Source organism: Rhodococcoides fascians A44A (assembly GCF_000760735.1).
Lineage (GTDB): Bacteria > Actinomycetota > Actinomycetes > Mycobacteriales > Mycobacteriaceae > Rhodococcoides > Rhodococcoides fascians_E.
In genome coordinates this window covers 2,048,201-2,105,871 of record NZ_JMEX01000008.1, presented here as the reverse complement: position 1 = coordinate 2,105,871, position 57,671 = coordinate 2,048,201, and the positions used below count along the sequence as shown (strand labels likewise).

Genomic DNA, 57,671 nt, shown 5'->3' with positions numbered 1-57,671 from the left:
GGCATTTGTGGATGCATGGATGCAGGCTGGTGCGTGGGCGCATGCGGATGGATTTGCTGAGACGAACCCGGGTACGCATACGGAACTCCCTGCGACGGGTAGTGGACCGCAGGCTGCGAAGCCGGGCTGGGCTGTTCCGTCCGAGGCACAGTCAGCTGGCTCTGCAGGACGCCGAGGTCGCCGGACACTCGGCGCATCTGCTCGCTCAAGGAGGCGAACTGGCTCGCGAGGCCGGAAACCAATCGCGGATCGATCCCTGGTGTTGTCATGCGGTTCAGTGTTGTCGTCGCCCACCCCCGAGTCCTGAGTAGAACTACCCGGGCGACGTGGGTAATTCCTCGGCACCGAGCGACGGCTTAGGCTCGGGCTTTGGGCTAGGGCTCAGGCCACGGCGTTGTCCCGCTGCCCTCTGCCAGCTGCCCGCTGCCCGCTGCCCGCTGCCCGCTGCGATGATCGACCTTGTGGCGCACTGATATTGCTACTACGCATTGCTTTGCTTCTGCGGGCCTGACTGTGCGCGGCACACGCGGAGCGTGGGTGCCGCTGGCAGCCTGCTGGTGGTCATCGACCTGGTGGTGGGTCCTGTTCCGGTGGGCTCGCTTCAGGGGTCCTTGGTGTGGGGGTGCTCGGTGTGGGGGTGCTTGGTGTGGGGGTGCTTGGTGTGGGGGTGCTTGGTGTGGGGGTGCTCGGTGTGGGTGGGTGTGTGGGTTGTCCGTCCTGGGGTCGGATGGCGCCGTTTCGGGTGGTGCCGGTCGTGTCGGTGATGCCGGTGGTGTGGGTCGTGTGGTTTTCGAGTCCGGGTAGGGGTGTGTCGGAGGAGACGATGTACTCCCCCGGGTGGTGGAAGTGATTGACCCGCCCGCGGCGCTGGGGGTCGACCGAGACCGGTGAATGCCACAGTGTCCGCCCGGGATAGGGGTGATCGGGTCCGGCTTTCGTCGTCGCCCACTCGTTGTCTCCCGGCCCGACCAGTGGGTGGTGGATATCGCAGCCGAATGTCAGATCCCCGATGTCGGTGCGCCCGCCCTGCGCCCATTCTTCGATGTGGTGGGTTTGCGATCGCGTCGCCGGACGGGTGCAGCCGGGGAAACTGCAGCCGCGGTCGGCGGCGATGAGCACGATGCGTTGATCAGCAGAGGCGAGTCGTTTGGTGCGGGCCAGGTGCAGGGGCCGGCCGTCGTCGTCGAAGAGCGCGAGGTACTGCTCCGCGTGGGAGGCCATTCGGATCGCATCACGCATCCGGATGGTGGTCCCGGCCGCGGTCACTGCATGCCCGGTACCCGCTTGCAGGTCCTTCCACTGCATGACGATCACCGCGGTGACCGGCAGCCCGCGGTGACTACCGAGCTTCCCGGACGCCAACATCTGCCGCGTGATCGCCTTGAGCGCATCATGCTGTCGACGTCCCACACTGCGACGATCCCGCCGCGCCCGCTCGACCACCTCAGGATGCTCCTCCGAACTCGCCGAACCCTCGACGTTGCCGCCGCCGCCACTACCGCCGTCATCACTGCCCCCACCACTGCCACTGCCACTGCCGTTGCCGTTGCCGTTGCCGTTGCCGTTGCCGAACAGTGTCGGTTCGGTCGATGCTGCGTCGGCTGTGCCAGCCGTTGGTGTGGGTTCGGGTGGGTCGGTGAGGGGTGAGGCGTCGTCGGGGTCGAGCATGCCGGGTTTGGCCCATTTCTCGAAGATCGCTTCCATGTACGCACCGGTTTCGGGGTCGACGACGAAGCTGCCTTTGCGTAGACCGTCGGGCCCCGGTTTGCCCATCTTCACGTAGCAGCGCTCGGCGAGAGTGCTCTCGTCGGTCAGATCCCCGTCCGGATCGAGCAGGTCGTACAACCGGCGCGCGGCGACCGCGAACTCGTCCGGACCGAGCTCCCGAGCCAGCTGCGCCAACTGCCGCTCCGCGCTCGCCCGCGTCTCGACATCGCTTTTGCTGCCCAGGCGCCGGAAGAACTTGCGGATCACCTCCTGCGGTTCCTCGTCGAGCACCCCCTCCTGCGCGGCAGCAGCTGTCGCGGGCAGTTCCGGGGCCAGACGTTCCCCCGTCATCGCCGTGCGCGTACCGAGGGTCTCCGCCAAACGGATACGCTGCCCAGCCCGCCTGCGGGAGATCCGCAGCAACACCGCCAGAGCGTCGGGGACCGATCCCCAGATGTCATCGAGACCACGCAGATCCATCAGATCCGCCAGCCAGGTGTGCGACTGCCCGAACAACGACCGCGTCACCGCCTCGGTACGCACCAACACCGCACGCTGATCCGCCGTGCTGGCGCCGCGCATGTTCATCCGACTCAGAATCTCCACCTGACGCTCCAACGTCGCCACCACCTGAGCCAGATACGCCGCCTCGATCGGCAACACCGACCCCGTACTGTCGACCGCCGAGTCACCGACCCCCGCGTCACCGACCGCCGAGTCACCGACTGCTGTCCCCGAACCCTCATCCCCCATGAGCATGACACCACGATAACCAGACCCACCGACAAGTTTTCGAACACGCGTTCCCATACCGTCGGAGTTGCTGGATACTTCGATCGTCCGCGAACTCGAGCGAACCGGACGAGACAGCTGATCGAGCAACAGCCTGAAACTTACGGTCGATCAATCCAATTCGTCGTTTGCCACCGACTCGATCCAGTCGACGGCGGCGTCGGTCAGTTCCGACTGATCTGCCGAAGAATGCCCGGCCCACCACGCCGGGTCGGGCGAATCTCCCGCGACGGAGAGAAGTTCGGCTTGAACATACGGGTCGAGCGGCTCACCGTTGTGTTCGATCAACCACGATCGCGTACGGACTGCCAGTAATGGCCACACTTGTTGGATCTGCATCACTTCATCGTTTCGCCAGGTACGGGCGTCGTCAATCGGGGTCGACCCTGAGATTCACCCCGAAGCGCGATCAGTGTCCGAACATCCGTCGGAACGACGTTCCGAGTGGGTGTTTGGCGGTGACGGAGCCGAAGCGGACTTTGCCGCGCACGACAACGTGCAATCGGCCGATGGGCGGGCCGGTGCGGACCTTGTTGTTGGCGCTGCCGCCCACGGTGTCGAGGCCGTTGAGGTCGACCGTCGCCTCCTCGGGGACAACGAGAGAGATTGTGCTGCAGTAATCGTCGACGGTCACCTCGACCACCTGGGTCGACATGATCGCCTGTGTGAAATCGAGCGTAATCGTCGACATCTTGCTCTGGATCGACAACTTCGGCGGCACGTGCCACGGCCCTTTGCGCGACACCGTGGACATCGTTCCGCGCACCACGTCGCCCGGACCGCCGTGAGCGTTTCCTGCGTGCCCCTGCCAGGGCGAATGCGTCGGCGGTTGATAGGCAGGCGCCGGGACGGCGTTGTACGGAGTGGGACTGGGCGGGCGGTGCTCCTCGGCGATTTGCATGCCAGGTAGGTCGGCGAGGACGGAGTTCAGTTCACCGCGGGTCTTGGCGGCCAGCGCCGTGTCCATCCGCTCGGTGAATTCGCCCAGTGACAGCATGCCCTGCCCTACTGCGCGCTGCAGGAGCTGACCCACATGCTCCTTCTCTGCGTCGGACACTCGTAGATCCCTCGCCTCCATGCGTTCCAGGATAGGTGTCGACGCCGAACCTGGCCATCATGCGGATTCGAGCACGCTCAGCATCCCCGCCACCGACAGCGGCCAGCCGAACTGCTCCGCCCTGGCCCGCGACGCCGTCCGTCGGGCTGGAGCGGGTAGGTCGAACACCCTCGACAGTTCCGTCGCCAATCCGTCTGCGGTGTCGTCGAAGCGCCCACCGCAGTCGGTGGTCACGATGTCGGCCAGCGCGGACGACCTCGATACGACGACGGGGGTTCCGGTGGCGAGCGATTCGAGTGCGGCCAGCCCGAATGTCTCGTGCGGGCCCGGCGCCACCGCGACATCCGCCGACGCGAGCAGGGCGGCGAGTTCCTCACGCCCGTCGACGAATCCGAGGAACTCGATGGGGAGCCCTCGGGCTCTCCGTTCGAGCCCGGCGCGCCTCGGTCCGTCGCCTGCGATCACCAACCGGACATCGAATCCGGAATGGTGAAGCGCAGCAACCGAATCTATGCTGCGGTCCACCCGTTTCTCCACCGACAATCGACCGCAGTGGACGAGCAGTCGGCCACAGCCCCGATGCCAGGGCGACGCGGAATCGCCGACGCGTCTGCCCGGATGAAACATGTCGAGGTCGACGCCGAGTGGAACCTGCGAGACGTTGGTGGCGCCGATGCGCTCGAACTCGCGTCGTGCAAAAGCGGTGGTGCACACGACGGCGTCGTACGTCTCGGCTGTGCGACGGTTCGCGACGTCGGCGAGTGCTCGTGCCGTCGCGTCGGGCATCATCTGCCCGAGTAGGCGATCGAGGCGCTCGTGGGAGATCATCACGCTTCGAGCTCCGCGCCGGGCTGCCCACTTCCCCATCCCTCTCAGCGTGAGGCGGTCCGACACCTCGACGACGTCGGGACGCAGCGCACTCAGGAGTCCGGCCGTCGATCGAGGATTGACCGCGCGATAGCCACCGGTGAAGGGGATCTTGCCTGCAGGGCGGGTGATGCGCAGAACCCCCGACGGCAGGATCGTCTCGGTCGCTCGCTCTCCTGGCACGACCAGAATCACCTCGTGGCCGGCCGCCGTGTAGCCCGCACCCAATTGATCCACGGCGGTTCGAAGACCGCCGGAACGCGGTCCGTAGAAGTTCGCAAGCTGCACGATGCGCACTGCGTCGAGTGTGACCACGCGCCGTGACCGTTCGTCGACGAGTAGGAGAACGACGAGTGGGAGGACTCTGAACGTCGGGAATCCGGACAACGACCTTCCCCGCACTGCCTAACCGCCAAATAGACCGCTCACCACGTTTTTCTCGGCGAATCCCCGGGTAAATTCGTGGAGATGGAGATCACGATCGATGCCGTTGGGGAGGCGAGAGCCGGTGCGGTGTGGGAGCGGTACATGGACCCACGCCAGTGGTCGTCGTGGGCAACGCAGATCGTGTCCGTCGAATACTCCATGTCGCGCGTGTGCACACAGTCGTTCGGCCGGCTCGAAGGCCCACTGTGGCTTCGACTCGACTTCGAGGTGACCGATGTAGACGAAGCGGGCTGGACGTGGACGTCCAAAGTCTGGTTCAAGAATCGCAAGCTGGGGCTGACGCTCACCCACGGGGTAGCGTCGCGGCCGGACGGGAGCCGCACCTGGCTGACCCTGGACGGACCGCCGGCCTTCGTGCTCCCGTACCTGCCGTACGCGCGGTGCGCCATCGGGCGCCTCGTCCGGCGCTGAACAGGCTGGCCAGGACTTCCGCCTGCCCAGCCTGGGCGTCACTCGGTGCGGGTGGTGGTCTTCGGGTCCGTCGGAGTGTCCGTCACGTCGTCCGGATCGGGCGTCGGGAACGACGGTGAATCACCGGATCCGTCGATGTGCTCGTCGAACTCTTCGATTGCGCGTCCGCGCTCGTTCGCGCTCTGCCCGGTGTCGGCATCTTGACCGCGCGTCTTCTCGGTGGGATCGACGGTGGTGTCGACGGGCTTGTCGGTATCGGTCATGCGTTCAGGTGTGCCCGTCCGCGCGGGCACGCAAACACTCGGCTACAGACCCTGTTCGATCGCGTAGCGCGTCAATTCGACTCGATTCGCGAGTTGCAGCTTGCGCAACGTGGCCTGCACATGATTCTCGACGGTTCGATGACTGAGCGTCAGCTTCGTGGCGATCTGCTTGGAGCTCAACCCTTTTGCGACCAGACGAAGAACCTCGGTCTCGCGTTCGGTCAACGTCGGGCGAGAGTCTCGCTCTCCCTCCGGCGCGCTCGACATCCGCCGGTACTCACCCAGAACCAACGCCGCGAGTCCGGGCGTGAACACCGCCTGCCCCGCAGCGGTGGAACGGACGGCCTCGTACAGTTCGTCGGCCGACGCGCTCTTGACCAGGTACCCCGTCGCACCCGCTTTGATGGCGTCGAGTACGTCCTCCCGTTCGGACGATGCGGACAACACCAGAATTCGGCTGTTCTTCGAGCCCTCGAGAACCTTGCTCGTCGCGTCGGCTCCGTTTCCGTCCGGCAGATGCATGTCCATCAGCACGACGTCGGGCTGTGTGGCCTTCGCCCGCCTTCCTGCAGCGCCGACGCTGTCCGCCGTCGCGACGACGTCGAATCCCGCGGCCTCCAGATCCCGTGCGACGCCGTCGCGCCACATGGGGTGGTCGTCGACGACCATGACGGTGATCTGCTCCTGCGTCATCGTTTGTCCTTCGGGTCGTTCCGCTGTTTCGGCACTTTGATCTCCCATTCGGTTCCGACGCCGACGTCGGTGTCCAGCACAGCCGTTCCGCCGATCGACAAGACCCTGCCCAGTATCGACTTCGACACGCCCATCCGCCCTTCGGCTTCCGCAGCCGCCAGTCGGCCGGGAGCGATACCGTCGCCGTCGTCGCGCACGCTGACGATGACCATGTCGTCGACGTCCTCCAGCAGGACATAGGCTCGAGCACCCTCGCCTGCATGAAGCGCGACGTTGGACAGTGCAGTGTCGACCACGGCGGAGAGTTCCTCGGCCACCGACCTGTCGAGCAACACCGGATCCGGCGGGGAGGACACCGAGACAGTGGTGCTGCCGTAGGGACGAAGAAGGCTGCGCAAGTCCACTTCAGCCTGGGTGGCGTCGACTCGGCTCGGCTCCCCCTGCTCGGAGATGAGCATTCGCAACGCTACTTCCTGTTCACCCGCCAGCTCGGCGAGTTCGCCTGCAACACCACCGATTTCCGATCCACGCCGGCGAACGAGCGCGAGGACCTGCAGCACACCGTCGTGCACCTGCCGGGCGAGACGTTCTCTTTCCTCGGTGATTGCCGCGAGTCGGGCCGCGCGCTGGAGTTCGGCGTGCGCTCGATGGGCGGTGTTGCTCGCCAACCCGAGCGCAAGACCGACGGACACCAGAACCGGTGCGGTCGCATCGGTCCACAGATCCAGATCGATCTGATCGCGCACCACAGCACTGACCACCGACAACAGGATGCCTGACGCGATACCGCCCTTGGGCCCGAACAGGATTGCCGCCGAAATGACCGCATTGGTCGCCCACAACGTCGTCGGGAGGGTTTGGTGAGTGCTGTACCACTCGTACTCCGACACGAGGCGAGTCGACGCCATCAGCCCGATCACGACGATCTGGTCGGCGAGTACCACCTTCCACCGCGGGAGCATCGCCCTCGACAGCAGCGCAGCGGACAGACCGGTCCATACCGCCATCAACGCCACGAAGAACCAGCTCAGCCGAGCATTGCTGTAGTAGGACATCGAGGCCACCTGATAACTGATCGCGTAGATCAACGTGATCAGACGAAACGCCTGCGAGGCCCGCCACAGCGGCGTGACAGCGTCACCCATCGGTCGGCTTCCGTTCCGAGCCGGTCTCTTTCGACAGATCCGGGGTGCTCAGACTGCCCGGGTCGAGTTCGCGATTGTGGGGATGCGGGCTGTCGGCCTCGGCCGGGAACAGAGGCTCCCCTGGATCGTGTTCTTCCAGTTCCTCGTAGACCTCGTCGGGATCGTCGGCGAGCAACGACCGAACCGCAGTGTTGAGGACGGCGACGATGGGGACGGCCAGCAGGCCACCGACGATTCCGGCCAGCAGAATGCCGACGGTGATGGCCAGTACCACCGCGAGCGGGTGCAATCGCACTGCACGGCCGAGCAGCAACGGTTGCAGCACATGCCCTTCCAGCTGCATGACGGCGACGACGATACCCAGCGTGATCAGCGCCGTCAGCCAGCCCTTGGTCACCAAAGCGATGAACACGGCCACGAATCCGGTGACGAACGCACCGACGATCGGAATGAACGCTCCGATGAACACGAGCGATGCCAACGGAAGTGCGAGCGGTACGCCGAGGATGGCCAGACCCGCGCCGATTCCGATGGCGTCGGCTGCGGCGACGGCGACCGTCGCGCGCACGTATCCGACGAGGGATCCGAAGCCTTGACTGCCGGCGAGGCGGATCCGCCGTCGCGCTCCGGTGGGGGCGAGTCTGGTGACGAATTCCCAGATCTGGTCTCCGCCGTACAGAAAGAAGATCAGGATGAACAGCGTCAGCGCGGCGCCGGTGAGGATTTCACCGATGACGGTCGCAGTGGTCAAGGCGCCCGACGTCACTGCGGCCTGGTTGTCCTGGATGACCTTGACGAGGTTCTCGCTCGCCTGACTGATCTGATCCTGCGAGATGTGGAAGGGCCCGTCGGCCAGCCACCGCTGGACGTCGTTGATCGACGTGGTGAATTGGTCACCCAACTGCGGTAGCCCCTCGATGAACTGCTCGACGACGAACGTCATGATCCCGGCGACGACGCCGATGCTCGCGATGATCACGATCACGACGGCCGCGGCCCTCGGCACGCCGCGTCGCTGCATCCAGTCGACGAGCGGGAGCAGCATCGCCGACGCGAGTAACGCGAGGCCGAGGGGGATGACCACGGTGTCCAGCCGTGCGACGACGTAGCAGAACGTGATGAAGCCGGCGAAGATGACCAGCAGACGCCAGGTCCATTCGGCGCCGATCCGGACGAGGGGATGCACCGAATCGGCAGGAGTGGAGCCTGCGGAATGACCAGATAGGCCAGGAGTGGAGCCTGCGGAATGACCAGATAGGCCAGGAGTGGAGCCTGCGGAATGACCGGAGGGGGCCGCTGTTGGAGGGGGTGCTGGACGGCTGGGAAGTACCTTTGACGCTTCTGCCTGCGGCTCGCGTTCGGTCACCCGGTAAATTTAACCCGTGCTGGCATCTTTGAGAGCGGTCTCGCTCACCCTGAAGAGTCGCTGGCCTCTCTATATGTTGTCGATGTTGCTGTCGAATCTGTTCGGCGCGGTGTTGGTGTTCGCGTTCGTGCGGTACGGGCTTCCCATCGAGGAGTCGCAGTCGATCGTCGCGGATCGTGTTCGCAATGTGTACGTGTTCGGGGCGTATCTGGTCGCAGCCGGTGCGGTGAGTCTGTATTACGCAGCTCGGACGTTGCGGAGTGTGATTCGGTGGCAGTTGCGCGGTGGCCCGCCGAACCGCAAGGAGCAGATGGCGACGCTGCATGCGCCGCTGCGACAGGCGATCGTGCATCTCGTCCTGTGGGTCATCGGCGGCGTCCTGTTCGTGCTGCTCACGGTGACGGAGATGCCGTCGCTGGCGGTGGCGGTGATCGTCACGGTGGTCATGGCGGCGACGGTGACGTTCGGTTTCACGTACATGCTCGGCGAGAGAATTCTGCGGCCGGTGGCTGCGATGGCTCTCAGCGAGGGCCGATTCGACCGGACGATGACGCCGGGCGTCGGGACCAGAATGGCGATGACGTGGGGTCTGGGCACGTTGATGCCCGTCATCGGCATCATCTTGCTGTGCGCGACGCAATTGACGACGGATCTGGTGTTCTCCACCGATTCGTTCGCGGTGGCGATCATCCTGCTCAGTGTCCTGGCGATCGGTCAGGCGTTCATTCTGTCGATGCTGACGGCGAGTCAGATCTCCGATCCCATTCGCCAGCTTCGCCGGGCGATCGAGCGTGTCCAGCGTGGGGACAACGACGTCGAGGTCGACGTGTTCGACGGCAGCGAGATCGGTCGACTGCAGGTCGGCTTCAACCGGATGATGGAGGAATCGGCCGAGCGTCGAGTGCTGCGGGAGCTGTTCGGTCAGCATGTCGGCGAGGACGTGGCCCGACGCGCATTGCAATTCGGTACCGAATTGGGCGGGGAAACTCGCTTCGTGGCGGTGCTGTTCGTGGACATGGTCGGATCGACGGCCACGGCGTCGGAGCGCCCACCCGGTGAAGTCGTCGAGCTTCTCAACGAGTTCTTCCGTGTGGTGGTCGACGTGATCGATCAGCACCACGGTTTCGTCAACAAATTCATGGGCGACGCCGCCCTCGCGATCTTCGGGGCGCCGCTGGACCGGCCCGACGCTCCGACGGCAGCATTGGCTGCCGCACGTGACCTGCGGTTTGCCCTCGACGACATCGTCGGACTCGACATCGGCATCGGTGTGTCGGCCGGCCTTGCGGTGGCAGGAAACATCGGCGCTAAGGAACGCTTCGAGTACACCGTCATCGGAGACCCGGTCAACGAGGCATCTCGTTTGACCGAATTGTCCAAACTTCGGCCCGGCCGCGTGCTGGCGTCGACGTCCGCTCTGTACTTCGCAAGTGACGAGGAACAGGAACACTGGGAGCTCGGAGATCAGGTCCAACTACGCGGCAGACGACGCCTCACCCACCTCGCATGGCCCGTGGAGCACCCGTGAACGTTCGACTCGTGTGGTTACCCTGTGAAGGTGGCCGAACCGAGACCCGAGCATGTGGCCGGCGCTCCTGAGGCAGGCAACCGAGGCCGGAGAAACCGCCTCCGCTGGCTGAAGTGGATCGCCGGGGTCGCGTTGATCGCTCTGCTCGTCGGCGAGGGCATTTATCTGTGGCCGCGGTTGCACGAGTCCTGGCAGGCGCTCACCGAGATCCATTGGGGTTGGCTCGCCGCGTGTGTGTTCACCCAAGCCGTGTCGCTGAGCGCGTTCGGGCGGGTGCAGAAGCAGTTGCTTCAGGCCGGCGGTGTGCGGGTTCGTCAGGCCAAGTCCGTCGCCGTCATCTACGGCAGCACTGCGATGTCTCTGACGCTGCCCGCCGGTCAGGTGTTCTCGACGGCGTTCACGTACCGCCAGACCCGACGCTGGGGTGCGAGTCCCGTCGTCGCGTCGTGGCAGCTCGCGATATCGGGTGTCATCGCCGCTGCCGGGCTGGCTGTCCTCGGCGTCGCGGGCGCGTTGCTCGTCGGCGGATCGGTCAACACCTTCACACTGGTGCTTCCGATCGCCGGTGTGCTGGCGATCGTTCTTGCCGTTCGGTACGTCTCGGCGCACCCTCGGTCCATCCGCAGTGCGGCGCGGTGGGTTCTGCACAAGGTGAACGACTTTCGCAATCAGCCTGCCGATGCCGGGCAGGAGCGGATCGACGAGATCATCGAACAGGTTCAATCGGTACAGCTCGGTAAGCGAGACGCCGGCCTGACGCTCGGCTGGTCGGCGGTGCATCGTCTCGCCGACGTCGCCTGCCTCGGTTTCGCGTGCTTCGCCGTCGGCGCAGATCCCCGCCTGTCCGGGTTGCTGTTCGCGTTCGCCGCCGCCAAGGCCGTCGGGTCGGTGCCGCTTGCTCCCGGCGGACTCGTCATCGTCGACGCCACCCTGATCGCGCTGCTGACCAGCGCGGCGTCGATCAGCGCGTCGCAGGCCGTGGCAGCGGCGTTCGTCTACCGCGCCGTCAGCTTCATCCTCGTCGCCGTCGTCGGCTGGATCGTCTTTCTCGTGCTGTTCCGTAAACACCAGCACGAGGACCTGGGGTACGACATCGCGTTGGAGAAGCAGGAGGCCAGGAACCTCCACCTCGACGTCCAGCCGAAGATCGACAGGTCGGATCCGGAACCTGCCTGATCACCGTGCGAGCGTGAGGATTTCGACTCCGTCGTCGGTGACGGCGATGGTGTGCTCGCTGTGCGCGGTGCGACATCCGGTGGAACTCTTGAGCGTCCAGCCGTCGGTGTCGGTGATCAACTTGTCGGTATCGGCCATCACCCACGGCTCCAGGGCGAGCAGCAGACCCGGCCTGAGCGTGTAGCCGCGGCCCTTGCGGCCACTGTTGGAGACGTGCGGATCCTGATGCATCGTCGAACCTATTCCGTGCCCACCGAATTCGGTGTTGACCTTGTAGCCGGCACCGGTGAGGACCGACCCGATGGCATGGGAGATGTCGCCCATCTTCACGCCCGGACCCGCGGCCTCGATTCCGGCGGCCAACGCGCGCTCGGTGGCGTCGATCAGCGCGACGCTGTCCGCGGGCTTCGTCTCGCCGACGACGAAGCTGATGGCGGAGTCCGCGGCGATACCTCCGAGCAGGATCGCGAGGTCGAGCGAGAGCAGGTCGCCGTCGGCGAGGGTGTAGTCGTGAGGGCGGCCGTGCAGAACAGCGTCGTTGACGCCCGTGCAGATGTAGTGACCGAACGGGCCGCTACCGAAGGACGGCGCGTAGTCGACGTAGCAGGACTCGGCACCTGCCCCGAGAATCATTTCCTTGGTCCACCGGTCGATGTCGAGCAGATTGGTTCCGACGACGCTACGGCTCTTCATGGTCTGCAGGATCTCACCGACGAGTGCGCCGGTCTCGCGCGCCAGGGCGACCTGGCTGGGGTTCAGAATCTCGATCACGGTAGGGCCTTCCCGAAACAATCCAATAACTATACCGGCCGAACTATACCGGTCGACGAATCGAAAAAGTCTCCCGGGAATAGATGCGGACCGCGGTCCGCTTATGTACTATGCGTGTTGAACCTTCAATCAAACAGGAGTTGTCATGACCACCGCCATCGCATTGCCCGAACTGTCCGCAGGCACCTGGAACATCGACCCGGCGCACTCCACCGTCGGATTCTCGGTACGCCACCTCGTCGTCAGCAAGGTTCGCGGCCGCTTCCAGGCTTTCTCCGGCGCCATCACGGTCGCGGAGGACGGCACCCCCTCGGTCAACGCCGAAATCGACGTCACCTCCATCACCACCGACAACGAGCAGCGCGACGGCCACCTCAAGACGGCCGACTTCTTCGAGGTCGAGAAGTACCCCACCGCTACGTTCACCTCCACCTCCGTCAAGGCCGACGGCGGCGACTTCGTGGTCACCGGTGACTTCACCCTCCACGGTGTCACCAAGTCCATCGACCTGAAGCTCGAGTTCAACGGCGTCAACCCCGGAATGGGCGCAGGCCCGGTCGCAGGCTTCGAGGCCAGCACCACCATCAACCGTCGCGACTTCGGCATCTCCATCGACATGCCCCTCGAAGGCGGCGGCGCAGTCGTCGGCGACAAGATCGCACTGACCCTCGAGATCGAGGCAGGCCTCGCTGCTTGATGCAGCCCGCCTCTCTCCACCTGAGCACCGGGTGACCTCTTCGGTCGCCCGGTGCTCTCGTATGTCGGCAGGAACGACCCATGTGGACGGGAGTGGAGCCGGCAGGAACGACCCATGTGGACGGGAGTGGAGCCGGCAGGAACGACCCATTTACTCTGTGTGGGTGACCAAGCGCAGCCCGATTTTCGCCGCCGTCGTCGATCTGATTCTCGTGATCGTGTTCTGCGCGATCGGCCGGCGCAGCCATGACGAGGCGGGTGCCATCACCGGTCTCGTGCACACGGCGTGGCCGTTCGTGGCAGGTGCCGCGGTCGGCTGGGCTGCATCGTGGGCGCTGTATCGGGACAAGTTCGACGCGTGTCTGATTGTCCCGACGGGCATCGTCGTCTGGGTGTCGACGGTCGTCGTCGGGATGATTCTCAGGGTGATAAGTGGGCAGGGAACGGCCTTCAGCTTCGTTCTCGTCGCGTCGACGGTGCTTGCTGTTTTCCTGCTCGGGTGGCGCGCACTCGCGAAGTTGTTGCCGACCCCGAAAAACTGACCGTATCTCCCCCAATTCGCCGCCTGAGCATGGGACAGTTCACTAATGGCCGATGTTCAGAGCAAGCAAGACACAGCGTTCTTCGGGCAGCCGTTCGCGCTGGCGAACCTCTTCGGCGTGGAGATGTGGGAGCGGTTCTCGTTCTACGGGATGCAAGGCATCCTCATCTACTACCTGTACTACTCGGTGGCCGACGGCGGACTCGGAATTGCGGAGAGTTCGGCGACGTCGATCGTGGGCGCCTACGGCGGAACGGTGTACCTCTCGACCATCCTCGGCGCATGGATCGCGGACAGGCTCCTCGGCTCGGAGCGCACGTTGTTCTACAGCGCCGTCCTGATCATGCTCGGCCATATCGCCCTGGCACTTCTTCCCGGTTTCCTCGGGGTCGGAGTGGGTCTGGTCCTCGTCGCATTCGGTAGCGGCGGCCTCAAGGCGAACGCGACGTCCCTCGTCGGCGATCTGTACGACGAGCACGACAATCGTCGAGACGCCGGGTTCTCGCTCTTCTACATGGGCATCAATCTCGGCGCGTTCGTCGGCCCACTGCTGACCGGTCTGGCGTGGGACACCGCGGGATTCCATGCCGGATTCGGCTTGGCGGCAGTCGGTATGGCGCTCGGACTGATTCAATACACCCTCGGCCGCAAGCACCTCGGCACCATCGGAGCCACGCCTCCGAATCCGCTTCCCGGCGCCGAGCGTGCACGGTGGGCGATAATCGCAGTCGTCGCGATCGTTGCCGTCGCACTACTCGCGATCTTCGGCGCACTCACCGCGTCGAACCTGTCCGACGTGGTGGTGGGCGTGACCGTCGTCGCCGCGATCGGTTACTTCGCAATCATTCTCTCCAGCAAGCAGATCACGAAGATCGAACGCCGACGCGTCATCTCGTTCATTCCGATGTTCATCGCGAGCGCCGCGTTCTGGTCGCTGTTCCAGCAGCAGTTCACGACCGTCCCGCTCATCGCGGATTCCAAGCTGGACCGCAACCTGTTCGGTTGGGAGTTCCCACCCAACTGGGTGCAGTCGATCAACCCGGTCTTCATCATCATCTTCGCCGGTGTGTTCGCGGCTGTGTGGACCAAGCTGGGTGACCGTCAGCCGTCGACGCCGCTGAAATTCGCAGCGGGCGTGTCCATCATGGGTCTCGCTTTCCTGGCGTTCGTGCCCTCGCTCGCGGGTGCATCCATGCCGTTGCTGGCGCTCATCGGCATTCTGTTGCTGTTCACGTTCGCGGAGCTTTTCCTCTCGCCCGTCGGGCTTTCGCTGTCCACGAAGCTCGCACCGGAGAACTTCCACACGCAGATGGTCGCGCTGTTCTTCCTGTCCGTCGCGCTCGGCTCGGCCATGGCAGGCACGCTTGCGGGTTACTACGATCAGGACAACCCGAATCCGTTCTTCTACACGGTCGGCGGTGCTTCCATTGCCGTCGGTGTCGTCCTCGTCGCCCTCACGCCGTGGATCAAGAAGATGATGAGCGGGGTTCGCTAACCCCGGTACAGCCAGGCGGCCAAGCCGAGTCCGAGCACGCCGACGGTGATCCGCAACACCGTCGGCGGAATGACTTTCACCACCGGGGGTCCGCAGTAGCCACCGGCGAACGCCCCGATGGCGAGGGCAAGCGCGGCGAGCCAGTGCACGTCACCGGAGAACACGAAGACCAGAGCAGCGATTGCGTTCGCTATGCCGAGAAAGAAACTCTTCAGAATGCTTGCGCGCCAGATCGAATCGGACGTACAGATCAACGCCAGCGCCAGGAAGATCACGCCCGCTCCTGCACCGAAGTAACCCCCATAGATCGCCACGAAGAACAGCGACACGGGGTACAAACGCGGGAATTCGCCTCCGGCAGCCAATTTCCGGATACGCGGCTGAGCCAGCAGCGCGATTGCGGCGAAGGCGACCAGAAACGGCACGACGGCCTCGAAGGAATCCTCGGGCGCGAACAGCAGCAACAGTGCACCGGCGAGCCCACCGGCAGCGGAGATCGCCGCGAATCGGACGAGTTTCTTTCCGTCCTTGGCGATCTCGCTCGACGCATTGGTGGTGGCCCCGACTCCGACCGCCACCATCGCCACCGTGTTGGTGACATTCGCGGCGACCGGCGGTACGCCTGCCATCAACAGCGCCGGATAGGACACCAGTGACGCCAACCCGGTCACGAAACCCACGAGGCCGGCGAAGAAACCGGCGACGACGAGTAGTCCGAATTCGAGCAGAGTCACGAAGGGTAAAGCTACTCGGTGGTGCCGGAGTCCAATGCAGTCAGCATCTGTGTGCCCATCTTCACGGCCTGATCGGTGCCGTACGCATCCTCGATGTACACCGCGAACGCCAGGTCACCTCGGGTGCCGATGAACCAACGGTCGTCGTCCGAATTGCCGGCGAAACCGGTCAAGCCGTCGTAGGCAGCAAAACCCTCGTCCTGCGCGGAGTTCTGGAAGATTTCCCGAAGACGCTGCAACGCAGACTCGGGAATCGCTGCCGTCTCCTTGCTCGCGGTCGCCGTCTGACCTGCCACGATCGACGGCAGCGTCGCGCCGCCTCTCGCCACGGCCGCACCCATCTGGGCCAGACCGAACGGGGTGACCGTGACGTCGGACGGCGTGTTCCCGACGTTCCGGAAGCGATCGATGGAACTGCTGCTCGACGGGAACTGCCCCGTGTAGGCGTTCAGGCCCGGCATCGAATAATCGACGCCGAAACCGAGACTCGTCGGATCCACATCGTCGACCGCCAGCAGATCGGCAGCCGATCCGACGGGATACATCGCCGAGAACGCGATCTGGCCCTGCTCGTTGGCATAACTGTTCTGGGCAGCGGCGACTATCGCACCGGTCGAGGGTGCGATGGCCACGATCGAGGCCGCCGACGGCGCACTGACCACCGCTTCCTCGGCCGCGAGCTGGACCTGCGGATCGAGCGTCGACTGCAGATCCGGACCGGCAGGCCCCTGGAAGCCTGCCTGCCGAACGTAGGTGCCGTCGGGCCCGATGACGTCGACGGCCCAACCTGCCGTCGCGTCACGGTTCTGCTGCCACGCGTCGCGCAACGAGTCCAGCAGCGGCGACGTGATCCGGCGGTCCCCCGCGATCAGCTTCGGCGTCTGCGTGATGACAACACCGGGAATGGCCCTGAGATCATCCTCGAGCACCGCGAAGTCGTCGTCGCGCAGATTGACGGCGAGCACCGAACTGCCCGGCGTCGCCGCCAACTCGGTGAGCAGCGAGTCCGACGTGATCAGAGGGGCGACGACGTCGATGACATCGGCGAGCTGCGCGGTGGACGCCGCTGGGTCCGGCATCTGCGCAGGGTCGAGCAGAACGGCGTTGATCGTCCGCTCGTTCATCAGCACGTTCCGAGCCGAATCGAAGACCAACGGCGGCGCTGCATCGGTGCGTACGTACCGGACCGAACCACCCGGCACCATGTCCGGCGCCACCACAGCCGGCTCCCACGCGATGCGCCACCCGACACTGAGCTTCTTCGCCGTGCCGCGGGTGTCGTAGGCCCAATCCTGACCGTCACGGAAATGCCAGTCGGAATCGACGGTGAAGAATCCCGAGTCGCCGCTCAGATCGATGAACTGGCCGACCTCGAAGTCCCCCGTCGACTGCCCGCCCGCCGCCAAACCGTCGAACATCTGTTGGAGACTCGCAGCCGCAGCGTTCGGATACGTGGTCAACGCCGCCGCAGCCTGGACATCACGGTCGTTCAGCGCCGCCACGAACTGGTCCACGACGCGCTCGCCCTCACTGGGCGGACTGTCCAGCGCCCAGAACGCAACAGTCGACGTCACAGCAAGACTTGCCCCCACAGCAACCACGTAGCGGCCGCGTATCCGGCGCACAACCGGCATCCCCACAGAACTCATGAGTCACAATATTCACTAGAGTCACACGAGTAACAAGCACGGTATTCACTCGCTCCGGTCACGATTCGGCGTCGCCGGCTCCCTCTTCGGTCAATGCACCGCCCGACGCTCAGCGCAGGAATCGACCTGCAGCGTCGACGGCGGGTGCGGAGCTCTGGGCGTCGTACACGAAGACTGCGAAGGCGAGGTCGTCCTGAATGCCGACGAACCAGCCGTGTGCGCCTTCGTTGCTGGGACCGAATTCGGCGGTGCCGGTCTTGCCGAGCAGGCCGGGGATGTCCTGCAGCTGAGTGGCCGTTCCGGCGGTGACTGTTTCTCGCATCATCGTCTTGACCTGGTCGGCGACGGTGGCATCGACAGGCGCCACCGTCGTGTCGGCGACACCGGGTTGACCCTGGACCAGGGTCGGGGGCTTCAGGGATCCACCGGCGATCGACGACGCCACCAGCGCCATCCCGAACGGTGTTGCCGTGACGGCTCCCTGACCGATGGCCGACTCGACGCGTGCAGCCGGGGTGTCCGCGAGAGGGACGCTGCCGGTGACGGAGGTCAGCCCAGGAGTCACGTAGTCGACGCCGAGGCCGTACTGCAGTGCCGTCTGCTGGAGTCCGTCGGGGGGCAGGCCGACGCCGAGTCGTCCCATCGTCGTGTTGCACGAGCGAGCGAATGCCGTGTGCAGTGGCACGTCGCCCAGATCGAAGTTGTCGTCGTTGGGTATCTGCCTGCCCTCGATGTTCTCGGTGCCGGGGCACGGCAGGATCGTGTCGGGGGTCGCTGTTCCGGCTTCGAGGGCGGCGGACGTGGTGACCGTCTTGAACGTCGACCCGGGCGGGTAGAGACCGGTCAGCGCGATCGGCCCCTGCGCATCGGCGGCCGAGTTCTGCGCGACCGCCAGAACGTTGCCGGTGGACGGTTGCAGTGCGACGATCGCCGCTTGCTGCGGGATCGACGCAAGCGCGTTCTCTGCTTTCAGCTGCAGGCCGGTGTCGAGCGTCGTCGCGATGTCCGGCGCGGGGGTGGCGTCGAGCCCGGCGAGCTGCGTCACCGTACCGTCGGCGTTCACCGACTGAACGGACCAGCCCTTGTTGTCGTCGACCTGGGACTGCCACAGCTCGGACACCCCGGTCAGCGCGGGCGACGTCAACGCTCGGTCGGTGGTGAGCAGTCGAAGCTGCGGGGCAAGCGTGACGCCCGGCGTCGCGGACAGGGGTGCGGCGATCGGATCGATGTCCGACTGCCGGAGCGACACCACCGTTGTGGAATTCCCCTGAGAAGCAGCCTGATCGGCGGCAATCGACTCCGCCGTGATGGTCGGCACGATCGGCGTGATGTACGACGCGACGGCCGCCGGGTCGGCGGTGGAATCGACGTTCACCAGGGTGACCGTCTGCTGCGACATCAACTCGGTGCCGCTTCGGTCGAACACTCGGGGAGCGACGAGCGCGTCGGTCGGGGTGTATCTGACGGTGGTGTCGGCGGACAGTCCCGGTGCCAGTACGGCCGGGTCCCATTGAATGCGCCAGCCCTGGTCGGTTTCGGTTGCCGTGGCGGAGGTGTCGTACTGCCACTGCTTCGGTTCGCCGTCGGGTTCCTCGGTGCCGTCGTTGGTCGTCGAGAACCGCCAGGTGGCGTCGAGGGTCACCGCGCCGCCCTCCTCGGATGCCGAGGCGACCTCGAAATCGGGAGTCGCCGTCACGGTGCCGCCCCCGCTCAAACCGTCGTACAGGCCGTTCAGCGACGCTGTCGCGGCGGCAGGGTCGGTGGTGAGCGCGGCCGCCGCGTCGGCCGACCCGCTGTTGATCGCGTCCACGAATGCTTGCGCGGTGGTCATGGGTTCCGGTGGACCGTCGTCCCCGCAGCCGGCAAGAACCAGTGCCACCACAGCACACAGAGCGGGAACCGTCTTCATGGATGTGCGCACCCGTCCGATCATGCCTGATTCCTACGTGAGTGGAAATGACAGGTAATTTCTGGTCGCTCCGCAGGCTCCGCGCCTGTCCCAGGGCCTGCATTTCCACTCACGTAAATGGGTTGCGGGGGACCCGAAGCGGGTCTATCGTGGTTCTCGCCTTGCTGCCAACAGAATCGGAGAGGCCGTTGCTCTTCTAGAGGTTTTCTCGCCTGCATCCCTGCACGCACACCTCTGGAGCAATCATGTCTACATCCCCTTCCCTGCGCATGTCCGATCTCACCTTCGCGTGGCCGAGCGGCGATCCCGTTTTCGACGGACTCGACGCTGTGTTCTCCTCCGGCAGAACAGGACTCGTCGGATCGAACGGGGCCGGTAAGTCCACCCTGCTGAAGATCGTCACAGGCCAGTACACACCGACCCGCGGTTCGGCCACCGCCGACGGAGTCGTCGGCTACCTTCCGCAGGACATCGCCCTGCACACCGATCGCCGGGTCGACGACATTCTCGGCCTTCGTGCTCTCCGAGAAGCGTTGCATCGCATCGAATCCGGTGACGGATCCGAGAACGACTTCGGTGTGGTCGGCAACCGCTGGGACGCCGAGGACCAGGCCGTCGCACTGCTCGGGCAACTCGGTCTTGGCCACATCGTTTCTGTCCGAACCGATCTGGACCGTGTCATCGGAACCCTCTCGGGTGGGGAATCGATGCTGTTGGCTCTGACCGCACAGTTGCTGGCGGAGCCGGACGTACTGCTGCTCGACGAGCCGACGAACAACTTGGATCTGCACGCTCGCGCCCGGCTCTACCAGGCTGTTCAGTCGTTCGACGGTGTCTTGGTGGTGACGAGTCACGACGTCGAACTCCTCGATCTCATGGACTCCACGGCCGAGCTGAGGGCCGACCGATCCGGGCCGACTCGGCTGCGGATGTTCGGCGGCAACTACTCGCACTATCGATCGGTGATCGATGCCGAGCAGGAGGCTGCTCGGGCCGCACTGCACGATGCCAAGAACGACGTTCGCAAACAGGAACGCGAATTGGTCGAGGCCAGAACGAAGATCGATCGACGGGCGCGGTACGGCAAGAAGATGTACGAGCAGAAGCGCGAGCCCAAGATCGTCATGGGCGCGCGTAAACGGGCAGCTCAGGTTTCGGCGGGCAAGTTACGCAACAACCACATCGAGAAGGTCGACGACGCTCAGGAGGTACTTGCCGCTGCCGAGGAACGGCTCCGTGACGACAAGGAGATTCGCGTCGACCTTCCCGACACGGAAGTGTTTGCCGGACAGCAGATCACGGCGGTCGACGAACTCGCCATCGTCGGTCCGGAGCGGATCGCGTTGATCGGGCCGAACGGCAGCGGGAAGACCACCCTGCTGCGTGCGATCGACAAGGCGGGACCATCGGTACCGTGGCGGTACCTGCCGCAGCGCCTCGATGTGTTCGACGAATCACGAACGGTGGCAGATAATGTCGCCGATGTGGCCGTTCACGCCACCAACGAGCAGATCCGCGCCCAACTCGCGAGATTCCTGTTCCGCGGCAGCGACGCGGACGCCGTGGTGTCGACGTTGTCGGGCGGGGAGCGCCTGCGGGCGGCGATCGCCCGAATCCTGCTTGCCGACCCTGCACCGAAACTGCTCATGCTCGACGAACCGACGAACAATCTGGACCTCGCCAGCAAGAAGCATCTGACCGAGGCGCTGGCGAGCTACCGGGGCGCACTCGTCGTCGTCAGCCATGATCTGCCGTTCCTACGAGACCTCCAGCCGACGAGATGGGTGGAGTTGGGCCGAGACGAGGAGACCGATTTGCCGGAGTCACTGTAGGTTCGAGCGATGACCGTAGCGGGAATCGTCCGCCGACTGCCCGGAGTAGTCACTGCCCGCGGTTACCGCCGCGAGTGGCTGCGCAGCGACATCACGGCAGGCCTGGTACTGACAGCTCTTCTCATTCCAGCCGGAATGGGATACGCGCAGGCAGCAGGGTTGCCCGCGTACGCCGGGTTGTACGCCACGATCGTTCCGCTGCTCGCGTACGCGGTCGTCGGTCCGTCGAAGATTCTGGTCCTGGGGCCGGATTCGTCGCTGGCGCCACTCATCGCCGCCGCTGTCATCCCATTGGCCGTCACCGACGACCCGGCGAGCGCTCTGGCGTTGGCGGGGATCCTCGGCGTGCTCGTCGGCGTGATTTTGATCGCGGGTGGCTATCTTCGGCTCGGGTTCGTCACCCAGCTGCTGTCGAAACCCATCAGGCTCGGTTATCTGAACGCGATAGCGCTCATCGTCATCGTCGGCCAGCTGCCGAAGGTCCTGGGGTTCTCCGTGGATGCAGACGGTGTGACGGGGCAGTTCACGGAGATCGTCCGTTCCGTTCTGGGCGGCGACATCGACCCGGTCGCCGCTGCTGTCGGACTCGGATGTCTCCTCGTCATTCCCGCTTTCCGACGGTGGATCCCGCGCATTCCCGGCGTTCTCGTTGCGGTCGTCGGCGCGATGGTCGCAGCCGCGCTTCTCGATCTCACCGATCGATTGTCGATGGTCGGCGAGCTACCCCGCGGACTGCCTCTTCCCTCGTTCGGAGGGGTCGACTGGGGTGACGTCGTGTCGCTGATCGGGCCCGCCGCCGCGATAGCCCTGCTGGCGTTCGCCGACACGGGCGTTCTGTCCCGCACTTTCGCGGCCCGACACGGCGAAGAGGTGAACGGCAGCACCGAGATGAAAGCCATCGGCGTGGCCAACGTCGCCGGGGGTTTGTTCGGCGGATTCCCGATCTCGGCGAGTGGATCTCGAACACCGGTCGCCGAACAGAACGGTGCTCGAACTCAACTGACCGGCGTCGTGGGAGCCCTTGCGGTCCTCGCGTTCGTCCTCGCCGCACCCGGGGTCACCGCCTACCTCCCCGACGCGGCGCTCGGTGCCGTCGTGATCGTGGCCGCGACGTCGTTGATCGACGTGTCCGGTCTCGTACGGATGTGGCACATGAGCCGGGTCGAATTCGGGCTGGCGGCAGCCGCTTTCCTCGGCGTCGCCCTCGTCGGGGTGCTGCAGGGAATACTCGTCGCGATCGCCCTGTCGTTCTTCGCCGTCGTCGCGCGCGCCTGGCAGCCGTACCGCACCGAGCTGGTCCGAACGTCGGACCGCCCTGGCTTCCACGACATCGACCGGCATCCCGACGGTGAACGGATCCCGGGTCTGCTTCTCGTCCGATTCGACGCGCCGCTCTTCTTCGCCAACGGCGACATCTTCGACCAGTACATTCGCACTGCCGTCGCAGATGCTCCGGTCCCGGTGGAATGGGTGGTCGTGGCCGCCGAACCCATCACCGGGCTCGACACCACAGCCGTCGACGAACTCGTCGAGCTCGATCAATTCCTGGAGGACAAGGGAATTCGCCTTGCCTTCGCCGAGATGAAAGGCCCGATCAAGGATCGGCTCATCCGTTTCGGCGTGGGCAGCAGATTCGACGGGTCCAGATTCCACTACACCGTCGAAGCCGCCGTCGATGCCTTCCATCGCCGCTGAACTACTCCCGCGATCTGCGCGCGAACAGGCGATCACCCCATTCCGACAGGGGATCGAGAAGTGAGTTGAGCTCGCTCCCGTCCGTGCTGAGCCGGTAGTCGACGCGCAACGGAAACCCGTCGGCTGCGGTGCGCACCACGAGACCGTCACGAACGAGCTCGCGCAATTGGTCGGCAAGCACCTTCTCGGAAATCCCACCGATCTGTGTGCGCAGCTCGGCGAAACGACGATCACCCTCCGCGAGCCGCCACAGAATCGTCGGCTTCCACTTCGACCCGATCAAGCCGAAGACCACGTTCACTCCACATGGATTCGGATCGTTCACGACACACCCCTCCCGCGGCTGTACTTACTTCATTGTGCGTACTCGACGGCAACGCTGCACCCGGGAATCATTCCGATCATGACCAAGTCGATAGCAATTCTGGGCCTCGGCGCGATGGGTGAAGCAATCACACGCGCAGCGGCGGCCAAAGGACATCACCTTCGCGCATGGAACCGAACCCCGAGGACGATCGATGGAATCGCCGTCGAGATGTCGGCCACGGTGGAGGACTCCACGCGAAATGCCGACATCGTCGTCGTGTGCGTGCGAAACCACGAGATCAGCCGAACCGTCATCGATCGCATTCCAGCAACGAACACCAGCGGAGTGTTGATCAACTTCTCAACAGGTACTCCCACCGACACCGTCGACTCGGCTGCGCTGGCCGCTGCCCGAGGAGTCCGGTACGTGACCGGCGCGATGATGGTGCCGACTTCGATGGTGGGAACCGAACACTGCTCGGCGCTCTACGCCGGCGCGGAGGAGGACTTGACCGCCGCACAGCCGATCCTCGACGCACTGGGAGGAAGCAGCGACATCGTCGGGAACGATCATTCGACGCCACCGGCGCTCGATCTCGCGATGCTCGACATCTACTTCTCCGGCATGTACGCCTACTTGCACGCAGCTGCATTGGCCGCAGCTCACGGTGTCGAGCCTGCAGCGTTTCTGCCCTATGCCCGGGGGATCGTCGACACTCTCGGCGGTTCCCTGCCCGCGTCGACGACGTCGCTTCGACACCGTCGGTACGACCAGGGCGACGCCCGGCTGGACATGTGCTTGTCGTTCCTGACGCACATCGTCGAATCGAGTCACCAAGCGGGAATCGACCCCGGTCTGGCGGAACACGTCAGAGCTGCGTCCGCACGGGCTTTGGACCATTGGCCCGCCGCCACGGATTGGGATGTGGTGGCAGAGAAGTTCCTGGGCGAATCCCGCTCCCGACCACGTATGGCCGATACAGGACAATGATGCGGTGGACTTCGCTACCAACCCCGCCGACGGAACCCGCATCGCCTTCCAGGTCGTGGGATCAGGACCACCGTTGCTGCTGGTGCACGGCAGCCTGCTGACGCACACGATCTGGCGAACCTTCGGATACGTCAAGGCACTTCGACCCAGCCGGACGTTGATCCTCGTCGACATGCGCGGCCACGGGCGAAGCGACAAGCCGCACGAGATCGAGGCGTACACGATGGACTCCATCGTCGGCGACCTCGTGGCAGTCCTCGACGCGGTAGGCGTCCCCAGCGCTGATTACTGGGGCTACTCCTACGGCGCCCGAGCCGGCCTGACCCTGGCAGCACGCGCACCCGACAGGGTGACCAAGCTGATCTCCGGCGGCGGTTCGCACGGACCACAGAAAGGCGCCTTCGACCGGCTGTTCTTCCCCGGTTGCGCCGACGTCCTCGCCGACCGAGGAATGGACGGATTCATCGAGGAGTGGAACAAGCACCGGCTGTTCCCCGTCGACGCCGCTACACGTGCTGTGTTCTCCGCCAACGACTCCGACGCCATGGCGGCCTACTTCCGGGCATCCGACGCAGAACCCGGACTGTCCGACGCCGACCTGCGCGGCCTGAAGATCCCGTCACTGTTCTACGTCGGATCCCAGGACACCACGCGACTCGACGACACCGCATCCGCAGCCGCACTCGTGAAGAACTCCGAACTGCACACCATCCGCGGATTCGACCACTCGACCACCCCCGCCGCAAGCGCCGAAGTCCTCGCCGTCGTCGAACCGTTCCTGAAGCATTAGCGTCGTACCCGCTTTTCGGACACCCGCTTTCGGGCTCCCGCCTTTCGGGCTCCCGCTTTTCAGGACCGAATGTGCCGTTCGGTCACTTGAAGTGACCGAACGCCACGTTCGGTCCGGAAAAGACACGGTCAGAGGTACAGATCCCGCTTACGGACGAGGACTGTGGCGATGACGCTGATGACGGACGTTCCGACGAGGAAGGTGCAGGCCAGCCAGGGTGATCCGCTGCCTGCTGCGATGAGGGCGGTCAGGATCAACGGTGTGACGCCCGAGGCGTAGATGCCGGAGAACTGGTAGACGATGGACAGTCCGGTGTAGCGGATTTCCGTCGGGTAGAGGCTTGCGTACAGCGTTCCTTGTGCGCCGTAGAACAGGGCGTGGACGAATCCGAAGACCAGGACGAGGCCGAGGCCGAACAGCCACAGGCTTCCGGTATCGAAGAGGGCGAACACCGGGAACACTGCCGCTCCGTAGAGTGCGATGCCGATGACGTAGATCCTCTTGGCGCCGTATCGGTCGACGAGCAGTCCGGACAGCGGGAGCAGCAGTGCCATGACGACGGCTGCGACGGTGACGACGAGCAGCACCGGAACCTTCTCGAAATCCAGTTGTGTCGTTGCGTAGGTGATGGCGAAGACACCCCACGTGTTGAAGGCAGCGCCTTCACCCCACCGCGAGAGAAGACCGAGCACGGTTCCTCGAATGGACTTGCGCGCGAACACCTCACGGACCGGTGCCGACGAGCGTTGCTTCAGGTCGGTGACTTCCTGGAACGCCGGTGTCTCTTCCACTTTCAGGCGTACCACGAGGCCGACTGCCACGAGCACCAAGCTGAGCAGGAACGCGATGCGCCATCCGTAGGCGAGGAAGGCGGCGTCGTCGAACACTGTTTGCAGAAGCGCGAACACCGCTGTGCCGAGCGCCAAGCCGAGTGCCAGTCCGATCTGCGGGATGCTTCCGAACAGGCCGCGCTTCTTCGCCGGACTGTGCTCGACGGCGAGCAGTACGGCGCCGGCCCATTCGCCACCGAGTGCGAAGCCCTGGAGTATCCGAAGAAGGAGCAGAAGGATCGGTGCGAGTACGCCGATCTGTTCGGTCGTCGGCAACGCGCCCATCAGTGCCGTGGCGATGCCCATGATGAACATCGTCAGAGCGAGCGTCTTCTTCCGGCCGATCCGGTCGCCGAAGTGCCCGAACACGACGCCGCCGATGGGTCTGACGACGAATCCGACGGCGAAGGTCGCGAACGACAGCATCGTGCCGACGAACGAGCTCTGATCGGGAAAGAAGAGTCGGTTGAACACCAGGCTTGCGGCGGTGGCGTAGAGGAAGAAGTCGTACCATTCGACTGTCGTTCCGAGGAGGCTCGCCGCGACGACGGTGCGGAGTCGTTTGCGTCTGGCCGGGTCCGATTCGGCCGGTGCGGCCTCGGCGAATGCAGTCATGTGGAGCCAGAGTAAGCCTGCCTCGACAGCAGGTCATGGATTCGAATCAGCCTGATTGCAACCCTGGACACCGTCTGTGGACGTTGCCAGAATCGGACAACATGTCTCTACGCTTCCATTGGTTCCTGCCCACGTACGGCGACTCCCGCAATCTGATGGCGGGCGGACATGGATCGTCGATGTCCGGAGATCGACCCGCGACGCTGAAGTATCTCAACCAGATCGGCGCCGCAGCGGAGAGCAACGGATTCGAGGCGGTCCTGACGCCAACGGGTGCGTGGTGCGAGGACGCGTGGTTGACGACGGCGATGATGATCGACACCACCGAAACCCTCAAGTTCCTTGTCGCCCTACGGCCAGGTCTGCTCAGTCCGACGTTGGCCGCTCAGATGGCCGCGACGTTCCAGTGGCAGTCCGGCGGACGTCTCCTGCTGAACGTCGTCACCGGTGGCGAGGACCACGAGCAGCGACGGTTCGGCGATTTTCTGGACAAGAACCAGCGCTACGAGCGCTGCGGTGAATTCCTCGACGTCACCCGTCGCCTCTGGGCGAACGACGGGCCGGTGTCCTTCGACGGCAAATACATCAAGGTGGAAGAAGCTGCGCTGCAGCGTCATCCGGATCCGGTGCCGCCGATCTTCTTCGGTGGTTCGTCGCCGGCCGCGGGAACGGTGGCGTCGCAGTTCGCGGACACCTACCTGACGTGGGGGGAACCAGCAGCGGCGGTCGCATCGAAGATCGCGTGGATCAGGGACCTTGCGGAGGTGCAGGGCCGCACCCTCGATTACGGCATCCGGCTGCACGTCATCTCACGAGACACGTCCGAGCAGGCGTGGGCAGAGGCGGACCGTCTGCTCGGTGCCCTCGATCCCAAGACCATCGAAGCGGCGCAGGAAAGCCTGTCCCGCTCGGTGTCCGAGGGCCAGCGTCGTATGCGTGAACTGCACGGCGGCGGCAGCGCGTATACGGCAGGCGCCGACGCCCGCTCACTGGAGATCGCGCCCAATCTGTGGACGGGAGTCGGCCTGGTCCGCGGAGGGGCGGGCACAGCCTTGGTGGGCTCACACGAGGAAGTGGCCGATCGCATCGCCGAGTACGCGTCGATCGGGCTCGATCACTTCGTTCTCTCCGGTTACCCGCACCTCGAAGAGGCCTACCACTTCGGTGAAGGCGTGCGGCCGATCCTCGAGAAGCGCGGTCTCACACGGGCCCGTGACTCGAGAAATGTTTCGGTCGGAACACCTTTCATGTGATGCTCCTATGAGTGTCACATGCGGATGGTGTCGTCTCGATACTCCCCGGACAGGACTTCACCGGAGTTCTCGCGGGCTCGAAGCTCGACGCGTCGAATCTTGCCGGAGATGGTCTTGGGAAGCTCGAAGAACTCGATTCGACGCACCCGCAGGTACGGCGCCAGATGTTCGCGGGCGTACTTCAGGATCTCGATTGCTGTGTCCTCGTTCGGTTCCCAGCCGGCGGCGAGGGCAACGTAGGCCTTCGGCACGGCCAGGCGCGTCTCGTCGGGAGCAGGGACGACGGCCGCTTCGGCCACGGCCGGGTGCTCGATGAGCACGCTTTCGAGCTCGAAGGGCGAGACCTTGTAGTCCGATGCCTTGAACACGTCGTCGGTGCGTCCGACGTAGGTGATGTAGCCGCGTTCGTCACGGGATGCCACATCGCCGGTGTGGTAGTACCCGCCGGACATGACTTCGGCGTTGCGAGCCGGGTTGTCCAGGTAGCCGGTCATGAGGTTGAACGGATGCTGCTCGAGGTCCAGGCAGATTTCACCCTCGTCCGCGCGCTCACCGGTCACCGGATCGATGATCACGACGGGCACACCGGGGAGCGGTCGACCCATCGAACCGAACTTCAGCTCCGCGCCCGGCGTGTTCGCCACCAGCGCAGTGGTTTCCGTCTGACCGAAACCGTCACGGATGTTCAGGCCCCACTGCTTCTGCACGTGCGAGATGACTTCCGGGTTCAACGGTTCGCCCGCACCGATGGCCTCACGCAGCGCACCCCGGCCACCGGAAATGTCGGCCTGAATCAGCATGCGCCACACCGTCGGCGGGGCGCAGAACGTCGTCACCTCGGCGCGACGGATCTGCGCGAGCAGAGCCTTGGCGTCGAACCGGGTGTAGTTGTAGACGAAAATCGTCGCCTCGGCGATCCACGGTGCGAAGAAGCAGCTCCACGCGTGCTTGGCCCACCCGGGTGAACTGATGTTGAGGTGGACGTCGCCCGGCCTGACACCGAGAAAGTACATCGTGCTGAGGTGGCCGACGGGGTAGGACACCTGGGTGTGCTCGACCAGTTTCGGCTTACTCGTCGTTCCCGAGGTGAAGTACAGCAGAAGGCGATCGTCGGGGGCTGTCACCGTCTCGAACGATTGCGCGTCCTGGACGTCGTACGCCGAACGGAAGTCTGTCCAACCGTCGTGCGCACCGACCGACAGCTTCAGATACTCACCCGGCACCTCGTCGAACTTCGGTGCGTCGGCGGGGTTGACGACGACGGCCTTGGCTTTCCCGCGCTGCAGGCGGTCGGTCAGGTCCGCGGAGCCGATCGCCGTGGTCGTCGGCATCAGAACGGCGCCGAGCTTCATGACGGCCAGCATCGACTCCCAGAGCTCGACCTGGTTGCCGAGCATCAGGATCACCGAGTCGCCTCGGCCGATGCCCAGAGATTCCAGCCACCGCGCCACCTGGTCGGAACGCCGCGACATGGCGTCGAACGTGTACTTGCCCTCGGACCCGTCCTCCTCGACGATCCACAGGGCGGTGCCGTCGTTGCCTCGTGCGTACGCGTCGAACCAGTCGATGGCCCAGTTGAACTTCTCACCGAAGGCGGGCCACTGGAAGTTCTCCGTCGCAGCGTCGTAATCGCCGTAGGCATCCAGCAGTACGTCGCGGGCCTGCTTGAACGCGGTGTAGGCCGTTCCGTCCGTCATGATCACTCCCTAGCTGTGGCGCACATCTCACTTACTCTTCACGCTATTGAGTCGAGTGGTGCGCGCGCTACCCCCGAACAGGGGTACGGGGGTAGCCGCTTGGTTCCGGGGGTGCTCAGATCCGCTCACCCGATTCCGGGTGGAACAGGTGAATTGCACCGTCCAGCCGTGTGAGGGCGACGCTTTCGCCGATCTTTGCGGGAGCGCGAACGGCCGAGCGTGCGACGAGGGACACCGGTCCACCGTCGAGTCCCTTGACCTTGGGGTCGTCGAGGTGGGCGTAGACGTACGATTCGCTGCCCAGCTCCTCGATGAGGTCGACCTTGCCCTCGAAACCTTCCCCGCTTCCACGCGTGATCCCGAGCTGCTCGGGCCGAAGCCCGACGGTCACGTTGTCCAGTCCGAGCGAGGCGAGCTTGGTCAGTTCGTCGCGTTCGAGAGGCAACAGGAAGTTGCCGATCTGCACTCCGCCGGACCCGATGGGCACCGTCATGAGGTTCATCGCGGGCGAGCCGATGAAGCCGGCGACGAAGGCGTTGACCGGATTGTCGTAGAGGTCGGTGGGCGACGCGAACTGCTGCAGCTTGCCACCGCGCAGCACGGCAACCCGGTCACCCATCGTCATGGCCTCGACCTGATCGTGGGTGACGTACACGGTCGTCGTGCCGAGACGACGCTGCAGGGCCGCGATCTGCGTACGCGTCTGCACGCGCAGTTTGGCGTCGAGGTTGGACAGAGGCTCGTCCATGCAGAACACCTGGGGCTCACGAACGATGGCGCGGCCCATGGCAACTCGCTGACGCTGACCACCGGACAGCTTGCCCGGCTTACGGTCGAGGTACTCCGTCAGGTCGAGGATCTTGGCGGCCTCCGCGACCTTCGCCTTGCGCTCCTCCAGCGGGACGCCGCGCATCTTGAGCGCGAAGCCCATGTTCTCCCCGACGGTCTTGTTGGGGTAGAGCGCGTAGTTCTGGAAGACCATGGCGATGTCGCGGTCCTTGGACGGCACGCCCACCATGTTCTTTCCACCGATCTCGATGGCGCCGCCGTCGATCTCCTCGAGCCCGGCGAGCATGCGCAGCGCGGTGGACTTGCCGGAACCGGACGGTCCGACGAGGACGACGAACTCGCCGTCCTGGATGTCGAGGTCGAGTGAATCGACGGCGAGCTTGTCGGCACCTTCGTAGACGCAGGATGCCTTCTTGTACGTGATTGCAGCCATTTCAGTGAGCTCCTGTACCTATTTGATGGCGCCGAAGGACAGACCGCGCACGAGCTTGTTCTGCGCGAACCATCCGGCAAGGACGACGGGGAGGGCTGCGAAGGTCGCAGCGGCGGACAGCTGTGCCCAGTACAGGCCCTGTCCGGTGATGAAGCCGACGAGGTAGACCGGAATGGTCTGTGCCTGAACGGCGGTGAGGTTGACGGCGAAGAAGAACTCGTTCCACGAGAAGATGACGCAGATGAGCGACGTCGCGGCGATACCGGGAGACACGAGCGGCAGGATCACCTCACGCACCGAGGTCCACAGCGATGCACCGTCCATGCTGGCGGCCTCGAGCAACTCGCTCGGAACTTCCAGGAAGAACGACCGCATCATCCACACCGCGATGGGGAGATTCATTGCGGTGTAGAGGATCACGAGTGTCCAGATGTTGTCCAGCATGCCGATGTCGCCGACGATGACGTACAGCGGAACGATTGCCGCGACCACCGGGAGCATCTTGGTGGAGATGAAGAAGAACAGCACGTCCTTCGTCTTCTTCACCGGCCGCAGCGACAGAGCGAACGCGGCCGGAACACCCAGCAGCAGAACGAGAAGCGTCGAGACCACGGTCGCGAACGCCGAGTTGAGCAGGGTGGTGCCGATACCGCTCTCGAGCACTCCGCGGTACTGATCCAGCGTCGGGGTGAAGAACAGCTTCGGTGGGTCCGAGTAGGCGTCGGCCTCCTGCTTGAAACCGGTCAACACCATCCACAGCACGGGGAAGAAGAACGTGATGCCCGCGACCCAGGCGACGAACGACCAGATGGTGCCCGGGCCCCACTTGCTCTTGCGCTTGATGGCGACACCGTCGGATGTCTGCGGTACTGCTTTCTTGTTCGTGGTAGCGGTACTCATCACGCAGCCTCCTCGTTTCCACTGAAGCTCTTGAAGATCAGTCTCAGCGCCAAGGTGCTGACGATGATGGTGGCCACCACCGTGACCACGCCCATGGCCGCGGCCTGCCCGATGTCGAATCCGAGGAAGGCGCGCTGGTAGATGTAGAACGGCAGGTTCGCCGAGGCGACACCCGGGCCGCCCGAGGTCATCATGTACACCGCGTCGAAGGTGTTGACCAGGTAGATCGCACCGAGGACGGCACCGAGTTCGATGAACCGCCGCAGGTGCGGGAGGGTGAGCTCCCGGAACAGCTTGAAGGGCCCTGCGCCGTCGACTCGCGCCGCCTCGGAGATGTCCTTGGGCATCGACTGCAGACCGGCGAGAATCAGCAGCATCATGAACGGCGTCCACTGCCAGATCAGGTTGGCCATGACGGCCGGCAGCGGGTAGCGAGAGACCCAGTCGATCTGGTCCACGCCGAACGGGCTGAGCACGAAGTTGATCAGGCCGAAGACCGGATCGAACATCGTGGTCTTCCAGATCAGCGCACCGGCGACCGGAGTGATCAGGAACGGTGTGATCAAGAGCGTACGGATCAGGCTGCGGCCGATGAACTTTCGATCCAGCAGCAACGCCAGGAACAGACCGAGGATCACCGAGATGATGACGGTGCCGACGATCATGATCACCGTGTTCAGTGCGACTTCACGAAACTGACTGTCGCGGAACACGTCGACGTAGTTGTTGAGCCAGTTGAACTCTCGCGAACCAGGTCGGACGAGGTTCCACGACTGAGTCGAGTAGTACAGCGTGAACAGGAAGGGGATCTGGGTGACGACGATAGCGAACACCATCGCGGGCAGGAGCGGGCCGCGTCGACGCCACCCCTCGGCCTTGGAGATGGTTCTCGGTCTCGGTACGAACTTCTCGGAATCGGCTTCCGCCGATCGCGTTTCGGTGGTGGTCATCCCTGGCCCTCCTGGTACGTCTTACCGACCACTTCGGCGTACTGCTGCGCTTGTTCGAGCGCGTCCTGGACGCTGATTCGTCCTGCTACTGCTGCACTGATCTGTTGGCTGACACGAGTTCCGAGGTCCTGGAACTCGGGAATGGTCAGGAACTGCACGCCCGTGTACGGGACGGGGTCGACCGTCGGATTGTTGGGGTCCGCACCGTTGATCGAGTCCAACGTCACCTGGCCGTACGCCGCAGACGCTTCCTTGTACTCGGGAATCTCGTAGGTGGACAGGCGGCTTCCGGGCGGAACGCGCTCCCACCCCAGCTCGTTTCCGACCTTGTTCAGGTACTCCTTGCTGGTCATCCACGACACGAACTTCCATGCGTCGTCGGGATTCTCCGAGGTGGTGGGGATTCCGAGCGCCCAGGAGTACAACCAGCCGTTGTCGCCCTTGGCTTCGCTCGGGGCCTTGGCGTATCCGATCTTGCCGACGACGTTGCTGGACGTCGGATCCTCGAGCACCGACACGGCGGAGGTGGCGTCGTACCACATCGCGGTGTTGCCCTGCGAGAGCTGCGTTCCGCACTCGCTGAATCCGCTGGTTGCGGCGCCGGGCTGGCCGTGCTCGCGGACAGTGTCGACGTAGAACTGAACGGCGGCTTCGGTTTCCGGGCTGGTGAGCTGTGCGTTCCAGTCCTCGTCGTACCAGCGTCCACCGAACGAGTTGATGACGGTGTTCAGCGGGGCGAGAACCTCTCCCCAGCCGGGCTTTCCGCGGAGGCAGATTCCCGAGACGTCAGGGCTGTCGAGTTTCGCGGCGGCGTCGGCGACTTCCTGCCACGTCGGCTCCTCCGGCATCGTGATGCCTGCCGCTTCCATCAGATCCTTGCGGTACATCAGGAACGACGACTCACCGTAGAACGGGACGGAGTACATGCTGCCCTCGTAGGACAGTGACTCCTTCAGCGGCGGAATGAAGTCGTCCTCGTCGTAGCCAGGCGTCGCGTCGGCGTACTCGGACAGGTTGGTGAGCCAGCCGTTCTCGGCCCACTGCGGGGTCTCGAAGTTGCTGATCATCACGACGTCGAACTCACCGCCACCGGTGGCGACGGACGCGGTGATCTTGGCACGAGCCTCGTTCTCCGACAGAGACACGAACTTCAGATTGATACCCGGGTTCTCGGCCTCGAACTCGGGCGCCAACGAGATGGCGTCGGACATCTGCGAGTTCGACACGATGGCGACGGTGATCGTCGTGCCGTCACCGTCACCACCGATCGAACCTGCGCCGGCACAGCCGGACAGCGTCAGGGTCGTCGCGAGCGAGGCCGCGACGACCACCTTGGGTAATAACCTCACTGGGACACACCTTCCGTTGTATGCGCCATCAACCAACGCGCACTTTCGATGTCGGTGACGAGTACGGAGGCGAAGCCACCGCGAAGTGCACCGAGTATTGCCTGGTGTTTCTTCACACCACCGGAGATCAGAATTGCCCGGTCGCACGACCGAATGGCGTCGAGTCCGACGGACACCGTTCGGTCCGGAAGCGAACCGCCCGTCGGGGTCCCGTCGGCATCGAAGAATCGTCCACCGATTTCACCGACGGCGCCGAGACTGCGGAGCTCGTCGATGATCTCCAAGTCGATGAAGCTGCCCTCGAACAGCGTGGTCGACGTGGAAACGGGACCGAGGCCGTACATCATCGCTTCGGCCTCGGTCCCGGCTTGTAGGGCGCGGGATATCACTGAATCCTGCTGCAACGCCGTCACTGTCGCCGGATCGGCGTACAGCGGCGCGTTGAGCCGGACGGGCCGCGCCTGCAGGTATTCCGCGCAGCGGCCCAGGGTGTACTCCACACCGGTCTGGTAGTCGGCCGAACTCATCGACCCGTCGAGCTGGACCACCTGGGCGCATTTCGCGCCCCTCGACTTCAGCGAGTGTGCGACGGCCACGGTTTCCGGGCCCCACGTGAATCCGAGTGTGTCGGTCGACGCCAACCGCCTGGACAGCACCGCGGCCGCGGCACGCCCCAGCGATCCGTACCCCCGGTCGGTGCCGTCGATGACGTCGGGAACGACGAGAGCTTCCGTCAGCCCGAAGGTTCGCTCGAGATCGCGCTCGATATCGGCGTGCACGGTGCCCTGCAACTCGTCGGGCACGTTGATCTCGATGGTGACCAGCCCGAGCGCTCGCGCTTTGGCGACCAGCCGTCCTGCGGTGGGGCGGGAGACCCCGAGCTTGGCGGCAATCTCCGCCTGCGTCGCCCCCTCGACGTGATACATCGACGCCGCACGGAGGGCGAGCCGCAGGTCATCGGTGGTTTTCGACGAACGCTGCGGTCCCGGAACCTCGGGGACCGAAATTGTCACGACTCTCCTGCGGACGGTGAGCATATGCTCAGGGTGTGTTCTTCTGCTCATTAAGCTAACATTCAGGTGTGATCTACACAACACCAACCCAAGAGGAGTTTCCGGTGCCACAGTCGATGCAGGTCAGCGTTCTCAGCGGACCCCACGAGATTCGACTGGAGGAGCGACCGGTTCCCACCCCGGCGGCCGACGAGGTTCTGGTCCAGGTCACCGCCGTCGGAGTCTGCGGATCCGACGCGCACTACTACCGGGAAGGCCGAATCGGCGACCACGTCGTGAACGGCCCACTGGTACTCGGACACGAAGCAGCAGGCGTGATCGTCGGAGTCGGTTCCGCAGTGGCCGACACCCGAATCGGCCAGCGCGTCTCGATCGAACCTCAGCGCCCGGATCCGACGAGCGCACAGTCGCGCGCCGGCCGATACAACCTGTGCCCGTCCATGGAGTTCTTCGCGACGCCGCCGATCGACGGCGCCCTCGCCGAGTACGTGTTGATCCAGTCGGTCTTCGCGCACACGATTCCCGACGAGATCTCCGACGAAGCCGCTGCCCTCTTCGAACCGTTGTCGGTCGGCATCGCGTCGGCCCAGAAGGCACGGATCACGGCGGGTTCCAGCGTGTTGATCGCGGGCGCGGGCCCGGTAGGCCTCGTGACCGCACAGGTCGCCCGCGCATTCGGCGCCACGACCGTGATCGTCAGCGACATCGACGCGGCTCGTCGGGTCAACGCATCCACCTTCGGCGCGACGCAGGTCCTCGACCCTGCAACGGACGATGTTCGAGAGCTCGAGGTCGACGCGTTCATCGACGCGTCCGGTGCGGCCAGGGCCGTCGTCGACGGCATTCATGCGGTTCGGCCCGCAGGTACCGTGGTGCTGGTGGGTATGGGTGGATCCGACTACGCGTTGCCGATCTCGTTGATCCAGAACCGCGAACTCGTACTGACCGGAGTGTTCCGCTATGCCAACACCTGGCCCATCGCTCGTGAACTGGTTCTCGGCGGACTGGTCGACCTCGACGCAATGGTCACCGCACGGTTCGATCTCGCTCACGCCGAGGACGCGTTGAACGCGGACAAGGTCGCTGGAAGCATCAAAGCTGTTGTCATCCCAGGACTCTCGAAGGAGACCGACGTATGAAGCTGAACTCGCGCACACTCGACGACTTCATCGAGGACGTCGCAGTGCCCACCTACGATCGGTCCGACGTGACGGCCGGGATCGTGCATTTCGGTGTCGGCGGGTTCCACCGCGCCCACCAGGCGATGTACGTCGACCGACTGCTTCAGCAGGGCGAGGCGTCGGAGTGGGGAATCTGCGGTGTCGGCGTCCTCCCCGGTGACCGGAAGATGAAGGACGTCATGGACGCCCAGGACTGCCTGTACACGCTGGCGCTCAAGCACGCGGACGGCACCTGGGACACCCGAGTCATCGGGTCCATCGTCGAGTACCTCTTCGCACCGGACGATCCCGAGGCCGTGATCGAGAAGATGGCCGCGGAGTCGACGCGTATCGTCTCGCTCACCATCACCGAAGGCGGATACAACTTCTCCGCGACGACGGGCGAGTTCGACGCCGAGAATCCGTCCATCCAGGCCGATCTGAAGGACGGGGCCGTTCCGTCGACGACGTTCGGGTTGGTCGTCGACGCTCTCGCGCGACGCAAGGACCGCGGACTGAAGCCGTTCACCATCATGTCCTGCGACAACATCGAGGGCAACGGGCACATCGCGCAGTCGACGTTCACTGCGTTCGCGCACCTGAAAGATCCCGAGTTGGCGCAGTGGCTGACCGCCGAGGGCGCATTCCCCAACTCGATGGTCGATCGCATCACGCCGGTGACCACTCCCGAAGTGGTGCAGAGCCTTTCGGAGCGTTACGCGCTGGACGATCAGTGGCCTGTCGCGGGCGAGCCGTTCACGCAGTGGGTCCTCGAGGACAAGTTCACGCTCGGTCGCCCTCCGTTCGAGGACGTCGGAGTACAGGTGGTCGAGGACGTCACGCCGTACGAGCTGATGAAGCTGCGACTGTTGAACGCGAGCCATCAGGCACTCGCGTACTTCGGCTACCTCAGCGGCTACCGGTTGGTGCACGAGGTAGCCCAGGACTCACTGTTCTCCGAGTTCCTGCTGGCCTACATGAACAACGAAGCGACTCCGACGCTGCAGCCGGTCCCCGGCATCGATCTGGGTGACTACAAGAAGACACTGATCGAACGCTTCTCCAACCAGGAGATCCGCGACACCGTCGCGCGGCTGTGCGCGGAGTCGTCGGACCGAATTCCCAAGTGGCTGTTGCCCGTCATCCGCAAGAATCTCGAAACCGGCGGAGACATCCGGTTGTCCACTGCCGTCGTCGCCAGCTGGGCACGGTACGCCGAAGGTGTCGACGAGCAGGGTCAGCCGATCGAGATCGTCGACCAGCTCGCCGACACCCTGATTCCGATTGCCCGGAAGCAGCACGACGATCCCACGGCCTTCATCGCCAACCGCACAGTCTTCGGCGACCTGATCGACAACGAACGCTTCGTCACCGAATACCGCACGCAGTTGGACTCTCTGCACTCCGAAGGCGCCCGCGCGACCCTGGAACGCCTCCGCCACACGTGAGTGGAGATGTAGGGCAGGGCCTACATCTCCACTCACACAGGGGTTACTTGCCGAACTCCGCCGTTCCGACGGTCCAGGCCTTGGCCTGATCGCTGAGCGTGAAGCCGAGGCCCGGGCGGTCGGAGAGATGCATCCTGCCGTCGCGGGTTTCGAGGTGCTCGTCGAACAGCGGATCGAGCCAGTCGAAGTGCTCCACCCACGTCTGCAACGGGTACACCGCCGCGAGGTGGAGGTGAATCTCCATCGCGAAGTGCGGTGCGAGCTGCAGGTTGTGGTGCTCGGCCAGCGAGGCCAACTTGAGGAACTGCGTGATTCCGCCGATACGCGGGGCGTCGGGCTGAATGATGTCGACCGAACCTGCCTCGATCAAGCGGACGTGCTCTCCGACGCTGGCCAACATCTCACCGGTCGCGATGGACGTGTCGAAGGTGCGCGCGAGCATCGCGTGACCTTCGGCGTCGTAGGCATCGAGCGGTTCTTCGATCCAGACGAGGTCGAACTGTTCGAGAATGCGGCACATACGGTTCGCCGTCGGGCGATCCCATTGCTGATTGGCGTCGACCATGAGCGGGACGTCGTCGCCGAGGTGCTCGCGGACAGCTGTGACGCGGGCGATGTCGGTGCGCCAATCCGGCTGACCCACTTTGAGTTTGATGCCGCCGATTCCGGCCGCGAGGGATGCCGTCGCATTGTCCAGGACTTCTTCGATCGGGGTGTGCAGGAACCCGCCGGAGGTGTTGTACGTCTGCACGGAATCGCGTGTCGCACCGATGAGTTTCGCGAGCGGCAGCTGCGCACGCTTGGCCTTGAGGTCCCAGAGTGCGATGTCCACGGCCGCGATGGCCTGTGTGGCAACGCCGCTGCGCCCGACCGACGCCCCTGCCCACTGCAGCTTGGTCCAGATCTTGGCGATGTCGCTGGGATCCTCGCCGATCAACACCGGTGCGATCTCTTTCGCGTGTGCGAACTGGGCCGGTCCACCGGCACGCTTGGAGTAGCTGAAACCGATTCCTTCGTGGCCCTGCTCGGTTCTGATCTCCGCGAACAGGAACGCGACCTCGGTCATGGCCTTCTGCCTGCCGGTCAGAACCTTGGCATCGCTGATGGGGTTCTTCAGCGGCAGCGTGATCGACTTCAGCGTGACGTGTGCGATCCGGTCGATGGTCGCGTCGCCGGCCGCGAGGGCCTTGATCGCCGCGTCGGGTGCGGTGAGGCCGCTGGTGGGCTTCGAGGTTCTTGTCTCTACGTCGATGGACACTGCGACTGATCTCCCTTGAACGGCTGGTGGTGTACCTCACACGCTAGGAGGTCCATTCATTCAAGTCCAAGACTATTTGTGGATACATCGATACTGGTTCAGCATCGCCGACGCGGGATGGAAATACACCGGACTGCATGCATCTCCATCCCGAAAGCCCGTCAGTCGACGAGGCGTTCGCCGGTCACGGTCGAGAACAGATGCGTCCGCTCCGCCGCATAGGACAAGGTGATCTTCTCGCCCCGACGCGGCGGAATGCGACCGTCGGCGCGCACGACGATGGGCTGCTTGGCTCCGTTCACGTCGGCCTGGCCGTAGACGTAGGCGTCGGCGCCGAGTTCTTCGACGACGTCGATGGTGACCTCCAGGCCCTCTCCCGTCGTGATCTCCAGATCCTCGGGACGTACGCCGAGCGTGACCGAGCTTTCCCCGATGCTCGCAACAGCCGAGCGTGGGACCGGCACGATCTCCCCGCCGAAGCTGACGCCGCCGTCGACAAGCGGAAGTTCCAGAAGGTTCATCGCGGGCGACCCGATGAACCCGGCGACGAACACGTTGTTCGGGTGCTCGTACATCCGGCGCGGAGTGTCGCATTGCTGCAGCACGCCGTCCTTGAGCACCGCGACGCGGTCGCCCATCGTCATGGCCTCGACCTGGTCGTGGGTGACGTAGACGGTGGTGGTGGCGAGGCGACGCTGGAGCGCGGAGATCTGCGCGCGCGTCTGCACACGCAGCTTGGCATCGAGGTTGGACAGCGGCTCGTCCATGAGGAACACCTGCGGCTTCCGGACGATCGCGCGGCCCATCGCGACACGTTGACGCTGACCGCCGGACAGCGCCTTGGGCTTGCGGTCGAGGAACTTGGTGAGGTCGAGAATCTTGGCCGCATCCTCGACGCGCCGCTTGATCTCGCCCTTGTCCTCACCGGCGATACGCAGGCCGAAGCCCATGTTCTCGCCGACGGTCATGTGCGGGTAGAGCGCGTAGTTCTGGAACACCATCGCGATGTCGCGGTCCTTCGGCTGGAACTCGGTGACGTCGTTGCCGCCGATGGTGATCGCGCCGCGGTCGACGTCCTCGAGCCCCGCGAGCATGCGGAGCGACGTCGACTTTCCGCAGCCGGACGGGCCGACGAGGACGAGGAACTCGCCGTCCTCGATCGCCAGATCGAGCTGATCGACGGCAGGCTTGTCCCCGCCGGGAAAGAACTTGGTGACGTTCTCGAACGCAACTGTTGCCATGATGGGTGTGCTCCTTCACCGGCAGGAACGTGCCGGACGATCCGAGTGGGAGGTGAACGTAGTGTTCATGTATGTGAACTTGAGTCAAGATGGTGACTTCGTTTCGAACTATGCACTAACGTGATGCGCAGCACAAGACTTTTCGACGGAAACGAGGAAACATGACGACGCTGTTGATCACCGGCGCGGCCGGAAACATGGGCAAGATGCTCCGGCCACTGCTACGTCGCCCGGACCGGACACTGCGGTTGTTCGACATCGCCGAGATCACCGATATCGACTTCGCCACAGAAGAATTCGTCCAAGGATCGGTCACGGATCGCGACGCCGTATCGCGTGCGGTCGACGGCGTCGACGCCATCCTGCATCTCGGCGGCCTCAGCACCGAGGACTCCTGGGTCAACATCCTCTCGGTCAACGTCGACGGCACCCAGGCGATCTTCGACGCTGCCGTGACCCACGGAGTGACCCGGGTGGTGGCAGCGTCGAGCAATCACGCGGTGGGCTTCTGGACGCACGACGAGGCAGGCGGAAAGCCGTTGCCCGGCGACGTCGGCCCGCGTCCCGACGGCTTCTACGGCTGGTCGAAGGCTGCCGTCGAAGCACTCGGACGGCTGTATCACGATCGTTTCGGAATCGACGTGGTGAATCTGCGCATCGGATCGAGCTTCGAGAAGCCACCGAACTACCGCGGCCTGGCCAGCTGGATGTCGCCGGCCGACACCGCCCGCCTCATCGAAGCGTCACTCTCCGACAGCGCCAAGGGATTCCACACCGTCTGGGGAATCTCGAAGAACTCCCGCGCCTGGTGGTCGGGCGAGCAGGGCGCCGCCATCGGATACGAGCCCCAGGACGACGCCGAGCAGTTCGCCGACGAATTCCTCGCCGACCACGAATGGACCTTCGACGACCCGATCCTCCAGCGCGTCGGTGGTGCCTTCTGCGACCACCCACTGGGCACACGCATGCACTAGTGGGCTGCCCTGTTCGCACCGAACGTGGCGTTCGGTCACTTGAAGTGACCGAACGTCACGTTCGGTGCGGCGGGGGTGAGCAGCTAGGAGTAGTCCGCGATGACGGAGCCGAGGGCGTTCAGCTGTGGCTTGTTGACCAGTCCGAGGTGGTAGAGGTGGAGTTCGTTCGCCCCGGCTGCGACGGTGGCGGCGACGTGGGCGCCGGTGTCGTCGAGTTTCTTCGGCGGCAACACCGAGACGTAGGCGCCGACGGCGGTGTTCTCTCCCACCAGGGCTCGGGTGCGCTGCACGACGGAGACGGTTTCGGCGGTTCCGGGCCAGGCCGAGACGAGGACGGCGTCGACGTCGGAGGCGGCGGTGCTGGTCAAGGCAGGCGATGGGCCGGTCTTCCAGGGATCGGGGTGGCCGTGCAGCGTGACGCGGACGCCGGGCGACTCGGTTCGGACGGCGGCGAGTACTGCTCCGCGCAGCCGGTCGGCGTCGGCGTGGCGCACGGTCAACACGGCGTCGGCTTCCACGCCGTCGAGTACGTCCTCGATCGTCGACGACGGCGCCAACGTTCCCGCGGACAATGCGTCGATTCCGTCGCGCAGTTTCGCGACGATCTTGTCCGAGTCGACGCCGTGTTCGGCCCAGGCGGACAGCTCGCGGGGAGTGCAGCTGATCGACATCAGGGTGTCCCCGATTCCGGGGTAGGCCCCGTCGGTCTTCTCGTGCGGCCCGACGTGCGCGATTCCCAGCTGACCTGCGGCTTCGACCGACACGCCGTACACGTCGACACCGCGGATCGCTTCGCTTGCCAGGGTGCGTGCGTACGCGACGATGTCCGGGTGGCCGGGTGCCAGTGCGTACGGGTACCGGTCGCCGAATGCGTTGACGACGGTTGCGCCCGGGTTGGCCTGGCCGATGATCGTGCTGTGGGACAGCACGATCCACGCGTGCACCTTGATTCCGGCTGCCACGAGAAGCGCGGCGGCGTCGCCGAATGCGTCCTCGGAGCCACCCCATGATGCCGTCGGGGCGGCGATCGCAAGGCCGTCCCACGCGTCGCCGCGCACGGGCCGGTACAGAGCCGCGTGGTGGGCGTCGACCACTTTGTGCTGCGGATGCAGGGGGGTGGCTGCACGGGTCGAGTGGTAGCTCGCGGCGAGCGCGACCTCTCGAACGCCGAGGTCCAGGGCGCGCTGGACGAAGTGCGGGTCGCCCAGCACGTCCCACGGGTAGGCGTGCGCGACGATGCGGTCGACGGTGTGCTCGGACATTCAAACCCCTCAGGATGGATTCAACAGATGGGACGGAGTTCACACATGGGAACACATGACGAGCGCGGCTGTCCACGATCGGACCGTCGAGCAGCGATCCTCCGCGCCCTGGGGTCCACACCCGACCTGCACGAGGGCACTCCCCACGTCGCCTTCGGCCGCACGTGGCACGTCGACACAGCCGCAGACACGGAGAACTCCGGCGTCGACGGCATCGAGTTGACCTGGACGGTCCCCGGGGAGACGGCTCCGACCGAGGCCTGGCTGCTGACGCCTGCGAACCGCACGGACCGTGACCTACCCGCCGTTCTGCTCCTCCACGCGCACGACGGGATCAAGTTCCACGGCAAGGAGAAGGTGGCCGACGGTCCGGACGGACCGATCGCCGCCCTGTCCGACATGCGACGACGCGGGTACGACGGTAGGTCCGTGGCGGCGGGACTCGTCGCCGCCGGCTTTGCCGTCCTCGTGCACGACGTCTTTCCCTGGGGCAGTCGCCGGGTGGCGTGGGAGGACTTTCCCGAGCGAGCGAAGAAGGCAGCCGGCGCGTCGGCGCTGGATTCGAGCGCTCGGTACGAGGTCGCGGCTCGTGAGCACGAGCACGGACTGGCGAAGACAGCTGCCTTGACCGGGTCTTCGCTGGCTCGACAGGTTCTCCGGGAGGACCTGGTGGCGCTGGAGGTGCTGCGGGGGATTCCTGGTGTGGATGCGTCGAGAATCGGTGTCACCGGGTTCTCGGGTGGAGGCGCCAGGGTCGCGCATCTGCTCGCCGCGGCGGAGGTGAAGGCAGCGGTGATCACCGCGATGATGAGCACGTTCGCCGACGTCGCGGACGGTCACGCCGACGACACCACCTGGCTGATGATCACCCCAGGCCTTCCGGCTGTGTGCGATTGGCCGGACGTGGCCGCCTCCGGTTTCCCGACGCCGTTGCTGGTTCAATTCGCCCGGCGTGACAGCCATTTCGGGCCGAAGGGCATGTCCGACGCAGAAGCTGCACTTCAGCACGCGTACGGAGGATCCGACGCGCTCACCACCCAGTGGTTCGAGGGCGGCCACGTGTTCACCTCGGACATGCAGGACGCCGCAGCTGCGTGGTTGGGCAGAATGGTATGACCCGTCACGCTTGACACGGCTTGTGACTGCGGTCATAGTAAGTCACAGCAATTCACATAGAAGACGTGAGTTCATATACGTGAACGGATGAGAGCGATCGAGCGACCCTAGAACGACGCCTGAACGACGCGCCCGTACCGCAGCGTCTGCGGCTCGCTCGCCCAGCCCCGTCACCCGGAACCCCGTCACCCGGACTTACCTGAACCGTTCCTCTTCACGCCCACCGGAACCCATGCCGCACAGGCCCGTCACCCTCGGAGCGTCACCCATGGTCACCACCACCGAACCCAGATCGGGAGGAACGGCTGCGTCCACCGCAGCTGCCCCGATCCGGAAGAAGCGCCGCATCTCGGCGCCCTACATCCTCATCGCACCCGTCGTCGTACTGCTCGTGGTCTTCATCTTCTACCCCGTGGGCAGTGTCTTCTACTACAGCCTGCAGTACTACAACCCGACGACGCCGTGGGACAACGGTTTTGCCGGCCTCGAGAACTTCAAGCTCATGTTCGCCGACGACGCGTTCTGGAACAGCCTCGTCGTCACCGCCAAATGGGTCGGTGTGCAGGTCGTCTTCCAGCTGATCCTCGGACTCGGGCTGGCACTGCTGGTCAACGAGGTCTTCCGCGGTCGCGGACTCGCCCGCGCGCTCGTGTTCTCGCCGTGGGCCGTGTCCGGAGTTCTGACGACCGGCATCTGGCTGCTCATCTACAACCCGTCGACCGGATTGTTCAAGCTACTCGGCGACATGGGCATCGGCGACGGCACGGCCGCGCCCATCGCCGATCCCGACACCGCGTTCTGGGCCACGTCGGTCGCCGAACTGTGGCGTGGTGTCCCGTTCTTCGCGATCCTGATCCTCGCGGAACTGCAGAGCGCACCGAAGGATCTGTACGAGGCTGCGAACGTCGACGGCGCCAACCGCTGGCAGCGGTTCCGTTTCGTCACCCTCCCGCACCTCAAGGCCGTCATCATTCTCTCGACGCTGCTTCGCGGCGTGTGGGAGTTCAACAACGTCGACCTGCTGTACACACTGACCGCCGGTGGACCGGCAGACGTCACGACGACGTTGCCGCTCTACGTCTCGCAACTCGCCACCACTGCCCAGGACTTCGGATACGGCTCGGCACTGACCACCGTGGCATTCGTGATCCTGCTCTTCTGCTCGATCCTCTACTTGCGCCTGAGCAAGTTCAACAGCGACAAGGCCTGAGAACATGACCACTACCGCCGATCGACCGGTGATCACCACCCCGGCACCCGACTCCCACACCGAACTGCGCGTGCACAAGACCAAACCGCGTTTCTTCAGTGTCGGCTTTCCGCTCGCGCTCTACCTTCTGTTCACGCTCGTTCCGTTCTACTGGATGATCGTGTTCGCGTTCCGTCCCGCGGGATCGAACTCGATGCTTCCTTGGCCCATCACGTTCGATCACTTCGACACCGTGTGGAACACACTGGGTTTCAGTTTCTTCTTCAAGAACTCCCTGATCGTCGCCGGGTTGTCCTTGGTCCTGACGACCTTCGTGGCCCTGGCAACCGGATACGCGTTGGCTCGCTTCAAATTCCGCGCCAAGATCCCCCTCGTGATGGCGTTGCTGTGCAGCCAGTTCGTGCCCGGCGCCATGCTGCTCATCCCGCTGTTCCAGGTGTTCCGCGAGATGGGTCTGGTGAACAACCTGTTCGGCCTCATCGTCGCCGACACCGTGTTCCAACTACCTTTGGCCGCGATGCTGATGGCAGGCTTCATCTCCCAGATCCCCGTGGAGCTCGAAGAAGCAGCGATGGTCGACGGATGCTCCCGCATGAAAGCGTTCCGAATCATCATGCTGCCACTGCTGCGGCCCGGCCTCATCGCCGTCGGCTCGTTCGCCTTCATCGGCAGCTGGAACAACTTCCTGTTCGGCCTGATGTTCATCAGCAGCCAGGAGAAGTTCACGCTGCCAGTCGGATTGAGCTACACCATCGGTTCCTACAACGTCGACTTCGGTGTCCTCGCGGCCGGCGGTCTCATCGCTGCAGTGCCCGTCGTCGCCGTTTTCGCCGTCATCCAGAAATACCTCGTCCAGGGCCTCAGCGCCGGAGCGGTGAAGGGCTGAACAATGACGACCACACATTTCGCCAGAAGAACGTTCCTCGTCGGCGCCGTCACCGCACTCGTCCTCGCCGGATGCAGTTCGGAAACATCGTTGCCCGACGGCGCACTGGGCGACCCGAACAGCGGCACCCTCACCTTCTGGGACAACAATGCCGGACCGGATCGAACTCCGCTGTACGAGGAGCTGATTCGCCGTTTCGAAGCTGCGAATCCCGGTATCGACATCGAGTACGTCGGTCTGCCGTCGGACAGTGCGCAGCAGAAGTACCAGACGGCACTGGCCGGCGGCTCGGCCCCGGACCTCGGCATCGTATCGACGGCCTACCTGGCTCCGCTCGTCGCTCAGAACGCCGTCATTCCGCTGGACCAGTTCCTCGACGCCTCGCCTCAGAAGGCGGACTACGACCCCAAGATCATCGAATCCGCGCGTGAGTCCGGCGGCGGAGAGGTGCTCTACGGTCTGCCGTTCACCAGCAACAACGCAACGCTGTGGTACCGCGCCGACTGGTTCGACGAGGCCGGCCTGGAACCACCGGACACCTGGGACGAGTTCTACGAGGCGTCGGACGCACTGACCGACAAGGCCGCCGGCCGGTACGGATTCACCATCCGCGGCGGAGCGGGATCGATCTATCCGCTCCTGCAGCACATGTTCGCGACGACCGGTATCGAGAACTTCTTCGACGGCAGCGAATCGACGGTCAACCGCCCCGAGATGGTCGAGGCCATCGAACGATTCGCCGCTCTGTACGACGTCGACACTCCCACCGCCGACGTCAACAACGGATTTCCGCAGATGGTGGCCAGCTTCGGGGGCGGGTCGGTTGCGATGATGCAGCATAACCTCGGCTCGCTCAGCAACCACAGGAAGGCGCTCGGCGACAAGGTCGGCGCAGTCGCACTTCCGCTCGCGGACAACGGCGTCCGCACGGTGATGACCGACCCGTTCCCGTCGTACACGGTCTTCAAGTCCAGTCAGCACCAGGCTGCAGCCTGGAAGTTCCTCGAGTTCATGACGTCTCCGGAGTCGCAGGCGTACTGGAACGAGAACGTCGGCCAGATTCCGGTCAACACCGTTGCGCGATCGGCGCCGTCGTTCCAGGACATGCCGTCCGTACAGGCCGCTCAGGCCGCACTCGACGACCCGAAGACCGTCCTGGTCACGCCGCCGGACTACCTGCCGGACTTCGGCAAGATCGTCCAGGTGCAGATGCTGGGCCAGTGGCAGAAGGTTCTGATCGGGCAGCTCAGCGCCCAGGACTTCGCCGACGACTTCGCCGAGAAGCTCAATCGTTCCAAGGCCAAATACGATGCCCGTCAGGGCAAATAGGGGATAAGCACCATGTCCAGCGTCATCATGGAAGTTGCCGTGCAGGTGTTCAAGACGGAGGCGCGCACGTCGGTCGACTCCTACGGACACCGTCACCCCGGCCCGTCCAGCCAGTCCACCCAGGCGTTGCTGCGCATCACCGACTCCGACGGAGCCAGCGGCTACGTTCTCGGCAAGCCCAACTACCTGCGTCAGGACCAGGTGGAGCAGTACTTCCAGTCGGTCCTGATCGGCACCGATCCGCTCGCCCGCGAGTCCGTCGAGAAGAAGTTCGCGATCCGTCAACGCACCAAGGCCGTCGAACTGCCCGAGCACACCCTCAGCTACGTCGACCAGGCTCTGTGGGATCTGGCGGGCAACAAGTTCGACACACCGGTGTGGAAGTTGCTGGGCGGAGCCCGCTCCGAGGTGAAGGCGTACGCGAGCACCATGTGCGGTGACGACATCGAGGGCGGCCTGTCCTCACCGGAGGACTTCGCGTCCTTCGCTCGCGATCTGAAGGCACGCGGCTACCAGGGCATCAAGCTGCACACCTGGATGCCGCCGCACCCCGGCGCCCCCGACCTCCACCGCGACATCGACGCCTGTGCCGCGGTACGCGACGCCGTCGGACCCGGCTTCTCACTGATGCTCGACGGCTACCACTGGTACTCGCGCACCGAAGCCCTCACGTTGGGCCGCGAACTCGACCGGTTGAAGTTCGCCTGGTTCGAGGAACCGATGGACGAGTTCTCGTTGCGTTCGTACAAGTGGCTCGCGGACCAGATCGACACCCCCGTCATCGGTCCCGAGACCACTCCGGGACGGCACAAGTCGAGGTCGGAGTGGATCGCCAACGAAGCCTGCGACATCCTGCGGGTCGGCGCGATGAACGGCGGCGGGATCACGCCGGCGATGAAGACGGTGCACATGGCCGACGGGTTCGGGCTCGAGTGCGAGATCCACGGCAACGGTGCCCCCAACCTCGCGCTCGTCGGCGGGGCGCCCAACGTTCACTGGTACGAGCGGGGACTGCTCCACCCGCACACCGACTACGACTGGGTTCCCCCGCACCTGAAGTCCATCGTCGATCCCATCGACGAGAACGGAATCGTGCACATGCCGGACCGCCCCGGCCTCGGTGAAGAGATCGACCACGAGTACGTCTCGGAAAACCTCGTCGAAGAATACTGATGTCTGTAGGTGAAACTGCGTTCCAGATGAGGGACACTGTCCTCATGGTGAACGATGTCAAGGCTCCCGCACCCGCTGCTTCCGACTCCCAGCCGGTGAAGTCTGCGGAACGGACCATTCACATCCTCGAGACCTTGGCCGCCTCGCCGACCCGGATGAGTCTCGGCGAGCTGCAGGAGGCGTGCAAGTACCCACGGTCGTCCTTGCACGCCCTCCTGCGCACCCTGAAGGAACTGCGGTGGATCGAGGCCGACGAATCGGGTTCGCGCTACGGCATCGGCACTCACGCACTGCTGACCGGCACGTCCTACCTCGACAAGGATTCCGTCGTGGGGCGTGCCGCCGCAGTACTGGAGGCGCTGCGATCGGACGTCCGGCACACCGTTCACTTCGCCCGACGCGACGAGGACCACGTCATCTACCTCGCCAGCCGGGGCTCGAAGCTGGAAGTCCGGCGCATGCACCGCGTCGGACGCAAGCTGCCGTGCCACGTCACCGCGCTGGGTCAGGCGCTGCTGGCGGAGCTGACCACCGACGAGGTGACTCAGCTGCTGCCCCAGCAGCTCGAGCGGTACACCGACAACACCATCGTCGACCGCGACGCGCTGATCGCGGAGCTGGCCGAGGTGCGCAAGCGCGGTTGGTCGCTGGAGCAGGAACAGGGAACGGTCGGCGTCGTCTGCATCGCGACGGTGGTGCCCTATCGCATTCCCGCAACCGACGCGCTCAGTGTGTCGATGCCCGCGGAGGTGGCGTCGTACCCGGGTGAGCTGGAACGTATTGCAGGCGTTCTGACCAAGCATGCCGACGCCTGGGCTCGTGAGCTCCGCGCCGAGGGCGTGCGCTGACCCAGCCGAGCGTTCACAGGCGTGAGATGTTGGCGGCGATGTCCGCGACTCTCCCGACGAACGTGTGGTGGGTGACGCCGGAGGAATGCGGGGTCATCAGAATGTTGTCCAGATCCGCGAAGGGCAGCGTGCTCGGCTGACCGACGCCGTCGGAGCCGGGGTACCGGTACCACACATCGATCGCGGCAGCGGCAATCACATTCCGGGACAGTGCATCGAACAGTGCCTGCTCCTGAACGAGTGGACCACGGCCGACATTGACGAGGACGCCGCTACTGCCCAGCCCGGACAACTCGTCCGCACCGATCATGCCGCGCGTCGCGTCGGTCAGCGGCGCCGACACGACGACGACGTCGGACCATTCCATCAGTTTTCCGAGTTCGGCTGTGCTGCCGAACCATTCGAGGCCGACGTCGGCTGCTGTACCGCTACCGGTCACTGCGGCTCCGTGCGCTCCGTAGGCGTCGAACAGCCTCCATGCCTGGCGACCGATGTGCCCGAAGCCTACGAAGCCGATCCGGGCACCCACGAGCGACAGCGGTTGCGGAATCGACGGGTCGTAGACGGAGGTGCGGAACACGCCGGTCCGCAGCGCCCGGTCCTGCGCCAGGAAGTTGCGACGCAACATCACCGTCGCGGAGACGATGTATTCCGCTATCGACCGTTCGTGATGAAAGGTGGTGCACACCTCTACGTCCGGGCTCAGTCCGGATCGGTCGACGTTGTCGGTTCCAGCACCGACGACGTGAACCATCGTCAACCGGGACCCGGCCGCTCCCATCGCTGCGCTGAACTTTCCGCCCACGTACACGTCGGCGTCGGGCAGTTCCTCGAGCACACGAGATTCGTCGAACGGAACCACCCAGACCACTTCGGCCCCGACGGGTAATGCCTTCTCGAACTCCGCCTTGTGCGGCAGTACGTTCCGATCACCGACGACGATTTTCAGCGCGCGTGCAGTCATCGCAGTAGTGCCGGTCGCTTGCTGTCGAAGGCCCATCCGTCGATGAGGTATTGCATTCCGATGGAGTCGTCGCGAGCACCGAGTCCTTCACGCTGATACAGCTCGTGCGCGGCATCGACTTGCGCCCAGTCCAGTTCGACACCGAGGCCGGGCTTGTCCGGCACCGTGAGGTATCCGCCGTCGATCTCGAAGGGCTCCTCGGTCACTCGCTGACCGTCCTGCCAGATCCAGTGCGTGTCGATTGCGGTGATGTGCCCCGGTGCAGCGGCGGCAACGTGGGTGAACATGGCGAGCGATACGTCGAAGTGATTGTTGGAGTGCGATCCCCACGTCAGCCCCCAGGCGTCGCACAGCTGCGCGACGCGCACCGAACCGCTCATGGTCCAGAAGTGCGGGTCCGCCAGCGGAATGTCGACGGCGCCGGAGCGGATGGTGTGGCCCATCTCCCGCCAGTCGGTGGCGATCATGTTGGTCGCGGTCGGCAACCCGGTCGCCCGCTTGAACTCCGCCATGACCTCTCGGCCGGAGAATCCGCCCTCGGGGCCGACCGGATCCTCCGCGTAGGCGAGGACGTCGCGCAATCCGCGGCAGGTCTCGATCGCGTCCTTCAGCAACCATCCACCGTTGGGATCCAACGTGATTCGAGCGTCGGGGAAGCGTCGGTGCAGCGCCGTCACGGCAGCCGCCTCCTCGGCGGCGGGAAGTACGCCACCTTTGAGCTTGAAGTCCTGAAATCCGTAGCGCGCCTGAGCGGCCTCGGCGAGTCGAACGACGGCATCGGGGGTGAGCGCCTCCGAGTGACGGATGCGAGCCCACTCGTCGGCACCTGCCGGCTCGTCGGATGCCGTCCGGTACGCCAGATCCGTTTTGGCGGAGTCGCCGACGAAGAACAGGTAGCCGAGGGCCTGGACCTTCTCTCGCTGTTGTCCCTCGCCGAGCAGCGCGGCGACGGTGACTCCGAGATGCTGTCCGAGCAGGTCCAGCAAGGCCGATTCGACCGCGGTGACTGCGTGGACAGCGATCCTCAGGTCGAACGTCTGCGCGCCTCGACCGCCGGAGTCCCGGTCCGAGAACGCTGTTCGCATCGACTGCAGGATCGCGTTGTACGCACCGATCGACCGGCCTTCGACCAGAGACCGGGCATCCTCGAGGCACCGCCGGATGGGCTCTCCACCAGGGACCTCGCCGACGCCGGTGCGGCCGTCCGAATCGGTGAGCACCACCAGATTCCTGGTGAAATACGGTGCATGCGCACCGCTGAGGTTGAGCAACATGCCGTCGTGGCCGGCAATGGGGATCACTCGCATCTCGGTGACGACGGGGGTGGCGGTGGTGCGCGCGTTCATCGGTGGAACCTTCCGTGGTCGTGACTCGGCTCACACGAACCCTATGGTTCCGAACCTATGCGCGTCCAAGACGAGATAGGCATGGATCGATACCCCGCGGGTATCGATGCGGGGGCTATGGAAGCGCAAAGTATGGCTACCCTAATATCGAACAAGTCAGAGTTGAACAGGTCTCGACAGGAAGCTGCCCGGATGCCCCTGACCGTTCCCGCTGAACGCAGCCCGTCGGAACCGAGGACGTTCGACGCCGTGACCCTGTCGTCGTGGTACGTGACGCCCTCCATGCTCCGCGTACGCCTGGGCGGTGCCGATCTGTCCGGCTACGCGACCACCGGCGTCCCCGACGAGCGTCTTCGCTTGATCTTCGAGGACGACACCCTGCGCAGCTACACCGTCCGCCGGTTCGATCCGGCCGGCCCTCACCTCGACATCGACTTCGTGGTGCACGACGGCGGCGTTGCCGCGCAGTGGGCAGTACAGGCGCAGCCGGGCGATCGCATCCGCGTCTCGGAGCCGCACGGATGGTATCGGCCGCCCATCGACACCGAGTGGCAGCTGCTGGTTGCCGACATGACCGGATTACCTGCACTCACCCGTGCCGTCGAACAGCTCCCCCGGGGCGCCACCGCGCACGTCATCGCGTCGGTGCCGAGCCGGCAGGACGAACAGCAGGTGCCGAGCGCAGCCACCGTCACGTACGAGTGGACGACCGACCAGGAGTTGCTCGCGGCAGTTCGATCCTTCGACAGACCCAGCGGCACCGGTTATCTGTGGGCGGCGACCGAAGCGGCCGACGCCCGGGCGATCCGGAAGCTCTACCACCGCGAACTGGGGTGGACTCCGGACCGATTCGAGATCAAGGGCTACTGGCGACGCAACAAGGAGACCTGGCAGCAACGGTTCGCGGAGGTCCGCGAGCACATCGACTCCGTCCGTGACCGCGCACTCGCCGAGGGCCTCAGCGGACACGAACTGACCCAGGTCGTCGACGCCGCCCTCGAAGAATCCGGACTCTGACCACCACACCACCAGGAGAAGACATGACCACCCTCACCGCCCACACATCCCTCACCGACGATCTCTCGCGTAGGCACTTCGGAGCCGCGGCCGGCCTCGCGCTCGCGTCGCTGCTCGCGGCCTGCGCACCCGACAGCGACACCACACCCGCTGCAGACGACGGGACACGGACCCTATCGACGCCCATGGGTGACGTCGTCGTCCCGGCCGGCCCGACGCGAATCGTCAGCCTCGACGCCTATGTGGGCCTGCAGACACTCGACGAACTCGACGTTCCCGTCGTCGCCACGGGCACGCTGGGTGGAGGTGTCCGCACGCTGGTCGGCGAGGCCTCGCAGCAACTGCCGTCCATCGGCGTCACCGCTCTCGGCGATGTCCAACTCGAGGCCATCGCGGCAGCGAACCCCGATCTGATCGTCGGACGTCAGCCCATTGGTGAGCCGTTCTACTCCGAACTGTCGACCATCGCCCCCACCGTGTTGATTCCGTTCACGTACTGGCGTGACCAGTACATCGACGTCGCCGACGCGGTCGGCCGCAAGGACGACGCCGTCGGTGCATTCGTCGGGCTCGACGATCGCATCGCCGATCTCCGAACCGACATCGCACAGGCGTGGCCCGACGGGCTCAGGTTGTCCGTGGTGCGCGTGTCGGACACGTCGGGCGACGTCCGGTCGTACAACACCCTCGCGGCGTCGTCGACGTTCCTGTATGCGGACATCCTGTCCGGCGCGGGGATCACCCCGACGGCCGACACCGCGCCCGGTGCAGATCCGACCAAGGTCAACGTCGCCGTCAGCTCGGAGAACCTACCGATGATCGACGCGGACGTGATCCTCTACTACGTCGGCGCAGGCGGTCAGGCCGACGCGGGCGACGAGGTGGAGCAGTCGCTGGTGTCCAGCCCACTCTGGTCGACGTTGTCCGCAGTGCAGGCCGGACGCGCCTACAAGGTCGACTCCGCGCCGTGGTTCGACGGGTACAACCTCACGGCCGCCGCTGCGGTCATCGACGATCTTCGACGCACCCTGCTCTCGTAGCTCACCTCTACGGAAGCTCTCGTCGATCGATGCCGTTCAGGTATCGAAGGTAAGACTTTTTGACTTGGACACGTATCGATCGGACTCCTAACGTTGACGTCGAGTCCGAGCCACACCCTCACGCGGTGTCGCCGATCGAGTCGAGTACAAGGAGTCACCCATGACAGCATCACTGACGCAGTCCACCGAACTCACCGGCAAGTCGATCATTGCGGGCAAGGCGGTGCAGGGTTCCGGAACCGCCATCAACGGCATCGATCCGAGTACGGGCCAATCGCTCGAACCGGCTTACCACCACGGCGATCTGGGCGACGTCGACGCTGCCGCTGCTGCCGCCTGGGCAGCGTTCGCGGACTACCGCGCCACCTCCTCCGAGACCCGAGCCCAGTTCCTCGACGCGATAGCCGACAACATCGTCGCACTCGGCGACACCCTGATCGAGCGTGCAGTCGCAGAATCGGGACTGCCCGTCGGACGCATCACCGGCGAAGTCGGCCGCACCACGGGCCAGCTACGACTCTTCGCTTCCGTACTCCGCGAGGGCAGCTGGAACGGTGCACGCATCGACCCCGCTCAGCCGGATCGCGCTCCGCTCCCCCGTGCCGACATCCGCCAGCGGAAGATCCCACTCGGACCGGTAGTCGTGTTCGGCGCCAGCAACTTTCCTCTCGCCTTCTCCGTCGCGGGCGGAGACACCGCATCCGCACTCGCCGCCGGCTGCCCCGTCATCGTCAAGGCGCACGACGCACACCCAGGAACGTCCGAGTTGGTCGGACGCGCGATCTCCGACGCGGTAGCCTCCACCGGAATGCCGTCGGGCACCTTCTCGCTGCTCTACGGCTCCGGTCGCGGGCTCGGTACGGCGCTGGTGACGGACCCCCGCGTCAAGGCAGTCGGATTCACCGGATCACGTTCGGGTGGAACGGCTCTCGTCGCTGCTGCAGCAGGACGCCGCGAACCGATCCCTGTGTACGCCGAGATGAGCTCGATCAACCCGGTGTTCGTTCTGGACCACGCGCTGCAGACCCGCGGCGCCGACCTCGGCCGCGCGTTCGTCGCATCGCTGACACTCGGATCGGGCCAGTTCTGCACCAACCCGGGCCTGGTCATCGCCGTCGACGGCCCCGGCCTCGACTCGTTCGTCGACGCCGCGCGTGCAGCAGTGTCCGAGACCGCCCCGACGACCATGCTCACACCGAACATCGCCGCCAGTTACGCGAGCGGCGTCGAGGAACTCGCACAGTCGGCCACCGAGGTCGCGCGCGGGACGGAAACCGACGCCCCGAACGCCTGCCGCGCAGCGCTGTTCGTGACCGACGCAGATTCCTTCCTCGCGTCCGAGGTGGAGCAGCAGGAGGTCTTCGGTGCATCGAGCCTCGTCGTCAAGTGCACCGACGCGCAGCAGGTTCGGGACGTCGCGGCCCTTCTCGAAGGCCAGTTGACGGCGACGATCCACGCCGACGACACCGACCATGCCGAAGCCGGCAAGCTCCTGTCCGAGCTCGAGCTCAAAGCCGGTCGGATCCTGTTCGACGGATGGCCCACCGGCGTCGAGGTCGGACACGCCATGGTGCACGGCGGCCCGTTCCCCGCGACGTCCAATTCGGCCACCACGTCCGTCGGCTCGCTCGCGATCGAACGCTTCCTCCGGCCCGTTGCGTACCAGGACGTTCCGAACTCGCTGCTCCCCAGCGCTGTCGCGGACGGCAATCCGGACGGAATCTGGCGCCGCATCGACGGCCGACTCACCCAAGACTGACACCTTTCCCTCACCACACAGGAGATACGAAATGCTCGACGGAGTCCTCTTCTTCCCAGTCACCCCGTTCACCGCATCCGGCGAGGTCGACTACGACCTGCTCGCCGCTCACGTCGCCAAGGGCGTCGACGCCGGCCCGGGTGGCGTCTTCATCGCCTGCGGCACCGGCGAATTCCACGCCCTCGAAGCCGAGGAGTTCGGCAAGATCGTCCGCACCGCAGTCGACGTCGTCGCCGGACGCGTCCCCGTCTACGCCGGTGCAGGCGGATCCGTCGCGCAGGCAAAGGCTTTCGCCCGGAGCGCGAAGATCAACGGCGCCGACGGCATTCTCCTCCTCCCGCCCTACCTCGTGACGATGCCGCAGGCAGGGCTCGTCAGCTACACGAAGGCCGTCGCCGAGACCACGGATCTTCCGCTCATCGTCTACAACCGCGGCAACGCGCGCTTCACCGAAGCCTCCGCAGTCGAGGTCGCACAGTTCCCGACAGTCGTGGGATTCAAGGACGGCACCGGCGATCTCGACCAGGTCGGACGCATCGTTCGTGCAGTTCTGGACTCGCTCGAACCGTCGGGCAAGGCTTTTCAGTTCTTCAACGGCCTGCCCACCGCCGAGGTGTCGCAGCAGGCGTACCGCGCGATCGGCGTGACGCTGTACTCCTCCGCGACCTTCGCCTTCGCGCCCGAACTGGCACTGGCCTTCTACCAGTCCATGGAGAGCGGCAACGACAAGCTCACGGCCGCGCTGCTTCGTGAGTTCTTCCACCCGTTGGTGCGCCTGCGTGATCAGGTTCCCGGATACGCCGTCTCCCTCATCAAGGCAGGCGTCACCATGGAAGGCATCGAGGCAGGACCTGTCCGTCCGCCGCTCGTCGACATCAGCGCACCGCATCTGAGCGAGCTCACCGAGATCGTCGCGGCGGGCCGTGCAGTTCTGGCGAACGAGCTCGCGGTCCACTGATGCCCGGCAGTGTTCGCGGACCCGTCCGCATCACCGGCGCACGGATCACGCCCGTCGCGTTCGTCGACCCGCCCCTGCTCAACACCGTGGGTGTGCACCAGCCGTACGCACTGCGCGCGATCATCCAGTTGGACACCGAGGCCGGCATCGTCGGCCTCGGTGAGACCTACGCCGACACAGCGCACGTCGCCAGGCTCGAAGCAGCCGCCGACGCCATCACCGGCCTGGACGTGTTCGCACTCAACGCGATTCGCGCGGCCATCGACACGCAACTGGCAACGTCGACGATCACCGGTGGCGACGGCGTCGCAGGCATGATCACGACCGCGAGCACCACCGATCGCGTCTTCTCACCCTTCGAGGTCGCATGCCTCGATGTGCAGGGCAAGGCCCTCGGGCGTCCCGTGTCGGATCTACTCGGTGGAAAAGTGCGCGACTCCGTCCCGTTCAGCGCGTACCTGTTCTACAAGTGGGCCGCGCATCCCGGCCGCGAGCCCGACGAGTGGGGCGAAGCGATCGATCCCGACGGCCTGGTTCGTCAGGCACGAAAGATGATCGATGACTACGGCTTCGGCGCGATCAAGGTCAAGGGAGGCGTCTTCCCGCCCGACGAGGAGATCGCCGGAATCAAGGCGCTGCGGGAAGCGTTCCCCGACCTTCCCCTGCGGCTCGATCCCAACGCCGCGTGGACGGTCGACACGTCGATTCGCGTGGCGTCCGAGCTGGACGGCATCGTCGAGTACCTGGAGGATCCGACACCGGGACTCGACGGCATGGCCGAGGTCGCTCGGGAGGCGAAGATGCCTCTCGCGACCAACATGTGTGTCGTCGCGTTCGACCAGCTCGCACCGTCGGTGTCGAAGGACTCGGTGAAAGTGGTTCTGTCGGACCACCATTACTGGGGAGGGCTGCAGCGGTCTCGGTTGCTCGCCGGGACCTGCGACACGTTCGACCTCGGACTGTCCATGCATTCCAACAGCCATCTGGGGATCAGCCTGGCCGCCATGGTCCATCTCGCCGGCGCGACGGACAACCTCACCTACGCCTGCGACACCCACTGGCCGTGGAAAAACGAGGACGTGATCAAGCCCGGTGTCCTGAAGATCGTCGACGGATCCGTCGCCGTTCCCACCGGTCCCGGGCTCGGCATCGAGATCGACGAGGACGCACTCGCCGCGCTGCATCAGCAGTACCTCGATTGCGAACTCCGCGACCGCGACGACACCGGGTACATGCAGAGCATCGATCCCAGTTTCGTGAACACCAGTCCACGCTGGTAACTACATCGAGCAAGGCCACTCGTGGGTTAGGTTGATACCCGACCTGACCGCGAGTGGCCTTTTTCGATATCGGGAGTGAATGGGTTGTTTTCCCTCAATCGCCTGACCTGCTTCATCGCCGTCGCCGAGGAGCTGCACTTCGGTCGCGCCGCGGAACGCCTACACATGACTCAGCCACCGCTGAGCCGTCAGATCCAGCAGCTCGAGAACGAACTCGGCGTGCAGCTGATCGACCGCACCAGCCGATCGGTGATGCTCACCGCGGCAGGCATCGCCTTCCTCCCCGACGCCCGACGCATCCTCGACCTCGCCGAAGGCGCGGTACTCACCGTCCGGCGCGTGCCCACCGGAGACCTCGGTACCGTCGTCGTCGGTTTCACCGGAGCGTCGGCGCACGCAGTGCTGCCGCAGCTGTTGGAGAAGGCACGCATCGAGCTACCGGACGTCAAAATCGTTCTGCGCGAAATGGTGTCCGCGGTGCAGATGGAATCCCTCGCCATCGGAGACCTGGACCTCGGTCTTGCTCGACCACCGCTCAAACGTCCCGGCATCGCCTCCCGGCCGGTCCTGCACGAGTCACTCGTCGCTGCGCTGCCCGCCGACCATCCCCTCGCTGAACTCGACAAGCTCACCATCGCCGACTTCGACGACCAGCCGACCATCATGTACTCACCCGTCGACGCCCGGTACTTCCACGAACTGCTGATCAGTA

General features: G+C 64.9%; 51 protein-coding genes (1 of these 51 cut by a window edge). 26 read left to right on the top strand and 25 right to left on the bottom strand.

Annotation, left to right across the window (positions count from 1 at the left end; translation table 11 throughout):
* Positions 1–561: 561 nt before the first annotated feature.
* The 4 genes from BH95_RS22255 to BH95_RS22240 all read right to left on the bottom strand — a co-directional run bounded on the left by BH95_RS22255 (position 562) and on the right by BH95_RS22240 (position 4,720).
* Entirely contained in the window at positions 562–2,466 is a 1,905-nt protein-coding gene (locus BH95_RS22255; protein ID WP_244165085.1) for an HNH endonuclease signature motif containing protein, read from the bottom strand.
* A gap of 144 nt (positions 2,467–2,610) precedes the next feature.
* Entirely contained in the window at positions 2,611–2,838 is a 228-nt protein-coding gene (locus tag BH95_RS22250; RefSeq protein ID WP_033190291.1) for a hypothetical protein, read from the bottom strand.
* 70 nt (positions 2,839–2,908) lie between these two features.
* Positions 2,909–3,577, bottom strand: a complete 669-nt coding sequence (locus tag BH95_RS22245; RefSeq protein ID WP_019667840.1) for a DUF1707 SHOCT-like domain-containing protein — start codon at positions 3,575–3,577, stop codon at positions 2,909–2,911.
* A gap of 36 nt (positions 3,578–3,613) precedes the next feature.
* A complete protein-coding gene (locus tag BH95_RS22240) occupies positions 3,614–4,720 on the bottom strand; it encodes a glycosyltransferase (RefSeq protein ID WP_208601210.1) in 1,107 nt (368 codons plus the stop codon).
* A gap of 171 nt (positions 4,721–4,891) precedes the next feature.
* Between BH95_RS22240 and BH95_RS22235 the strand changes: the two genes are divergently transcribed.
* Positions 4,892–5,281 carry a MarR family transcriptional regulator gene (locus BH95_RS22235; RefSeq protein WP_033190293.1) on the top strand — a complete coding sequence of 130 codons (390 nt, stop codon included), beginning with the start codon at positions 4,892–4,894 and terminating at the stop codon, positions 5,279–5,281.
* A 38-nt stretch (positions 5,282–5,319) separates the two neighbouring features.
* Here the strand turns inward: BH95_RS22235 and BH95_RS22230 are convergent, their stop codons facing one another.
* The 4 genes from BH95_RS22230 to BH95_RS22215 are packed head-to-tail and all read right to left on the bottom strand — an operon-like array spanning position 5,320 to position 8,568.
* A complete protein-coding gene (locus tag BH95_RS22230; protein ID WP_230594016.1) occupies positions 5,320–5,544 on the bottom strand; it encodes an autophagy-related protein 2 in 225 nt (74 codons plus the stop codon).
* Between the two features lie 42 nt (positions 5,545–5,586).
* Positions 5,587–6,237, bottom strand: a complete 651-nt coding sequence (locus BH95_RS22225) for a response regulator (protein WP_020112333.1) — start codon at positions 6,235–6,237, stop codon at positions 5,587–5,589.
* A complete protein-coding gene (gene macS / locus BH95_RS22220; protein WP_037184137.1) occupies positions 6,234–7,382 on the bottom strand; it encodes a MacS family sensor histidine kinase in 1,149 nt (382 codons plus the stop codon). The genes BH95_RS22225 and macS overlap by 4 nt, the downstream gene beginning before the upstream one ends.
* On the bottom strand, positions 7,375–8,568 hold the full coding sequence (locus tag BH95_RS22215) for an AI-2E family transporter (protein WP_020112335.1): 1,194 nt from the start codon (positions 8,566–8,568) through the stop codon (positions 7,375–7,377). The genes macS and BH95_RS22215 overlap by 8 nt, the downstream gene beginning before the upstream one ends.
* Before the next feature lie 253 nt (positions 8,569–8,821).
* On the opposite strand from BH95_RS22215, the gene BH95_RS22210 reads away from it, so the two are divergent.
* Together BH95_RS22210 and BH95_RS22205 are read left to right on the top strand one after the other, a co-directional pair.
* Positions 8,822–10,276, top strand: a complete 1,455-nt coding sequence (locus tag BH95_RS22210; protein ID WP_019667833.1) for an adenylate/guanylate cyclase domain-containing protein — start codon at positions 8,822–8,824, stop codon at positions 10,274–10,276.
* A gap of 30 nt (positions 10,277–10,306) precedes the next feature.
* Positions 10,307–11,452 carry a lysylphosphatidylglycerol synthase transmembrane domain-containing protein gene (locus tag BH95_RS22205; RefSeq protein WP_371828036.1) on the top strand — a complete coding sequence of 382 codons (1,146 nt, stop codon included), beginning with the start codon at positions 10,307–10,309 and terminating at the stop codon, positions 11,450–11,452.
* Here the strand turns inward: BH95_RS22205 and map are convergent, their stop codons facing one another.
* On the bottom strand, positions 11,453–12,223 hold the full coding sequence (gene map, locus BH95_RS22200; RefSeq protein ID WP_020112339.1) for a type I methionyl aminopeptidase: 771 nt from the start codon (positions 12,221–12,223) through the stop codon (positions 11,453–11,455).
* A 145-nt stretch (positions 12,224–12,368) separates the two neighbouring features.
* On the opposite strand from map, the gene BH95_RS22195 reads away from it, so the two are divergent.
* The 3 genes from BH95_RS22195 to BH95_RS22185 all read left to right on the top strand — a co-directional run bounded on the left by BH95_RS22195 (position 12,369) and on the right by BH95_RS22185 (position 14,955).
* Entirely contained in the window at positions 12,369–12,920 is a 552-nt protein-coding gene (locus BH95_RS22195) for a YceI family protein (RefSeq protein WP_019667830.1), read from the top strand.
* A gap of 157 nt (positions 12,921–13,077) precedes the next feature.
* Positions 13,078–13,461, top strand: a complete 384-nt coding sequence (locus BH95_RS22190; protein WP_037184133.1) for a DUF3054 domain-containing protein — start codon at positions 13,078–13,080, stop codon at positions 13,459–13,461.
* Positions 13,462–13,506: 45 nt separating this feature from the next.
* Complete coding sequence (locus tag BH95_RS22185) at positions 13,507–14,955, top strand: peptide MFS transporter (protein ID WP_020112341.1); 1,449 nt, start codon at positions 13,507–13,509, stop codon at positions 14,953–14,955.
* Here BH95_RS22185 and BH95_RS22180 read toward each other — a convergent pair.
* The 3 genes from BH95_RS22180 to BH95_RS22170 all read right to left on the bottom strand — a co-directional run bounded on the left by BH95_RS22180 (position 14,952) and on the right by BH95_RS22170 (position 19,271).
* Complete coding sequence (locus BH95_RS22180; RefSeq protein WP_020112342.1) at positions 14,952–15,689, bottom strand: sulfite exporter TauE/SafE family protein; 738 nt, start codon at positions 15,687–15,689, stop codon at positions 14,952–14,954. The two genes, BH95_RS22185 and BH95_RS22180, sit on opposite strands and share 4 nt — an antisense overlap.
* Positions 15,690–15,700: 11 nt before the next feature.
* On the bottom strand, positions 15,701–17,263 hold the full coding sequence (locus BH95_RS22175; protein WP_037184129.1) for an NTF2-like N-terminal transpeptidase domain-containing protein: 1,563 nt from the start codon (positions 17,261–17,263) through the stop codon (positions 15,701–15,703).
* 184 nt (positions 17,264–17,447) lie between these two features.
* Positions 17,448–19,271, bottom strand: a complete 1,824-nt coding sequence (locus BH95_RS22170) for a penicillin-binding transpeptidase domain-containing protein (RefSeq protein WP_442981369.1) — start codon at positions 19,269–19,271, stop codon at positions 17,448–17,450.
* A gap of 245 nt (positions 19,272–19,516) precedes the next feature.
* Here BH95_RS22170 and BH95_RS22165 point away from each other — a divergent pair, with 245 nt between their 5' ends.
* Positions 19,517–21,079 carry an ABC-F family ATP-binding cassette domain-containing protein gene (locus BH95_RS22165; protein ID WP_037184122.1) on the top strand — a complete coding sequence of 521 codons (1,563 nt, stop codon included), beginning with the start codon at positions 19,517–19,519 and terminating at the stop codon, positions 21,077–21,079.
* A 9-nt stretch (positions 21,080–21,088) separates the two neighbouring features.
* Positions 21,089–22,774, top strand: a complete 1,686-nt coding sequence (locus tag BH95_RS22160) for a SulP family inorganic anion transporter (protein ID WP_037184119.1) — start codon at positions 21,089–21,091, stop codon at positions 22,772–22,774.
* Between the two features lies 1 nt (position 22,775).
* Here BH95_RS22160 and BH95_RS22155 read toward each other — a convergent pair whose 3' ends face one another.
* Positions 22,776–23,099 carry a winged helix-turn-helix transcriptional regulator gene (locus tag BH95_RS22155; RefSeq protein WP_230594018.1) on the bottom strand — a complete coding sequence of 108 codons (324 nt, stop codon included), beginning with the start codon at positions 23,097–23,099 and terminating at the stop codon, positions 22,776–22,778.
* A gap of 78 nt (positions 23,100–23,177) precedes the next feature.
* On the opposite strand from BH95_RS22155, the gene BH95_RS22150 reads away from it, so the two are divergent.
* Together BH95_RS22150 and BH95_RS22145 are read left to right on the top strand one after the other, a co-directional pair.
* Positions 23,178–24,071: an imine reductase family protein gene (locus BH95_RS22150; RefSeq protein WP_037184116.1), complete on the top strand. Its 894-nt coding sequence runs from the start codon at positions 23,178–23,180 to the stop codon at positions 24,069–24,071.
* A 4-nt stretch (positions 24,072–24,075) separates the two neighbouring features.
* Positions 24,076–24,861: an alpha/beta fold hydrolase gene (locus BH95_RS22145; RefSeq protein ID WP_037184113.1), complete on the top strand. Its 786-nt coding sequence runs from the start codon at positions 24,076–24,078 to the stop codon at positions 24,859–24,861.
* A gap of 128 nt (positions 24,862–24,989) precedes the next feature.
* Here the strand turns inward: BH95_RS22145 and BH95_RS22140 are convergent, their stop codons facing one another.
* Positions 24,990–26,306 carry an MFS transporter gene (locus BH95_RS22140; RefSeq protein WP_033190304.1) on the bottom strand — a complete coding sequence of 439 codons (1,317 nt, stop codon included), beginning with the start codon at positions 26,304–26,306 and terminating at the stop codon, positions 24,990–24,992.
* A gap of 101 nt (positions 26,307–26,407) precedes the next feature.
* Between BH95_RS22140 and BH95_RS22135 the strand changes: the two genes are divergently transcribed.
* The gene (locus tag BH95_RS22135; protein ID WP_037184110.1) at positions 26,408–27,559 is read left to right on the top strand and encodes an LLM class flavin-dependent oxidoreductase; all 1,152 of its coding nucleotides are present in this window, start codon (positions 26,408–26,410) and stop codon (positions 27,557–27,559) included.
* A 14-nt stretch (positions 27,560–27,573) separates the two neighbouring features.
* On the opposite strand, the gene BH95_RS22130 is transcribed toward BH95_RS22135, so the two are convergent.
* From BH95_RS22130 to BH95_RS22105, 6 genes are all read right to left on the bottom strand, one after another.
* Entirely contained in the window at positions 27,574–29,256 is a 1,683-nt protein-coding gene (locus BH95_RS22130; protein WP_208601194.1) for an AMP-binding protein, read from the bottom strand.
* 115 nt (positions 29,257–29,371) lie between these two features.
* Positions 29,372–30,478: an ABC transporter ATP-binding protein gene (locus BH95_RS22125; RefSeq protein WP_019667815.1), complete on the bottom strand. Its 1,107-nt coding sequence runs from the start codon at positions 30,476–30,478 to the stop codon at positions 29,372–29,374.
* An 18-nt stretch (positions 30,479–30,496) separates the two neighbouring features.
* Positions 30,497–31,378 carry a carbohydrate ABC transporter permease gene (locus BH95_RS22120; RefSeq protein WP_019667814.1) on the bottom strand — a complete coding sequence of 294 codons (882 nt, stop codon included), beginning with the start codon at positions 31,376–31,378 and terminating at the stop codon, positions 30,497–30,499.
* A complete protein-coding gene (locus tag BH95_RS22115) occupies positions 31,378–32,328 on the bottom strand; it encodes a carbohydrate ABC transporter permease (protein ID WP_019667813.1) in 951 nt (316 codons plus the stop codon). The genes BH95_RS22120 and BH95_RS22115 overlap by 1 nt, the downstream gene beginning before the upstream one ends.
* Positions 32,325–33,677, bottom strand: a complete 1,353-nt coding sequence (locus BH95_RS22110) for an ABC transporter substrate-binding protein (RefSeq protein WP_442981368.1) — start codon at positions 33,675–33,677, stop codon at positions 32,325–32,327. Before BH95_RS22110 ends, BH95_RS22115 begins: the two co-directional genes overlap by 4 nt.
* Positions 33,674–34,714, bottom strand: coding sequence for a sugar-binding transcriptional regulator (locus BH95_RS22105; RefSeq protein ID WP_080738078.1), 1,041 nt, complete (start codon positions 34,712–34,714; stop codon positions 33,674–33,676). Before BH95_RS22105 ends, BH95_RS22110 begins: the two co-directional genes overlap by 4 nt.
* 92 nt (positions 34,715–34,806) lie before the next feature.
* Here BH95_RS22105 and BH95_RS22100 point away from each other — a divergent pair, with 92 nt between their 5' ends.
* Together BH95_RS22100 and BH95_RS22095 are read left to right on the top strand one after the other, a co-directional pair.
* Complete coding sequence (locus BH95_RS22100; RefSeq protein ID WP_033190329.1) at positions 34,807–35,829, top strand: NAD(P)-dependent alcohol dehydrogenase; 1,023 nt, start codon at positions 34,807–34,809, stop codon at positions 35,827–35,829.
* Entirely contained in the window at positions 35,826–37,298 is a 1,473-nt protein-coding gene (locus BH95_RS22095; protein WP_037184101.1) for a mannitol dehydrogenase family protein, read from the top strand. The genes BH95_RS22100 and BH95_RS22095 overlap by 4 nt, the downstream gene beginning before the upstream one ends.
* 43 nt (positions 37,299–37,341) lie before the next feature.
* Here the strand turns inward: BH95_RS22095 and BH95_RS22090 are convergent, their stop codons facing one another.
* On the bottom strand, positions 37,342–38,556 hold the full coding sequence (locus BH95_RS22090; protein ID WP_020112357.1) for an L-talarate/galactarate dehydratase: 1,215 nt from the start codon (positions 38,554–38,556) through the stop codon (positions 37,342–37,344).
* 161 nt (positions 38,557–38,717) lie between these two features.
* Positions 38,718–39,797 carry an ABC transporter ATP-binding protein gene (locus BH95_RS22085; RefSeq protein ID WP_019667807.1) on the bottom strand — a complete coding sequence of 360 codons (1,080 nt, stop codon included), beginning with the start codon at positions 39,795–39,797 and terminating at the stop codon, positions 38,718–38,720.
* A 161-nt stretch (positions 39,798–39,958) separates the two neighbouring features.
* On the opposite strand from BH95_RS22085, the gene BH95_RS22080 reads away from it, so the two are divergent.
* Positions 39,959–40,771, top strand: coding sequence for an NAD-dependent epimerase/dehydratase family protein (locus tag BH95_RS22080; RefSeq protein WP_037184099.1), 813 nt, complete (start codon positions 39,959–39,961; stop codon positions 40,769–40,771).
* An 83-nt stretch (positions 40,772–40,854) separates the two neighbouring features.
* Here BH95_RS22080 and BH95_RS22075 read toward each other — a convergent pair whose 3' ends face one another.
* Complete coding sequence (locus BH95_RS22075) at positions 40,855–42,033, bottom strand: hypothetical protein (protein WP_037184096.1); 1,179 nt, start codon at positions 42,031–42,033, stop codon at positions 40,855–40,857.
* 45 nt (positions 42,034–42,078) lie between these two features.
* Here BH95_RS22075 and BH95_RS22070 point away from each other — a divergent pair, with 45 nt between their 5' ends.
* The 6 genes from BH95_RS22070 to BH95_RS22045 all read left to right on the top strand — a co-directional run bounded on the left by BH95_RS22070 (position 42,079) and on the right by BH95_RS22045 (position 48,595).
* Positions 42,079–43,149: a dienelactone hydrolase family protein gene (locus tag BH95_RS22070; RefSeq protein WP_037184093.1), complete on the top strand. Its 1,071-nt coding sequence runs from the start codon at positions 42,079–42,081 to the stop codon at positions 43,147–43,149.
* Between the two features lie 268 nt (positions 43,150–43,417).
* Complete coding sequence (locus BH95_RS22065) at positions 43,418–44,359, top strand: carbohydrate ABC transporter permease (RefSeq protein ID WP_033190310.1); 942 nt, start codon at positions 43,418–43,420, stop codon at positions 44,357–44,359.
* Positions 44,360–44,363: 4 nt separating this feature from the next.
* Entirely contained in the window at positions 44,364–45,245 is an 882-nt protein-coding gene (locus BH95_RS22060; protein ID WP_026348247.1) for a carbohydrate ABC transporter permease, read from the top strand.
* Positions 45,246–45,248: 3 nt separating this feature from the next.
* Positions 45,249–46,574: an ABC transporter substrate-binding protein gene (locus BH95_RS22055; protein ID WP_019667800.1), complete on the top strand. Its 1,326-nt coding sequence runs from the start codon at positions 45,249–45,251 to the stop codon at positions 46,572–46,574.
* A 12-nt stretch (positions 46,575–46,586) separates the two neighbouring features.
* The gene (locus tag BH95_RS22050; protein WP_037184090.1) at positions 46,587–47,747 is read left to right on the top strand and encodes an enolase C-terminal domain-like protein; all 1,161 of its coding nucleotides are present in this window, start codon (positions 46,587–46,589) and stop codon (positions 47,745–47,747) included.
* A 44-nt stretch (positions 47,748–47,791) separates the two neighbouring features.
* On the top strand, positions 47,792–48,595 hold the full coding sequence (locus tag BH95_RS22045; protein ID WP_170947494.1) for an IclR family transcriptional regulator: 804 nt from the start codon (positions 47,792–47,794) through the stop codon (positions 48,593–48,595).
* Between the two features lie 13 nt (positions 48,596–48,608).
* Here BH95_RS22045 and BH95_RS22040 read toward each other — a convergent pair whose 3' ends face one another.
* Together BH95_RS22040 and BH95_RS22035 are read right to left on the bottom strand one after the other, a co-directional pair.
* A complete protein-coding gene (locus BH95_RS22040) occupies positions 48,609–49,544 on the bottom strand; it encodes a 2-hydroxyacid dehydrogenase (RefSeq protein WP_230621088.1) in 936 nt (311 codons plus the stop codon).
* A gap of 11 nt (positions 49,545–49,555) precedes the next feature.
* A complete protein-coding gene (locus BH95_RS22035; protein WP_033190314.1) occupies positions 49,556–50,905 on the bottom strand; it encodes an enolase C-terminal domain-like protein in 1,350 nt (449 codons plus the stop codon).
* Between the two features lie 192 nt (positions 50,906–51,097).
* Here BH95_RS22035 and BH95_RS22030 point away from each other — a divergent pair, with 192 nt between their 5' ends.
* The 6 genes from BH95_RS22030 to BH95_RS22005 all read left to right on the top strand — a co-directional run.
* Positions 51,098–51,922 carry a siderophore-interacting protein gene (locus tag BH95_RS22030; RefSeq protein ID WP_037184087.1) on the top strand — a complete coding sequence of 275 codons (825 nt, stop codon included), beginning with the start codon at positions 51,098–51,100 and terminating at the stop codon, positions 51,920–51,922.
* A gap of 23 nt (positions 51,923–51,945) precedes the next feature.
* Positions 51,946–52,962 (top strand): ABC transporter substrate-binding protein, encoded by a 1,017-nt coding sequence (locus BH95_RS22025; RefSeq protein WP_037184084.1) that lies wholly within the window; start codon positions 51,946–51,948, stop codon positions 52,960–52,962.
* Positions 52,963–53,122: 160 nt separating this feature from the next.
* Positions 53,123–54,721: an aldehyde dehydrogenase (NADP(+)) gene (locus tag BH95_RS22020; RefSeq protein ID WP_037184081.1), complete on the top strand. Its 1,599-nt coding sequence runs from the start codon at positions 53,123–53,125 to the stop codon at positions 54,719–54,721.
* Between the two features lie 31 nt (positions 54,722–54,752).
* Positions 54,753–55,679 carry a 5-dehydro-4-deoxyglucarate dehydratase gene (locus BH95_RS22015; RefSeq protein WP_020112368.1) on the top strand — a complete coding sequence of 309 codons (927 nt, stop codon included), beginning with the start codon at positions 54,753–54,755 and terminating at the stop codon, positions 55,677–55,679.
* Positions 55,679–56,959 carry a glucarate dehydratase family protein gene (locus BH95_RS22010; protein ID WP_037184078.1) on the top strand — a complete coding sequence of 427 codons (1,281 nt, stop codon included), beginning with the start codon at positions 55,679–55,681 and terminating at the stop codon, positions 56,957–56,959. The genes BH95_RS22015 and BH95_RS22010 overlap by 1 nt, the downstream gene beginning before the upstream one ends.
* An 84-nt stretch (positions 56,960–57,043) precedes the next feature.
* Positions 57,044–57,671, top strand: partial view of a LysR substrate-binding domain-containing protein gene (locus BH95_RS22005; protein ID WP_020112370.1) — the 5' portion only. 266 nt of this gene lie beyond the right edge of the window; 628 of the gene's 894 nt are visible here — the first part of the coding sequence; the start codon lies at positions 57,044–57,046; its stop codon lies off the right edge, out of view.

Excerpts from the sequence above, each read along its gene's own strand:
- BH95_RS22255 (WP_244165085.1), bottom strand. The coding sequence starts at position 2,466 with ATGCTCATGGGGGATGAGGGTTCGGGGACAGCAGTCGGTGACTCGGCG.
- BH95_RS22250 (WP_033190291.1), bottom strand. The coding sequence starts at position 2,838 with ATGCAGATCCAACAAGTGTGGCCATTACTGGCAGTCCGTACGCGATCG.
- BH95_RS22245 (WP_019667840.1), bottom strand. The coding sequence starts at position 3,577 with ATGGAGGCGAGGGATCTACGAGTGTCCGACGCAGAGAAGGAGCATGTG.
- BH95_RS22235 (WP_033190293.1), top strand. The coding sequence starts at position 4,892 with ATGGAGATCACGATCGATGCCGTTGGGGAGGCGAGAGCCGGTGCGGTG.
- BH95_RS22230 (WP_230594016.1), bottom strand. The coding sequence starts at position 5,544 with ATGACCGATACCGACAAGCCCGTCGACACCACCGTCGATCCCACCGAG.
- BH95_RS22225 (WP_020112333.1), bottom strand. The coding sequence starts at position 6,237 with ATGACGCAGGAGCAGATCACCGTCATGGTCGTCGACGACCACCCCATG.
- macS (WP_037184137.1), bottom strand. The coding sequence starts at position 7,382 with ATGGGTGACGCTGTCACGCCGCTGTGGCGGGCCTCGCAGGCGTTTCGT.
- BH95_RS22210 (WP_019667833.1), top strand. The coding sequence starts at position 8,822 with ATGTTGTCGATGTTGCTGTCGAATCTGTTCGGCGCGGTGTTGGTGTTC.
- BH95_RS22195 (WP_019667830.1), top strand. The coding sequence starts at position 12,369 with ATGACCACCGCCATCGCATTGCCCGAACTGTCCGCAGGCACCTGGAAC.
- BH95_RS22185 (WP_020112341.1), top strand. The coding sequence starts at position 13,507 with ATGGCCGATGTTCAGAGCAAGCAAGACACAGCGTTCTTCGGGCAGCCG.
- BH95_RS22170 (WP_442981369.1), bottom strand. The coding sequence starts at position 19,271 with ATGATCGGACGGGTGCGCACATCCATGAAGACGGTTCCCGCTCTGTGT.
- BH95_RS22165 (WP_037184122.1), top strand. The coding sequence starts at position 19,517 with ATGTCCGATCTCACCTTCGCGTGGCCGAGCGGCGATCCCGTTTTCGAC.
- BH95_RS22160 (WP_037184119.1), top strand. The coding sequence starts at position 21,089 with ATGACCGTAGCGGGAATCGTCCGCCGACTGCCCGGAGTAGTCACTGCC.
- BH95_RS22150 (WP_037184116.1), top strand. The coding sequence starts at position 23,178 with ATGACCAAGTCGATAGCAATTCTGGGCCTCGGCGCGATGGGTGAAGCA.
- BH95_RS22140 (WP_033190304.1), bottom strand. The coding sequence starts at position 26,306 with ATGACTGCATTCGCCGAGGCCGCACCGGCCGAATCGGACCCGGCCAGA.
- BH95_RS22135 (WP_037184110.1), top strand. The coding sequence starts at position 26,408 with ATGTCTCTACGCTTCCATTGGTTCCTGCCCACGTACGGCGACTCCCGC.
- BH95_RS22130 (WP_208601194.1), bottom strand. The coding sequence starts at position 29,256 with ATGACGGACGGAACGGCCTACACCGCGTTCAAGCAGGCCCGCGACGTA.
- BH95_RS22125 (WP_019667815.1), bottom strand. The coding sequence starts at position 30,478 with ATGGCTGCAATCACGTACAAGAAGGCATCCTGCGTCTACGAAGGTGCC.
- BH95_RS22120 (WP_019667814.1), bottom strand. The coding sequence starts at position 31,378 with ATGAGTACCGCTACCACGAACAAGAAAGCAGTACCGCAGACATCCGAC.
- BH95_RS22115 (WP_019667813.1), bottom strand. The coding sequence starts at position 32,328 with ATGACCACCACCGAAACGCGATCGGCGGAAGCCGATTCCGAGAAGTTC.
- BH95_RS22105 (WP_080738078.1), bottom strand. The coding sequence starts at position 34,714 with ATGCTCACCGTCCGCAGGAGAGTCGTGACAATTTCGGTCCCCGAGGTT.
- BH95_RS22100 (WP_033190329.1), top strand. The coding sequence starts at position 34,807 with ATGCAGGTCAGCGTTCTCAGCGGACCCCACGAGATTCGACTGGAGGAG.
- BH95_RS22095 (WP_037184101.1), top strand. The coding sequence starts at position 35,826 with ATGAAGCTGAACTCGCGCACACTCGACGACTTCATCGAGGACGTCGCA.
- BH95_RS22085 (WP_019667807.1), bottom strand. The coding sequence starts at position 39,797 with ATGGCAACAGTTGCGTTCGAGAACGTCACCAAGTTCTTTCCCGGCGGG.
- BH95_RS22080 (WP_037184099.1), top strand. The coding sequence starts at position 39,959 with ATGACGACGCTGTTGATCACCGGCGCGGCCGGAAACATGGGCAAGATG.
- BH95_RS22075 (WP_037184096.1), bottom strand. The coding sequence starts at position 42,033 with ATGTCCGAGCACACCGTCGACCGCATCGTCGCGCACGCCTACCCGTGG.
- BH95_RS22070 (WP_037184093.1), top strand. The coding sequence starts at position 42,079 with ATGGGAACACATGACGAGCGCGGCTGTCCACGATCGGACCGTCGAGCA.
- BH95_RS22065 (WP_033190310.1), top strand. The coding sequence starts at position 43,418 with ATGGTCACCACCACCGAACCCAGATCGGGAGGAACGGCTGCGTCCACC.
- BH95_RS22060 (WP_026348247.1), top strand. The coding sequence starts at position 44,364 with ATGACCACTACCGCCGATCGACCGGTGATCACCACCCCGGCACCCGAC.
- BH95_RS22055 (WP_019667800.1), top strand. The coding sequence starts at position 45,249 with ATGACGACCACACATTTCGCCAGAAGAACGTTCCTCGTCGGCGCCGTC.
- BH95_RS22050 (WP_037184090.1), top strand. The coding sequence starts at position 46,587 with ATGTCCAGCGTCATCATGGAAGTTGCCGTGCAGGTGTTCAAGACGGAG.
- BH95_RS22045 (WP_170947494.1), top strand. The coding sequence starts at position 47,792 with ATGGTGAACGATGTCAAGGCTCCCGCACCCGCTGCTTCCGACTCCCAG.
- BH95_RS22035 (WP_033190314.1), bottom strand. The coding sequence starts at position 50,905 with ATGAACGCGCGCACCACCGCCACCCCCGTCGTCACCGAGATGCGAGTG.
- BH95_RS22030 (WP_037184087.1), top strand. The coding sequence starts at position 51,098 with ATGCCCCTGACCGTTCCCGCTGAACGCAGCCCGTCGGAACCGAGGACG.
- BH95_RS22025 (WP_037184084.1), top strand. The coding sequence starts at position 51,946 with ATGACCACCCTCACCGCCCACACATCCCTCACCGACGATCTCTCGCGT.
- BH95_RS22020 (WP_037184081.1), top strand. The coding sequence starts at position 53,123 with ATGACAGCATCACTGACGCAGTCCACCGAACTCACCGGCAAGTCGATC.
- BH95_RS22015 (WP_020112368.1), top strand. The coding sequence starts at position 54,753 with ATGCTCGACGGAGTCCTCTTCTTCCCAGTCACCCCGTTCACCGCATCC.
- BH95_RS22010 (WP_037184078.1), top strand. The coding sequence starts at position 55,679 with ATGCCCGGCAGTGTTCGCGGACCCGTCCGCATCACCGGCGCACGGATC.